This is a genomic window from Aerococcus urinaeequi, assembly GCF_001543205.1.
Taxonomy (GTDB): domain Bacteria; phylum Bacillota; class Bacilli; order Lactobacillales; family Aerococcaceae; genus Aerococcus; species Aerococcus urinaeequi.
On sequence record NZ_CP014162.1, the window covers coordinates 519,043 to 576,713 of the forward strand.

The 57,671-nt window shown below is 38.5% G+C and carries 54 protein-coding genes and 1 tRNA gene (1 of these 55 running past the window's edge); 11 read left to right on the plus strand and 44 right to left on the minus strand.

All coding sequences use genetic code 11. The features are described from left to right. Window positions 1-375, minus strand: the beginning of a protein-coding gene (brnQ, locus tag AWM74_RS02335) for a branched-chain amino acid transport system II carrier protein (RefSeq protein ID WP_026466480.1). It extends 981 nt beyond the left edge of the window; the window shows 375 of its 1,356 coding nt (coding positions 1-375); its start codon is at window positions 373-375; its stop codon lies beyond the left edge, outside the window. Between the two features lie 265 nt (window positions 376-640). Between brnQ and AWM74_RS02340 the strand changes: the two genes are divergently transcribed. Beyond that, window positions 641-2,164 carry an FAD/NAD(P)-binding protein gene (locus tag AWM74_RS02340; protein ID WP_026466481.1) on the plus strand — a complete coding sequence of 508 codons (1,524 nt, stop codon included), beginning with the start codon at window positions 641-643 and terminating at the stop codon, window positions 2,162-2,164. A 93-nt stretch (window positions 2,165-2,257) separates the two neighbouring features. On the opposite strand, the gene AWM74_RS02345 is transcribed toward AWM74_RS02340, so the two are convergent. The 6 genes from AWM74_RS02345 to map form a co-directional block, all read right to left on the minus strand. After that, entirely contained in the window at window positions 2,258-3,232 is a 975-nt protein-coding gene (locus tag AWM74_RS02345; protein WP_026466482.1) for a DNA/RNA non-specific endonuclease, read from the minus strand. A 197-nt stretch (window positions 3,233-3,429) separates the two neighbouring features. Then, a complete protein-coding gene (locus AWM74_RS02350; RefSeq protein WP_026466483.1) occupies window positions 3,430-4,398 on the minus strand; it encodes a GMP reductase in 969 nt (322 codons plus the stop codon). Window positions 4,399-4,747: 349 nt separating this feature from the next. Further along, window positions 4,748-5,644 (minus strand): ribokinase, encoded by an 897-nt coding sequence (gene rbsK, locus AWM74_RS02355; RefSeq protein WP_026466484.1) that lies wholly within the window; start codon window positions 5,642-5,644, stop codon window positions 4,748-4,750. A gap of 123 nt (window positions 5,645-5,767) precedes the next feature. Next, window positions 5,768-6,760, minus strand: a complete 993-nt coding sequence (locus AWM74_RS02360; RefSeq protein WP_026466485.1) for an LCP family glycopolymer transferase — start codon at window positions 6,758-6,760, stop codon at window positions 5,768-5,770. Window positions 6,761-6,829: 69 nt separating this feature from the next. After that, complete coding sequence (locus tag AWM74_RS02365; RefSeq protein ID WP_026466486.1) at window positions 6,830-8,443, minus strand: LCP family glycopolymer transferase; 1,614 nt, start codon at window positions 8,441-8,443, stop codon at window positions 6,830-6,832. 211 nt (window positions 8,444-8,654) lie between these two features. Then, window positions 8,655-9,410, minus strand: coding sequence for a type I methionyl aminopeptidase (gene map / locus AWM74_RS02370; protein WP_026466487.1), 756 nt, complete (start codon window positions 9,408-9,410; stop codon window positions 8,655-8,657). 236 nt (window positions 9,411-9,646) lie between these two features. On the opposite strand from map, the gene AWM74_RS02375 reads away from it, so the two are divergent. From AWM74_RS02375 to AWM74_RS02390, 4 genes are all read left to right on the plus strand, one after another. Further along, window positions 9,647-10,354: a GntR family transcriptional regulator gene (locus AWM74_RS02375; protein ID WP_026466488.1), complete on the plus strand. Its 708-nt coding sequence runs from the start codon at window positions 9,647-9,649 to the stop codon at window positions 10,352-10,354. Window positions 10,355-10,460: 106 nt separating this feature from the next. After that, a complete protein-coding gene (locus AWM74_RS02380; protein ID WP_026466489.1) occupies window positions 10,461-10,916 on the plus strand; it encodes a flavodoxin in 456 nt (151 codons plus the stop codon). A gap of 21 nt (window positions 10,917-10,937) precedes the next feature. After that, window positions 10,938-12,185, plus strand: a complete 1,248-nt coding sequence (locus tag AWM74_RS02385) for an aminopeptidase (protein WP_026466490.1) — start codon at window positions 10,938-10,940, stop codon at window positions 12,183-12,185. Between the two features lie 47 nt (window positions 12,186-12,232). After that, window positions 12,233-12,550, plus strand: coding sequence for a hypothetical protein (locus AWM74_RS02390; RefSeq protein ID WP_016896415.1), 318 nt, complete (start codon window positions 12,233-12,235; stop codon window positions 12,548-12,550). A gap of 120 nt (window positions 12,551-12,670) precedes the next feature. Here AWM74_RS02390 and AWM74_RS02395 read toward each other — a convergent pair whose 3' ends face one another. From AWM74_RS02395 to AWM74_RS02440, 10 genes are all read right to left on the minus strand, one after another. After that, window positions 12,671-13,057 carry a GtrA family protein gene (locus AWM74_RS02395; protein ID WP_026466491.1) on the minus strand — a complete coding sequence of 129 codons (387 nt, stop codon included), beginning with the start codon at window positions 13,055-13,057 and terminating at the stop codon, window positions 12,671-12,673. A 9-nt stretch (window positions 13,058-13,066) separates the two neighbouring features. Beyond that, window positions 13,067-14,026, minus strand: a complete 960-nt coding sequence (locus tag AWM74_RS02400; RefSeq protein ID WP_026466492.1) for a glycosyltransferase family 2 protein — start codon at window positions 14,024-14,026, stop codon at window positions 13,067-13,069. 110 nt (window positions 14,027-14,136) lie between these two features. After that, the gene (locus tag AWM74_RS02405; RefSeq protein ID WP_026466493.1) at window positions 14,137-15,459 is read right to left on the minus strand and encodes a nucleotide sugar dehydrogenase; all 1,323 of its coding nucleotides are present in this window, start codon (window positions 15,457-15,459) and stop codon (window positions 14,137-14,139) included. Window positions 15,460-15,604: 145 nt separating this feature from the next. After that, the gene (locus AWM74_RS02410) at window positions 15,605-16,975 is read right to left on the minus strand and encodes an MATE family efflux transporter (RefSeq protein ID WP_026466494.1); all 1,371 of its coding nucleotides are present in this window, start codon (window positions 16,973-16,975) and stop codon (window positions 15,605-15,607) included. A gap of 45 nt (window positions 16,976-17,020) precedes the next feature. Beyond that, window positions 17,021-17,093 (minus strand) — tRNA-Arg (locus tag AWM74_RS02415). Window positions 17,094-17,132: 39 nt separating this feature from the next. Next, window positions 17,133-17,894, minus strand: coding sequence for a glycosyltransferase family 2 protein (locus tag AWM74_RS02420; RefSeq protein WP_026466495.1), 762 nt, complete (start codon window positions 17,892-17,894; stop codon window positions 17,133-17,135). 11 nt (window positions 17,895-17,905) lie between these two features. Next, complete coding sequence (locus AWM74_RS02425) at window positions 17,906-19,015, minus strand: hypothetical protein (protein WP_026466496.1); 1,110 nt, start codon at window positions 19,013-19,015, stop codon at window positions 17,906-17,908. Continuing rightward, complete coding sequence (locus AWM74_RS02430) at window positions 19,016-20,302, minus strand: O-antigen ligase family protein (RefSeq protein WP_026466497.1); 1,287 nt, start codon at window positions 20,300-20,302, stop codon at window positions 19,016-19,018. A 44-nt stretch (window positions 20,303-20,346) separates the two neighbouring features. Next, on the minus strand, window positions 20,347-21,516 hold the full coding sequence (locus AWM74_RS02435; RefSeq protein WP_026466498.1) for a glycosyltransferase: 1,170 nt from the start codon (window positions 21,514-21,516) through the stop codon (window positions 20,347-20,349). A gap of 139 nt (window positions 21,517-21,655) precedes the next feature. Beyond that, window positions 21,656-22,822: a nucleotide sugar dehydrogenase gene (locus AWM74_RS02440; RefSeq protein ID WP_026466499.1), complete on the minus strand. Its 1,167-nt coding sequence runs from the start codon at window positions 22,820-22,822 to the stop codon at window positions 21,656-21,658. 170 nt (window positions 22,823-22,992) lie between these two features. On the opposite strand from AWM74_RS02440, the gene AWM74_RS02445 reads away from it, so the two are divergent. Beyond that, complete coding sequence (locus AWM74_RS02445; protein ID WP_026466500.1) at window positions 22,993-24,105, plus strand: glycosyltransferase family 4 protein; 1,113 nt, start codon at window positions 22,993-22,995, stop codon at window positions 24,103-24,105. Between the two features lie 70 nt (window positions 24,106-24,175). On the opposite strand, the gene AWM74_RS02450 is transcribed toward AWM74_RS02445, so the two are convergent. From AWM74_RS02450 to AWM74_RS02535, 18 genes are all read right to left on the minus strand, one after another. Further along, the gene (locus AWM74_RS02450; protein ID WP_051218297.1) at window positions 24,176-25,240 is read right to left on the minus strand and encodes an acyltransferase; all 1,065 of its coding nucleotides are present in this window, start codon (window positions 25,238-25,240) and stop codon (window positions 24,176-24,178) included. 267 nt (window positions 25,241-25,507) lie between these two features. Beyond that, entirely contained in the window at window positions 25,508-26,329 is an 822-nt protein-coding gene (purR, locus tag AWM74_RS02455; RefSeq protein ID WP_034258321.1) for a pur operon repressor, read from the minus strand. 160 nt (window positions 26,330-26,489) lie between these two features. Continuing rightward, complete coding sequence (locus tag AWM74_RS02460) at window positions 26,490-27,290, minus strand: metal ABC transporter permease (RefSeq protein ID WP_026466501.1); 801 nt, start codon at window positions 27,288-27,290, stop codon at window positions 26,490-26,492. Next, complete coding sequence (locus AWM74_RS02465) at window positions 27,248-27,943, minus strand: metal ABC transporter ATP-binding protein (RefSeq protein WP_026466502.1); 696 nt, start codon at window positions 27,941-27,943, stop codon at window positions 27,248-27,250. The genes AWM74_RS02460 and AWM74_RS02465 overlap by 43 nt, the downstream gene beginning before the upstream one ends. Window positions 27,944-27,975: 32 nt before the next feature. Beyond that, on the minus strand, window positions 27,976-28,995 hold the full coding sequence (locus AWM74_RS02470; RefSeq protein WP_026466503.1) for a metal ABC transporter solute-binding protein, Zn/Mn family: 1,020 nt from the start codon (window positions 28,993-28,995) through the stop codon (window positions 27,976-27,978). Window positions 28,996-29,149: 154 nt separating this feature from the next. Then, window positions 29,150-30,031, minus strand: a complete 882-nt coding sequence (ispE, locus tag AWM74_RS02475; protein ID WP_026466504.1) for a 4-(cytidine 5'-diphospho)-2-C-methyl-D-erythritol kinase — start codon at window positions 30,029-30,031, stop codon at window positions 29,150-29,152. 162 nt (window positions 30,032-30,193) lie between these two features. After that, the gene (locus AWM74_RS02480) at window positions 30,194-30,427 is read right to left on the minus strand and encodes a Veg family protein (RefSeq protein WP_003143068.1); all 234 of its coding nucleotides are present in this window, start codon (window positions 30,425-30,427) and stop codon (window positions 30,194-30,196) included. A 118-nt stretch (window positions 30,428-30,545) separates the two neighbouring features. Further along, on the minus strand, window positions 30,546-31,442 hold the full coding sequence (gene rsmA, locus AWM74_RS02485; protein WP_026466505.1) for a 16S rRNA (adenine(1518)-N(6)/adenine(1519)-N(6))-dimethyltransferase RsmA: 897 nt from the start codon (window positions 31,440-31,442) through the stop codon (window positions 30,546-30,548). A gap of 9 nt (window positions 31,443-31,451) precedes the next feature. After that, a complete protein-coding gene (gene rnmV / locus AWM74_RS09530; RefSeq protein WP_034258324.1) occupies window positions 31,452-32,081 on the minus strand; it encodes a ribonuclease M5 in 630 nt (209 codons plus the stop codon). Further along, window positions 32,082-32,879 (minus strand): TatD family hydrolase, encoded by a 798-nt coding sequence (locus AWM74_RS09535; protein ID WP_026466507.1) that lies wholly within the window; start codon window positions 32,877-32,879, stop codon window positions 32,082-32,084. A 62-nt stretch (window positions 32,880-32,941) separates the two neighbouring features. Then, window positions 32,942-34,960: a methionine--tRNA ligase gene (gene metG / locus AWM74_RS02500; RefSeq protein ID WP_026466508.1), complete on the minus strand. Its 2,019-nt coding sequence runs from the start codon at window positions 34,958-34,960 to the stop codon at window positions 32,942-32,944. 206 nt (window positions 34,961-35,166) lie between these two features. Beyond that, the gene (locus AWM74_RS02505; RefSeq protein WP_026466509.1) at window positions 35,167-35,688 is read right to left on the minus strand and encodes a C40 family peptidase; all 522 of its coding nucleotides are present in this window, start codon (window positions 35,686-35,688) and stop codon (window positions 35,167-35,169) included. 186 nt (window positions 35,689-35,874) lie between these two features. Further along, window positions 35,875-37,140 carry a tyrosine--tRNA ligase gene (gene tyrS / locus AWM74_RS02510; RefSeq protein ID WP_026466510.1) on the minus strand — a complete coding sequence of 422 codons (1,266 nt, stop codon included), beginning with the start codon at window positions 37,138-37,140 and terminating at the stop codon, window positions 35,875-35,877. 418 nt (window positions 37,141-37,558) lie between these two features. Then, a complete protein-coding gene (locus AWM74_RS02515) occupies window positions 37,559-37,738 on the minus strand; it encodes a hypothetical protein (protein ID WP_236702843.1) in 180 nt (59 codons plus the stop codon). Window positions 37,739-37,784: 46 nt separating this feature from the next. Continuing rightward, window positions 37,785-38,465 carry an NAD(P)H-dependent oxidoreductase gene (locus AWM74_RS02520; RefSeq protein ID WP_026466512.1) on the minus strand — a complete coding sequence of 227 codons (681 nt, stop codon included), beginning with the start codon at window positions 38,463-38,465 and terminating at the stop codon, window positions 37,785-37,787. A gap of 125 nt (window positions 38,466-38,590) precedes the next feature. Further along, complete coding sequence (locus AWM74_RS02525) at window positions 38,591-40,126, minus strand: AbgT family transporter (protein WP_026466513.1); 1,536 nt, start codon at window positions 40,124-40,126, stop codon at window positions 38,591-38,593. 232 nt (window positions 40,127-40,358) lie between these two features. Next, a complete protein-coding gene (locus AWM74_RS02530) occupies window positions 40,359-40,964 on the minus strand; it encodes a cyclodeaminase/cyclohydrolase family protein (protein WP_026466514.1) in 606 nt (201 codons plus the stop codon). A 62-nt stretch (window positions 40,965-41,026) separates the two neighbouring features. After that, window positions 41,027-41,719, minus strand: coding sequence for a DUF554 domain-containing protein (locus AWM74_RS02535; protein WP_026466515.1), 693 nt, complete (start codon window positions 41,717-41,719; stop codon window positions 41,027-41,029). Window positions 41,720-41,928: 209 nt separating this feature from the next. Between AWM74_RS02535 and glnA the strand changes: the two genes are divergently transcribed. After that, window positions 41,929-43,263: a type I glutamate--ammonia ligase gene (gene glnA, locus AWM74_RS02540; protein ID WP_026466516.1), complete on the plus strand. Its 1,335-nt coding sequence runs from the start codon at window positions 41,929-41,931 to the stop codon at window positions 43,261-43,263. Window positions 43,264-43,469: 206 nt separating this feature from the next. Here the strand turns inward: glnA and AWM74_RS02545 are convergent, their stop codons facing one another. From AWM74_RS02545 to AWM74_RS02555, 3 genes are all read right to left on the minus strand, one after another. Continuing rightward, a complete protein-coding gene (locus AWM74_RS02545) occupies window positions 43,470-44,303 on the minus strand; it encodes a DUF975 family protein (RefSeq protein WP_026466517.1) in 834 nt (277 codons plus the stop codon). Between the two features lie 232 nt (window positions 44,304-44,535). Continuing rightward, window positions 44,536-45,234 carry a zinc metallopeptidase gene (locus AWM74_RS02550; protein ID WP_026466518.1) on the minus strand — a complete coding sequence of 233 codons (699 nt, stop codon included), beginning with the start codon at window positions 45,232-45,234 and terminating at the stop codon, window positions 44,536-44,538. Window positions 45,235-45,296: 62 nt separating this feature from the next. Further along, window positions 45,297-46,310: an alpha/beta hydrolase gene (locus AWM74_RS02555; RefSeq protein WP_026466519.1), complete on the minus strand. Its 1,014-nt coding sequence runs from the start codon at window positions 46,308-46,310 to the stop codon at window positions 45,297-45,299. Between the two features lie 305 nt (window positions 46,311-46,615). Here AWM74_RS02555 and AWM74_RS02560 point away from each other — a divergent pair, with 305 nt between their 5' ends. Both AWM74_RS02560 and AWM74_RS02565 read left to right on the plus strand, forming a co-directional pair. Further along, the gene (locus tag AWM74_RS02560; RefSeq protein ID WP_026466520.1) at window positions 46,616-47,242 is read left to right on the plus strand and encodes a YkyA family protein; all 627 of its coding nucleotides are present in this window, start codon (window positions 46,616-46,618) and stop codon (window positions 47,240-47,242) included. Between the two features lie 26 nt (window positions 47,243-47,268). Then, on the plus strand, window positions 47,269-48,693 hold the full coding sequence (locus AWM74_RS02565) for a putative glycoside hydrolase (RefSeq protein ID WP_026466521.1): 1,425 nt from the start codon (window positions 47,269-47,271) through the stop codon (window positions 48,691-48,693). A gap of 215 nt (window positions 48,694-48,908) precedes the next feature. On the opposite strand, the gene AWM74_RS02570 is transcribed toward AWM74_RS02565, so the two are convergent. From AWM74_RS02570 to AWM74_RS02580, 3 genes are all read right to left on the minus strand, one after another. Next, a complete protein-coding gene (locus tag AWM74_RS02570; RefSeq protein WP_026466522.1) occupies window positions 48,909-49,451 on the minus strand; it encodes a cysteine hydrolase family protein in 543 nt (180 codons plus the stop codon). Between the two features lie 80 nt (window positions 49,452-49,531). Then, window positions 49,532-50,701 carry a pyridoxal phosphate-dependent aminotransferase gene (locus AWM74_RS02575; protein ID WP_026466523.1) on the minus strand — a complete coding sequence of 390 codons (1,170 nt, stop codon included), beginning with the start codon at window positions 50,699-50,701 and terminating at the stop codon, window positions 49,532-49,534. Next, window positions 50,698-51,192: an Lrp/AsnC family transcriptional regulator gene (locus tag AWM74_RS02580; RefSeq protein WP_016896378.1), complete on the minus strand. Its 495-nt coding sequence runs from the start codon at window positions 51,190-51,192 to the stop codon at window positions 50,698-50,700. The genes AWM74_RS02575 and AWM74_RS02580 overlap by 4 nt, the downstream gene beginning before the upstream one ends. Before the next feature lie 468 nt (window positions 51,193-51,660). Between AWM74_RS02580 and AWM74_RS02585 the strand changes: the two genes are divergently transcribed. Next, window positions 51,661-52,641, plus strand: coding sequence for a DUF1002 domain-containing protein (locus tag AWM74_RS02585; RefSeq protein WP_026466524.1), 981 nt, complete (start codon window positions 51,661-51,663; stop codon window positions 52,639-52,641). Between the two features lie 198 nt (window positions 52,642-52,839). After that, window positions 52,840-53,514, plus strand: coding sequence for a VIT1/CCC1 transporter family protein (locus AWM74_RS02590; protein WP_455316123.1), 675 nt, complete (start codon window positions 52,840-52,842; stop codon window positions 53,512-53,514). A gap of 194 nt (window positions 53,515-53,708) precedes the next feature. Here AWM74_RS02590 and AWM74_RS02595 read toward each other — a convergent pair whose 3' ends face one another. The 3 genes from AWM74_RS02595 to AWM74_RS02605 form a co-directional block, all read right to left on the minus strand. Then, window positions 53,709-55,202: a carbon starvation CstA family protein gene (locus tag AWM74_RS02595; protein WP_026466526.1), complete on the minus strand. Its 1,494-nt coding sequence runs from the start codon at window positions 55,200-55,202 to the stop codon at window positions 53,709-53,711. A gap of 356 nt (window positions 55,203-55,558) precedes the next feature. Then, entirely contained in the window at window positions 55,559-56,266 is a 708-nt protein-coding gene (gene gloB, locus AWM74_RS02600; RefSeq protein WP_026466527.1) for a hydroxyacylglutathione hydrolase, read from the minus strand. A gap of 519 nt (window positions 56,267-56,785) precedes the next feature. Then, on the minus strand, window positions 56,786-57,532 hold the full coding sequence (locus AWM74_RS02605; RefSeq protein ID WP_026466528.1) for a YcjF family protein: 747 nt from the start codon (window positions 57,530-57,532) through the stop codon (window positions 56,786-56,788). Window positions 57,533-57,671: the final 139 nt, after the last annotated feature.

The following is a 57,671-nucleotide window of genomic DNA, read 5'->3' on the forward strand; positions in this document are numbered from 1 at the left end:
AGGTGACTCAGCGAAACTTGTTGTCGCAAAACCCACTTCAAAAGATACAGATGCCGTCCTTGGACTAGCGAAGAATGGGCCTATAGTTAAATACAGTGCTACCGTAAAAAAGTATGCATATTTTCTAGAAATCTTACTAGCTAAATGAAAGACACCTTCTGAGTGTGTCATCCCCATAGCAGCTACTGCTAATAAAGGTAGCCCAGTTGCAGTAATAATAAATCCTAGACTTGCTTGCCAAACATGGTTACCAGCCATTTGTCCCATTAAAACAGGGAAAATAATATTACCAGCACCAAAAAATAAGCCAAACAACGTGGAAGCTACGACAATGAGCTCGCGCATTGTCAGCTGTTTATTTAAATTTGGTTTCATAATTATAACTCCTTTTCGTATTCAACAAAAATACCATATCCTAACATAAAACAACATTACATTAAGATAAAATTTAGGGAATTTTAATGCTAGCCTCTTTTGAATTACGGATATTTCATAGGGAATTTTCTTGTAAAACATAGGAATATGCTATAATTTATAGCGGTAATAGGGAGCAGAAAATATATTTGCATGAGATCAAATATATTCCACTATACTTTCCTCTATAGAACAATTTTTTTAAACAAAATATAAGGAGATCACTATGCAAATTGCGATTGTGGGATTAGGCGTAGCTGGAAATGGCAGCCTAAAAGCCCTGATTGATTTTCAAAATCAACACCCAAATCAACCATTAACCATTGATATCTATGATGAAGCTGGTCACTTAGGTCACGGCTCCCCCTATCAAGAGGACGACGATAAGTTAATCATGAATTCCCTCGCTCATGATTTATCAATCGATGCAGACAATCCTCATGATTTATTAGATTGGTTAACCAATCATCATCCGGACTACTGTGATCCGTCTGCCTTCATTCCTCGCGCTATGTACGGCGCTTATTTAAAGGACCGTATGGCGACTTACTTAAACAATGACCGTGTCCATATCCACTACCAACATATTCAAGATATCCAAGTCGTGGATAAAGTTGGTCATCACATTACTGGAAGCCAAGATAAGCCTTACCATTACCAAATACAAACAGCTGATGGTCAGTGGCAAGAAGCGATTTATCAAGCCGTTTTCTTAAATATTGGCCATCCACCATATGCTGATCACTACCATTTAATTGGTCACGATGGTTACATCCATGACCCTTACCCAGTAAGCGATAAACTTGGCGTTCTTGACCCAAGTCAAAAAATTGGTATTATTGGCTCTGGTTTAACTGGTCTTGATGTTATGCGTTACCTGCAATATCATTTTGCTGGTCAACTTGCTCGCTCAATTACCTTTTTCACACGGTCGACACCATTCTCTTCTGCTAAACAAGGACCATATGATGGACATATTCAGGCTACTTTTAATATGGATTGGATTAAAAATCAAAAGGCATCCCACAACGGCTACATTCCACTAGAAAATATTTTAGAAACTTTTATGGCAGATATGACGGCTAACGATGTGGATATTAAACGGGTAATTGATCGATATGGGACTGGCTCAATCACTGAAATTCGTCAAGAGTTAACTCACTACGACCGTGACCTACAAATATTCCAAATTTATACTGGTATTATCACCCCATATCTCCCTGATATATATATGGGCATGTCAGTACTTGACCGTAATACCTATAAACAAGAATATTTAGATACTTTTGAACACTTCAGAAGCCAAATGACCCATGAAGCCTTACAAGATATTATTCAGTGGTATGACGAGGAAAAGGTATCCTTCCATGATAAGCTAACAGATATCAAGCCTCATAGTGATGGTGGATTTGAAATGATTTTTGAGAATGGTTCAAGTAAACATGTGGATATTTTAGTCAATGCAGCTGGATTCGAAAGTCAATTACTGCCAGCAACTGAACAAGATATATTCATTAAAAACATGGTTGACCGTGACTTATTTACGCCCGCTATAGACGGTGGTGTATTGGTAACCTGGCCTCAGGCTCAAGTCACCTCTCAACGGTACGCGACACACGACAACCTATTCTTAACAGGTCGTTGGATTATGACCACACAATACGGAAACAACAATGCGCAAATGTCTTTTGCCTTTGGACAACAAGTAGCCCAACAATTTTTAGACCGGCAAATAAAAGCGTATAAATAAATAAATAAATAAATAAATAAATAAATTAATTAATAGATAAATAAAAGTCTGACTTGATCGCAATGCTTCTTAATCAAGTCAGACTTTTAAATTTTATACGGCTAATTGATTTGATCCATCTTTATAATCAATCTCAATCCCTGGTTGCATATTTGGAATATAGACATGGAACTGTAATTCACCATCATCCTCAATCGAATAAGCTTCCATAAAAATACCTCGTGCCAACAATTCATCACCCATAAATAAGGGGGTAATCCGGTAGCGGACATGATTTTCACTATCTTCCACGTAAGCAGCCACATAGTTTTCAAAAGGTAGCATACCTTCCACATTGAAATACCGGGTCCCGGTCATCAAGTTCAGCAAATTATCCTGCTGACCAGTCAACTGAAAACCAATTAAATGACTTCGGTTATACAGCCAGCCAGCCGACACAATATCATAACGGTTTTGTTGCCAACCAGTTGGTGTGATTGCGGTCAAGGCTTCTCGTTGTTCCGATTCAGCCGGCATCAAGTCCGCCCCTAACAAGGCATTAGCTTCAGACACCCGACCCAAATCATCCAAAGGGCTATACCGCTCCCAAGATTCTTCAACATCCGTCAAATCCGCATCCGTAAAAATCGGCACATTGTCATTGACTTCAACATAAGCCTGCCCACCCGGCACACTAGGAGAGTTCTGGTGGTTGAGCTGCCCTAAATCCTCAGCCTCCTCTAGCGAGGAAGCCCCTTGTTGGCTTTCAGATGCCGAGTCACCACCTGATTCAGATGAAGAACTTGCCTCATCCCCACTACTGTCTTCTATAGAAGAAGATGCTTGGTCATTCTTGTTCCCTTCATCTGCTTGACTCACCCGCGACGACTCAGACGCTAATTGGTGGTCCTCCAAAATCTCCTGGTAAATCGACGACGTCCGGGACACCTCTTTGGCCACCTCAACCGGCTCAGCCAACCGCTCTTCCGCCATCCGGTTACCAACCCATAGAAATAGGATCAATCCCGCCAGGACCAGCATGGCAAATAACCGCTTATCCTTAGGTCCATTTTGATTTCTACCAGCCAACAACAACACCTCCCTCTCACAAAATATCTACCCTTTATCATACCATATTTCCATTTTTTCTGGGCAAAAGGACCAGCACTTTCATGGCTGACAAGCCAATTTAGACAAATTTTTTCGTCAATAAAAGGACTGCAGCTTTTAGCCACAGCCCCTTGAAAATTTTATAATTTACCTTGGTTATAATATCGGCCTTAAAATTAGTCACCGTTGTAAATAGTTGGTACGATCATGTAGTCAACCGTACGTAAAGCACCTAGGTCACGGCCACCTGCATATGAAATACTTGATTGTAAATCTTCTTGCATTTCACGCATTGTGTGCCATAAGCTACCACGGCTTTCGATCAACATCTTCTTACCTTCAACGTTTTTATAGATACCTTTTTGGAATTGAGATGCTGAACCAAAGTATTCTTTATAAGTTACACCATCTTGCTCTACAGTTTCACCTGGTGATTCAACGTGGGCAGCTAATAATGAACCGACCATAACCATTGATGCACCGAAACGTACAGATTTCGCAATATCACCGTTTGTACGGATACCACCATCAGCGATAATTGGTTTACGCGCTGCTTTAGCACATAATTTAATCGCTTGTAATTGCCAACCAGCAGTCCCAAAACCTGTTTTGATTTTAGTGATACATACACGACCAGGTCCAACCCCTACTTTAGTAGCGTCAGCGCCAGCGTTTTCTAAATCACGCACTGCTTCAGGTGTTGCCACGTTACCAGCAATCACAAATGTTTCTGGAATCTGTTCTTTAATGTATTTAATCATATCGATAACAGTCTCTGAATGACCGTGCGCGATATCAATTGTCATGTAGTCTACGCGTTCACCACTTGCTTTGATTTCATCGATGAAAGTATATTCTTCTGGTTTTACACCAACAGAAATTGACGCAAATAAACCTTCAGCATTCATATGCTTGATAAATGGCATACGTTTTTCTGGTTCAAAACGGTGCATAATATAGAAGTAACCTTTGCGGGCCAATTCTTCAGCTAACTCTTCATTTAATACAGTCTGCATGTTTGCTGGCACAACTGGTATATTAAATTCACGACCTCCAAATTCAATTGAAGTGTCTGCCTGGCTACGGCTTGTAATCACACATTTAGCAGGTATTAATTGGACTTGTTCATAATCAAAAGTTTCCACGAATTCAACTCGCCTTTCTCTCTATCAATATCTTCAACAACAAAAGGTGTCCGTAAACACCAATTCGTATTCTACACACTTAATTTCTGAATTGCAAGTTTTATTTATTCGTTTTTTTAGCGATTTGTCAAAATTTATCCAAACCAATGCATAAATTGACTGGTTTTTTCACCAATTAACGAACATTATCTTTTCTAATTAGCCCGAACATTACTAAATTAAAAACAAGCGGTTTTACCCTCGTAGAATTTATATTAAAAGACGAACTATTAATCTCAGAGAATTTTTATTTAAACAAAAAAGAAACTAGCTTATCACTAGTCTCCCTCTTGCAAAGAAAAATCTACCTTTATACTTGCCAGCTATCATTAAATTCTTCATGCGTTTTTAAGGCATCAATCGTTGGCATCCCACCTTGGGCACCAAATTTTTGAACAGATAAAGAACCTGCAATTGAGGCAAATTGAATGGCGTCAGCTAAGCTATTACCTTTAGATAAGGCCACGGTAAAAGCACCTGAGAAGGTGTCGCCAGCACCCGTTGTATCCACTACATTCCCTTTAATCGCTGCCACATGGACAGCCTTTTCTCCATCATGGTAACGGACCCCGTCACCACCCATTGTAACCAATAACTGGGCTGGGTATTGGCCCAATAATGCATCCGTATCCAAATCACCAAACATCTCTTTAGCTTCTGTTTCATTTGGCAATAAATAGTCCACTTTCTCTAAATAGGCCTTGTCAATCTCAATAAAAGGCGCTGGATCATAAGTCACCTGAATGTCGTGCGCGTCTGCCAAATCGATTAAATATTGAATAGAAGGCATAGGGATTTCATTTTGAATCACAAAATAGGTACAAGCTAACAAGTCCGCTTCCACTGATTTCAAGTAGTCAACGGTGACTTCTTGGTTAGCACCAGGCACATAAACGATGGCATTATCCCCTTCAAAAACGGTAATATGCGCTGAACCTGTTGTCGTATTTTCAATTGTTTTAACAGCTGTCACATCCACACCATTTCGCGCTAAATTTGCCTTAGTTTCTTGTCCAAATTGGTCGCCACCAACGCAACCAAACATTTGCACCTGTCCACCTAGTCTTGCTGCTGCTACCGCTTGGTTGGCCCCTTTACCACCAAAAGTTGTTTCAAAAGCTTGACCATAAACCGTTTCACCTTGCTTTGGCACACGGTTTGTCGTTACAACGAAATCTGTTGAAATACTACCAATTACACCGATCATTTAAAATTCCTCCTCATGTATCATTCTTACCTATATTATACGTTATTCATGTCAGCTAAACAGAATTTTTCCGAAAAAAAGAAGCCGTGCACTACACACGACTCCCATTTTACAAGCATAAAGCTATTCTAATTCTAAATGATCTCTAAGTTCTGCAGAGGTTTCTGAAATTTGCGATTCAGATAGGATATTGTAGTAAATACCTGTCGACATATCGCCCGTACCTACTAAAGTAGTAGATTCAACATTTTCAGAATCAATTCGGTAGTTCAAGGCTAATTGGGTCATATCTGAAACAGTTAAGTCAGTAACCACATTGGCTTGTACTGTGTCAAATAAGCTACCTAGAGACCCAATATTAGATACATCAGAATACTTGTCTAAGATGGCTAATAGGACTTGGCATTGACGGTCAGCACGACCATAGTCACCATCTGGATCATCGTAACGGTTACGGACATAAGCCAAAGCTTCAGCACCCGTTTCCAAGGTAATTTGACCTTCTGGGAAAGTATATTCACCTTGAGAGAAAGTGAAGTCATTGTATAAGGATACCCCACCAATTGCATCGATGATGTTCATCATACCCGTCATATTCACTAAGGCATAGTAGTCAACCGGTACATTCAATAGGTTTTGAACTGCATTGATTGAACCAGATGCCCCACCGGCCATGGCATAAGCACCGTTAATCTTGAAATCAATACTTGAAACATAAGTATCACGTGGAATGGATACCATTTTAGCAGTTTGTGTATTCGGGTTAATGGTCACAAGAATCATCACATCGGTATTTTGTTCACCAGTCGTTCTTGTCCCCCCTGAGTCCATCCCCATGAGTAAAATAGAAATTGGTTCTTTATCCGAAACAGTCACTTCTTTTTCACGGACTTCTTCTACCGGTTCCGCACCATCAGCGTCCGCAGGCTGATAAATAGCGTCTCCTGTTTGGTCAATTCGGTAGTATGAGTATGCAAGAATCCCGCCCCCAATAATTAAAAAGGCTAACAATACCCAACCAAAACAACCCAATAATCCACGACGTTTCTTACGAGGACGCTCCTCATGATACGCTTCCCCTTGACTCCTACGATGGCGACTTTCTCTATTTGCCATATAATCCCTCCTCCTCAAAGATAGATATATAAACTTTTACAAATTTTATGCTATTTATTATTCTATGATTTATTCTGTAACGGTACTGTATTCAACAGGCATATCGGTCACTGGTTCTTCAAATGTAACCGGCGCTTCTGAAGTGTCAGGTGCTTCTTGACTCGTTTCCGGCACGATTTCTTCAGGTACTGTCATTGATTCTGATGTTGCCGGTGCTTCATCACTATAAGTATCGCTATATGTATCTGTATAATCGGATGTTTCCGAATAAGTAGATGAATCGTAATATGTTCCCGTATCTTCTTCCGTAGTTGGGTCACCGTATGTATCCAAGTCACTACTTGTATCCTCAGTCACAGTGCCACTTGGGTCAAAGCCAGCAGTAATCTGTTCTAGCAATTCATCATCTAAAGTGGTTGGAATCGTTTGATCTTCATTTTCATCGATCAAGTCTGTGTTCCCTGTTGATTCTAAGTAGTCATTAATTGAATAACCAAAGATATATTTGACCAGTTCATTCAAATCTTCTCTTGAATATACCCCTGGTTGAATGGCCATCTCATCATCTGTTAAGACGCCATCCCAATTCAAGTCAGACACTGGGAAGTAGGTTGATTCCACCCCATACTCTACAGGATAAACGATGGCTGAATTGGTTGCTTCATAATCGATGTTGTCTTGCATGATGGATACATTTTCTAAACGCTCTAATTCTGGAATTAACATGTAGTAACCAAAATCTAGGTTTAGGTCAACATAGTCATCAAAGACTAATTTATTTAAATTATCCATGGCTGCTAAGTAATTTGACTGCAAGGCAAACATATTATCCACTGTAATATTTGTTTTAATATCATCACCTACGGCATCTAAGATGTCATTGTAATTGGTAATTGTTCCAAGTGAAATGACCTTATCTACTACCGCTTCGATTAATTGCTGTTGTCGTTTTTCACGGCCAATATCACCTTCAGGATCCGATTTACGCATCCGTACGTATTGCATTGCTTCTATGCCAGATAAGGTACGTGTTTCGCCTTCTGTAAATGAAACGTCATTTTGAGTAAAAGTTAAGGTTGGCGTAATATCCACACCACCCAAGGCATCAATCACGTCCATAAACCCTTGCATATTGACATTCACATAATAATCAATTGGCATATCTAAATAGCGTTGTAGGGAGTTGATTGTCCCTTCAATCCCATTATAATTCATATAAGCATGGTTTAATTTATCAAATTCATCCGTATCACTTTGGACCCCTAAGGCATCCCTTGGAATAGATACGACAGTTGATTCGTTGGTCTTTGGATTAATGGTGAAGACCATCATTACATCCGTCTGCGTCTCCTCAACATCCTCGTAATAAAGCGCCCCACTATCAAGGCCTGTTAGTAAAATAGTAATCGGTTCGCCATTTTTTAATTGGGCATCTGCATCACGAAGTTGCGCTGAATTCACATCCTCATAAATATCAGAACCGAATCCTGAAATATCAGCATATACTTTAAAAGCAATCGCACATATAACGACTACCACAGCCGCGGCACCTAAGATCCAATAGGTTTTCTTTTCTTTGGGTAACCATTTTGAGGATCTAAGAGCCTTTAAATTGAATGAATTCACTTTTTTATTATCGCGGCGACTAGGGGCTTGATTATTTTGATTATCTTGCTTTGTCATAAGCGCTCCTCTGGAGAATTATTAGGAAAATTGCTGGGTTTTCTTTGCTAAAAATATCTGGTTTATCTTGTGAAACTTAAGCAATCTATACCAATTTACATTATAGCATAATGAAATTTAACTTCATTTCAATTTAAATAATCTTAATAATTATTTATGTGAAAAAACCATTAAGTTTGCATGACCGCCCTTAATGGTTCCGTTATGGTAATTAATCTTTTTGTTGCGTTAAAATAATTGGACCATCTTCAGTGATGGCTAAGGTATGCTCGTACTGCGCTGAACGTCCGCCGTCAATTGTGCGGGCAGTCCAACCGTTAGCGTCCATTTGTGATTGCCATTTACCGGTGTTGACCATTGGTTCAATAGTAATCGTCATGCCAGCACGTAAACGTTGTCCTTTTCCAGCTACACCAAAATGCGGTACAGATGGTCCTTCGTGCATAGTTGGTTGAATACCGTGACCCACGAACTCACGCACAACTGAAAAACCTTGGCTTTCAACATATGTTTGAATTGCCGCACCGATATCTCCAATACGGTTACCAACACGTGCTTGCTCAATCCCTAATTCTAAGGCTTTCTTCGTTACGTCCATTAGTCGTTGACCCTCTTCATCCACTTGGCCAATACCGTATGTCCAGCAAGAATCAGCAAAATAGCCGTCTAATGATAAGACGGTATCGACACTGACGATATCGCCATCTTTTAAAGCACGGTTAGGTGCTGGGAAGCCGTGACAAATTTCATCATTAATGGATACACATGTCACATACTCATAGCCTTCAAAGCCAACTTGTTCACGGATAGCGCCTGCTTCAGTAATTTTTTTATCAAAAAAGGCTTCAATTTCCATTGTGGTAACGCCTGGTACCATCATTGGACGCAATTGTTCATGGATACTTGCTAATAAAGCCCCTGCTTTTTTCATGCCTTCTATTTCACGGGCAGATTTTAATGTTATCATTCACTCTCGTCCTTCCTGTATATTCTGCTTTATTATACCTTAAAAGCCAGCGAAATAAAACGAATCCGACAGCCTTTACCAATTGTAACCGTTTTATTTTTTATAACTTTTAATGATAATCTTTGGCTTTTTCTTGACTAAACTGGTATGATTAAGAAAGTAATAAAACGTTATTGCATATTTTTAAAAGCCAAATATGAAACGTATCTACCAATGACCTGAGCGAGGTGAATGGCATGGGAAAAACGCAAAAATTAGAACAAGTTGCCTACTTACATATTAAAGATCAAATACTTAGTGAAAACTGGAAATCCGGTTTTCATATTGTTGAAGCCTTTATTTCTGAAGATTTAGATATCAGTCGAAGCCCTATTCGTGCTGCTTTAAGTACCTTAGCAGATGAAGGCTTTGTAGATATGATTCCGTATCGCGGATTCTTCGTCGGAGATAATGTGCCGAAAGTTGACTTCGTAGCCCACCGTTTACGCTATGAATTAATTATCAGTTACCGGATGTTGGATCAAATGATTAAACAAAAGGTTAAAGGTGAAAACTACAAGAATATTTTAGATGAGAAAGTACTAGCGGTACAGAATGCATATGAACACAAAAATTTTGATGACTTCTTTACAACTAGTGAAGCGTTGTTAAAAACAATTTTGGATATTGGTAAGCATGACTACCTAGTTAATGAAGCTTTAGAGTGTTCACATACTGTAATGACAGCTATTCTTGAGAAATACCATACGGATGAACCAAAAGATTTCATTTTGGATATGTATCCTTTCATGATGTACCTCGGTGACTTAGTACGGTTGATTGTAGAAAACCGCTTCAATGATGCACGTGTCTTATTTGAAATCATTATCAACTATCTGAAAATGCAACTACCAAAAGAAACACAAGAAGCTTTTGAAAATATCGATACTTACCGTTTAGCTTGATAAAGTGAATATCTAACGAATGAAAGCACTCTATGTCGTCAAAGAGTGCTTTTTTTGCTATAATTTAATAAGAAATGAAAATTATAATTGAAAGGAGCGAACCATATTGCCAAAGGCACTAGTTACCTTTGCTTCTTTAACTGGAAACGATGAAGAAATAGCAAATATTATGACCAAATCCTTAGTTAATTTGGGCATAGATGCACGTATGGTGGAATGCCAATCTGTGTATGCGACCGATTTTCTAGAAGAGGATATCTGCGTTGTCGTGACCTATACATACGGTGCTGCTGCAGACTTACCAGATGAAATTGTAGACCTATACGAAGAATTGTCGGACGTTGATTTAACAGGTAAGATTTTCGCGACCTTAGGTTCAGGCGAATATGATTACGAAGAATTCTGTAAATCTGTTGATGATTTTACCGAACAATTCAAACAAACCGGTGCTATCCAAGCTGGTGAAGCTGTAAAGATTGAGTTGTATCCTGAAGATGAGGATATCCCTCTAATTGAACAACTTGCCCAGCAATGTGTAGATAGCTACCAACAACATCAATAAAAGCAATCTTAGGAGGACAATATTTACATGGAGAATTTTGACCAATTATTAGACAAATATGCAAACCTATTAATCGAAAAAGGGATTAACGTACAAAAAGGCGACAATGTTATGATTTACATTGCCATCGACCAAGCACCCCTGGCCCACTTCTTAGCGAAACACGCTTATGAAAATGGCGCTCGCCGTGTACACTTTACTTGGAAAGATGACTACACTACCCGCTTAAACTACGAGTACCAAGCGACAGAAGATTTAGCGGAAGTTGCTGACTATACTGTAGCCCGCCAAGAAGATTTAATCTTAAACCAAAAAGTGTCACGCCTTTCAATCGTATCTGGTGACCCAGATTTACTAAGCGGTATTGATGCAAGTAAAATTGACACTGTTCAAACCAACCATGGTCAAAAATTAAAAGTTGTCCGTACTGCGACAATGAACGATCAAGTTAAATGGACAGTTGCAGCAGCTGCTGACTACGGCTGGGCGAAGCACGTTTTCCCTGAATTAGCTGAAGATAAACAAGCAGCAACAGACGCATTATGGGATGCCATCTTCAAAGCTAGTCGCGTATACGAAGCTGATCCAGTAGAAGCTTGGAACAAACACCGTGACTTGTTAGACGAAAAAGCACAAAAATTAAACGATAAACAATTCAAAAAATTACATTACACTGCACCTGGTACAGATTTAACATTAGGTTTACCTGAAGGTCACATCTGGGTATCTGCTCAAAGCTTTAACCCTGATGGTTCACCATTTATTGCTAATATGCCAACGGAAGAAGTCTTCACAGCACCAGATACAAACGTGATGGATGGTTATGTGACTTCAACAAAACCACTATCTTACGCGGGTTCTACAATTGAAGGCATCAAAGTAACTTTTGCAGACGGTAAAATTGTAGACGTTACAGCTGATAAAGGTGAGCAAATCATGAAAGATTTAGTCTTCAACAATGATGGTGCGCAAGGTTTAGGTGAAGTTGCCCTAGTGCCACATAAATCACCAATTTCTCAAAGTAACCTAACATTCTACAATACCCTATTTGATGAGAATGCTTCAAACCACTTGGCAATCGGTGCTGCTTACCCAACTAACGTTAAAGGCGGAACTGACATGTCAGAAGAAGAATTACAGGCAGCAGGCGTTAACCGTAGCCATGTTCACGTTGACTTCATGATTGGATCAGCTGAGATGGATATCGATGGTATCGATGCCGATGGTAATGTATTTCCTATCTTCAGACAAGGCGAATGGGCTTTCTAATTTTCTAACCGTCATTACTGTTATAAACAAGTTAAAGGAGGTTACTTATGCCGCTTAATCCCAAAAATAATGAAAACGATCTAAATGAACTATATAATCGTTTAAAGAACATGGACCGAAAAAAAGTTGACGAAACCCTTGAATACCTAGATAAAGGTTCACCAAAATTAAACTGGCTATATATCACCCTTGCCGTGGCCATTATTTTCCTTTTAATTTGGTTGATAATGATAATGAACCCGAATGCAGATGTGGCGCCAACGATCGATAGGTCTGAAGAAATCAATCTTCAAATCCATGATATGGAGTCCCGCATTAAATCACTAGAAGATCAAGTAGAAAACTTAGAAGAAGCAAATAACTAATATGGATTACAAAAAAGCTACCGGTCGACTAAATTACCTTAGTCCATCGGTAGCTTTTTTAGTTTTTCTTTTCCTGTCATAATGGGTTTGGATACATAAAGATTACTTAGTCAAAATAACCTATTTTTCTAACCATATCTTCCGTGAAATAAAGTTCCAAGCCATAACTAGAACCGTAGCTAAAACTTTTGCAATAATGTAGTGCAGAACTGTTATTTCGACAAAGAACCACATCAATACTTGATTTAATCCCAATCCTACTAAGGATAGGATGACAAAAATAAACAACTCTTGATGCTTCCGCTCTTTTTCATATCGACTCTCAAATACAAATTTCATTGAAGCAATGTAATTAAAAATAGTTGCCACAATAAAAGAGATAGCTGCAGAAACCAGATAATGAATACCTAGGAATTCTGTAAAAATTGCTAACAAACCGAAATCAATGATTGAGGCAATGATTCCTACAACACCAAATTTGATAAACTGATGGACAATTTTCTTCATACACAATCTCTATTCTTCTTCATGCTCTTGGTGTGATTGTTGGTCATTTATATCTGTATCTTTAATAATATATAAAGGCCTATTCTTAGTTTCTAAATAGATTTTCCCAACATACTTGCCAATAATTCCAATACATAGAAGTTGGATTCCACCTAATAGTAAAATAATGGAAGCCAATGACGGCCAACCTTGTGTTGGGTCACCAAAAATAAGTGTCCGTAATATAATCACAATAATCGACAAGATGGCTATAATACAAGAAATTGTTCCTAAATAGGTCGCAATAGATAAAGGTAAATCAGAAAAGTCAATAATCCCTTCGATTGAATAATGGAATAGTTGCTTAAAAGACCAAGATGTTTTACCTGCTACGCGTTCGCGATTATGAAAGGTTAAATACTCTGTGTTAAATCCTACCCAAGTGAACAAACCTTTTGAAAACCGATTATACTCCGTTAATGTCAGAATAGCATCTACCATTTGGCGTCGCATCATACGATAATCACGCGCGCCATCCACTAATTGGGCATCTGAAATTTTGTCCATTAATTTATAAAAAGTTTTTGCAAATATTGATCGAGTAACAGATTCCCCGTCTCTATCAACACGTCTCGTCCCCACGCAGTCTAAGTCTGAGTTCATCTGTAACATATTAAACATTTGTGGCAGAAGCTCTGGTGGGTCCTGTAAATCTGCATCCATAACAGACACAAAATCACCTTTAGCTTTTTTTAAACCCGCAAACATCGCCGCCTCTTTACCGAAATTTCGCGAAAAATGAATATAATGGACGTGACTATAGGTACGGGCTAAGTCTTTTATAACATTAAATGTTTGATCTTTTGACCCATCGTTGACAAAAATATATTCGAATACAGCATCCATTTTGTCTTTTTGAGCTTCGACCGCTTCAAAAAATAGTGGAATACTTTTTTCTTCATTATGGCAAGGCACAACTATTGTTAACACAGAACTTAAACCCCTTTAATTTCTTTTACTCATTATATCAAAAATAATAAACGCTTGAGGAATATAGTTAATTTCCCCAAGCGTTTTGTTAGTTTTTTTGTAACCAGCTATTATAGTCTCCAATAGGTGTAGCCATTGTCTATAAAGGCTTGTTTATCTAATACACTCTTCACGTCAATCATAATTTTTTCATCGTTTGGTATATCCGATTTGTAAAGTGCATCAAATTCGTTTAGTGATAAAGTTTTAAATTCGTCATGTCCCACTGCTAAAATAATACAGTCTGCATCTCTCACATCAGATAACTCAGTTAAATCAACATTGTATTCTTTTTTAGCATCTGCTGGATTTGCCCACGAGTCTACCACAGTTGGTTCCATATTATATTCTCGTAAACGAGTAATAATATCATCTACTTTGGAATTTCGTGTGTCTGGTGTATGTTCTTTAAATGTTAGTCCAAGAATGACAACATTTGACTCTTTCGGATTTTTCCCAGCGATGACTAATTTCTTTAGAACTTTATCTGCAATATAACGACCCATGTCATCATTAATTTTACGGCCCGAAGCAACAATTTGGCTATGATAACCTAAATTTTCCGCTTCATAAATAAAATAATAAGGATCTACGCCAATACAATGCCCACCAACTAAACCTGGTGTAAAACCTAAGGCATTCCACTTAGTATTCATAGCATCTACAACATCTTTGGAATCAATACCCATGCGATCAAACACTAAAGCAAGTTCATTCATGAAAGCAATATTGATATCTCGTTGACTATTTTCCACTACTTTAGCCGCTTCAGCAACCTTGATACTTGGTGCTTTATGAATGCCAGCTTTAATTACCAACTCATATACTTTAGCAATTTCATCTACAGCATCATAATTTGCTGCTGAGACTATTTTTACGATATTTTCTAACGTATTTACCTTGTCTCCTGGATTGATTCGTTCAGGTGAATAGCCTACCTGGAAATCTAGACCATGTTTTAATCCAGATTCTTCTTCAAGAATTGGAATACAAACATCTTCTGTGACTCCAGGATAAACAGTTGATTCATAAATAACATATGAGCCCCTAGTCAAGTTTTGACCTAGTGTTTTTGTAGCTGAAGTTACTGGATGCAAGTTCGGTGTCTTATCATGGTTGATAGGCGTTGGCACTGCAACAATATGGAACTTAGCATTCTTTAAATCCTCAGGGTTGTTAGTGAATTGAAGACTTGTTTCTTTGATTGCTTGATCGCCAACTTCTTTGGTTGGATCTTGGCCTTTTAAATATAGGTCAATTTTTTCTTTATTATAATCATAACCAATCGTTTTAATTTTTTTAGCAAAAGCAATCCCAATAGGCATACCTACATAGCCTAAACCAATAATGGAAAGGCTTGTTTCTTTATTTACTAGCTCTTGATAAATACTCATGTTCAATCTCCTTCGTATATATATATATATAGCATCATTATAACAAATAATATGTTGTTTAGAGCTTTATACAACTTAATTTTATCTGAAGAAATCAATCAAAAACCACACAGCCTTCTCTTAGACTTGTGTGGTTTGGAAATTGTTATTCTTCATCCATTTTTATAATTTGTTGGAAGATATCTTGTAACTCTACTCGCTTAACCACTAGAATAATAGCTAAGTACACCGCATAAACAATGAACCCCATATAAATATTCATAAAGTTAGCTGTTAGATAAAAGACTACAACATGACTGATAATTAGCCCCCATTCACTAGCATCACTTTTCAAAGTTTGAAACTCTACGCGAGAAGTATACATATACCATAAGAAATAGCATGCCGTTGTTGCCCACGCGATACCTACCATCGAATGTGTAAGGAAGTAAGCTAGGTAAACAAAGATGAAGGATAGAACAGCATAAGCGATAGAATCACGGATATATTTGCGTTCACTTCTTTTTGCTTTATATAGATTAGAAATTAAAATCTTGGAAATCATAATATAAGGAATAGCCACAAAGGTAATCGATAGTAGTTCAATTGACGATGTATATTTACTGATAAACATTTCAATTATGAATTTAAATACAAAGAACCCTAATCCCCCAAAAATACCTAATAGTAGTGTTAATCGCTTAATAACCTTAGCGACTTTAGGGTTATCTGTTTTAGAAATCATATTATAGAAAACTAATGCAACGGCATTAACAATTAAAATAATTACATTCAACACTGAACTCTGGAATGAATAATAAGCAAATTGTTCTTTAGGGAAATTCCAATTGACTACCCAGTTACCAATATTCCCAACAAATGTCAGTGACATATTTGCTAACAAGATAAGGAATCCAACTTTAAATATTGGGAGCTTATCCGCTACGGTAAATTTTGGATTAAATCCAGACCGCTTAATAAAATTATATTCAAAGTAGATGTACATTAAAACGTAAGAAATAACATTTAGTACAATATAAAACACATAATTATCTGATTGAATAACTAAAATACCAATCAAGAGCATCACTATATAGGAAACACTTCTAAAAATTGACCCTTTGGTAAAGAGACTAAACTGACCTGTAGCTTGGAAGAAATTCCCATGATAAGTTGTCACGTTATTGAAAAATGTCACAATTGAAAATAATATTAGTACTGGATTTTTAGTGACTATTGTTACAGCTAACATCAAGATCAACATCACCAGTTGGAATACATTCGCAAAATTATGCTCATTTTGAATCGTTTCAGGATCTAGCGAGCTAGGATCTGCACCACCGTATTTTATATAAATCCCATCCGCAAAGCCTAAATGGAAAAGGTAGGTAAAGCTAAGATACAGTGTATATTGTCGATAATTACCATAGTCAGCTACGGTCAAAATTGTTGGTAAAATAAAGCCAACAATAAAACTTGTTCCAAATCCAATGATATTGGAAAAGGCTACATTGATTATATTCTTTAGTGTTTTCATTTTTTCCTCGCATTTTAAAATCTATCATCTCTTATTTAATTGTAACGGTCCCGAGAAGATTCGAACTTCCGACACCTCGTTTAGGAAACGAGTGCTCTATCCCCTGAGCTACGAGACCAGATAATGTAAGTGGCTAGGTTAGCCACTTACAATATTATTATAGTCTTCTTAAAATTGCATTCATAACATATGATGCAAAGTAGTAACTTGCTTTAGGTAAGGGTAATTTTTCAAGATTGTAATAGGTATTCCAAGTACGTTTCAGTGCACCAATTCTATCACTAGAGATTGATCCTGCAACTTGTCTGTAGGAATTCAGTGGTAAGGTAATACCGTAAGCTTTAATCCCGGTTTCTCGCATAATCTGTAACCATGTTGCAGTATCTTGCCCTTTGCGTACTAGTGGCATTCTAAAATCACCAATTTGTTCCCGGTCAATCATCACCGTTGAACAAGCAATAGCTGTATTTTTTAGTAAGCCAGTATAATCTAATGATAAAGGTACGTTAGCTTTTTCTTTTAAAACATTTCCCTGTTCATCCACTAATCGAAAGTCAGTGTACGAGAAGGCAATACCGCCCTTTTGCATGAAAGCAATTTGACGAATTAATTTATCACTGTCCCAGGCATCATCTGAGTCAACAAAGGCGATGTATTGGCCCTTACTTGCAGCGATACCCGTATTGCGAGCAACTGCTGCCCCAGAATTTTCGGCTAGATTAATCACTTTAATCCGATTATCTTCTATTGCAAATTCTTCAATGATAAATTGACTATTATCTGTTGACTGGTCATTAACCAATAATAATTCCCAATTGGTATATTCTTGCGCTTGAACACTTTTAATCGTTTCAGCAATAAATCGTTCAGCGTTATAAACAGGCGTTACTATTGAAATTAAATTAGCTTCGAATGTCATCCGTGTTCCTCCTATTTAAAGTGAATAATTTTCACACGTGACTCATACAATTTGCTTAATTCAAATTGATCTTGGAACCAATCTTTATCCGTCTTGCCTGACTCAATAAAGATAATAATTTCTTCTGGTGTCTCATCTTCTATGTTTAGTTGATCTACCACCGACAATTGTTGTGTAGAGAAAGTATTAATTACACCATTTTCTGTTGGCTGTGCTAAGGCGATACGTGTTTTATTGCTAGGAATCATTAACCTATTATTTAAATCTTTCATATTCACTTTATCATCACTTACTAACCAATGGTAATCTTCAAAATCCCAAGAATAGTCATAAGCATAGGTGATTTTCTTACTGAAAAAATGCAATATAAACAGGATGACTGTAGATAAGATAAAGCCCAATACGCCACCCAAGATAGTATAAATAATTAATGAATTACCACTTTCTTGTGGTTGTAATCCAGACAAGGTATCTTTAGTTGGAATCATAATGTTTTCCTCGACAATTAAATCTTCACCGATATCTGGTGCTGATAAGAATGTGATGTCATAATTTTCAAAGAAAGGTACGTTACCATCTGCAACAAATTGGTAGATTGCTTCAGCAACTGCCAAATTTTCCTCTGCAGTTTGTCCAAGTAATACACGCAAAGTTATTTCATCTGTAGAAGTATTTCGCACTGATGCTAGACCACCACGGAAGTCGCGAGACTTTTCTAAGCCAACATTCTCTTGGGCTTCTAAAGTCTTTGTGATATCTACTCCTGAAGATTCTTCAATTTTAGCAACAATATCTGGTCTTGATAAGAATTCATCAAGTATGAAAGAGTTGCCCAAAATCATACCTTCAGGGTTAACACCTACGAAGGAGAATTCCGCAGGTTCTTGTTCATAAACAACAGATAAGTGTTCATATGAAGCTTCAATCTCTTCAGGGGATAACTCTGTATTAGCAGATGTTTCTGCAGTAGCCATACCTACTGCAGTATTTTCAATGTATTGTGTAAGCAACAGACGTGCGCCTATCGTTAATCCCATTATGATTACTGCACCGATAATATTTTTAATTATATTATTTTTAATGAATCGCCATAGTTCAGCGATGATTGTTAACAGACTCATTTATTTTACCCTCATTTTCTTTCCATAAACTTGCACTTCCATAATACCGATATATGCAACAATTAGGCCAAAGAAAACCCAATGCCATTCAATTAACATATTATTGGCACTCGTAATACTTGCACCAATAAATACGAGTAAGAAAGTAATTAAAGCATTCATTACCTTTTGCTGAGTTTTATTGACCGCTCTCTTCAAATCAAATAATCGATAAATCATCAAAGCATAGCCTAATACATATGCAATAAAAACAATCGCACCATAGCCAACTAAGATTTCTAACCACCAATTATGCATATTAAAGATATTATTTGTCGGTAAGGGGCCGAATAATTCCATCCAAGCCTCAATGTTTCCTGCGCCTACACCTAATCCAAATGTTTTTCCAAGATAAACTAGCCCATTTCGCCACATATTCATTCGTCCAACATCTCCAGAAATTACCGGTCTTGGTAAAATATAAATCAGATCAGTGATTAAACTTCTAAATGGTGGAACTAAAGCGAATAATACGAGTACTGAAATCAGAATGATTGCACTCGTATTCATGACTTGTTTGCGTGTAAAATCCCAACTTACACCCAATAGGGCATAAATGGCATAGAAAGCAATAGCCATTAAAAAACTCATTCGTGAACCCGATTGAAAAATTAAAAGTGTAGATAATAATAAACAACCTAATGTCAGTAATTTTTTTAAATTGTTCTTGGTGGTATTCATCAAAATGAGGTTTACTGGCAAAGCTGCGAGCAGCATCGTCGCATAATCATTCTGATTCGCTAAGTATGTAATTGGAATCCGTGTCCACGGTTCTGAAATAAAGGTAGAATATTTATCTAGTTTCCCTAAATCTGCTAGGAAATAAATATTTGTCGTAATTTCAAATAACCCCCAAAGGCTGAGAAAAGTCAACATCACCCAAACTACTTTTATGAGTTTTCGCCACTGTAAATAATTTTTTGTCCATAGAAAGATACCTATGATACTTGATACACCTAGCGTTAGTAACACCATTGCTTGAATCCAAGATCCAATGCTTAAGGCCCAAAGTACGGAACAAAATGCCCATATCCACCAAAAAATATAAACACCAACCATCCCTGTTGCAAATGAATTTGTCCGGATTTTGAATAATTGGCGGTCTTTCAACAAGAAACATATAGCAGTTGGTATAACTAATAGTGAGAAAATTCGATAAATTGAAATTTGACCGATTGGTAGGGTTATTGCGATTAAGTTAGAACCTAGAAATACACTTGCTACTAGGATAGTAAGATATGCTATCAAGACTTAGTCGCCCCCCTTCCAGCAGATAAGTTTTGTATATTATGCTAAATTTGGTAATCATTTATTTTCCCCATAAAGAAATCTACATATAATTTAGCTGACCCTTCATTTGAAAAATTATTATCTTCCAAGGCCTGTAATCTTATCTGTGCATCTGGTATTTCCAATGATGCCATTCTTGCTAATTTCTCAAACCATTGACTAGCTGTATCATCTAAGCCACAAGTGTCTACCATATTTAACCCTAAATTAACTTCAGGTGTAATGGTATTCGACATAACTGTTGGTACGCCTGCCCCTTGAACTTCAACTACTGTTGTAGGTAACCCCTCTGTGAAAGAAGGTAATAATAATACATCCAATGCTGGGTAAAATTCTGATATTGGGCTAATTCGCCCCGTAAATGTGATGATCTCGTTTAAATTCAATTCTGTTACCCGGTCTTTTAAAACTTCTTCCAAATTACCTGATCCAATAATAAAAATTTTTGCATCAATATGATTTTCTTGGATATATTGCGCAATTTCAAAAGTCTTTTCGTGGTTTTTCACTGGCATTAAACGACCTACATGGCCAATCAAAAGAGTTTGATCGTTAATGCCAAACTTGCGTCGCCCAGCTATCTTCATTTGCTGAAAATCAGCATCACTATGGGTATATACCGTTAAATCAATAGAATTCGGAATGACCATTGCGTTATCCATGTCAGTATTCGGTCCATATACAGACTTAATCGCTAATCGACCACATCCTACAACATCAGTCGAGAGACGGGTATTTGATTCTTGATTAAAACGATATAATGCCTTATCCCTTAATGTTTGAATTTTATAGTCATTTACTAAATGGGCATGGATGTAAAAACGATTAATACCATATTTTTTGGCAATTCGATAATAAGGAATCGCACGATAGCCTTCAATATGACAATGGACCAAATCATATTCGTTGTCTTCAAAAGGTTTTGAAAAGGATGCTTTGAATACTTTATAGCCTTCTTTTTTTGGATTTTGAAGACGATAAATGCGGCCACCAGTTGCTTGAATGGCCCTTTCAAATTCATCGCTACATTCATCATACGTCGCTACATCAAAAATAACATCATACTTTGGCATCTGTTGGGCTTTATTCAAAACAAACGAGGAGATCCCCCCTCCGAAGCCACTCATCACATGTAAAATGCGTAATTTTTTTGTTTCTTTCGCCTCTTGCATCTGATACTCCTCACTAATCTATCTCATGTTTTTAATAATCTAGATTATTATACTATAAATTTTATACGATAACCGTCATAAAAAAGAATGTATCTAGAAAAAATTCTAGATACATTGATTTACCTATCTGAATAATGCCTTAATTATTATTGTAGACATCTCGTGTAAATACTTTTTCAGGCACATCAGCCAATTCTTCTGTCATCCGGTTCGTAATGATGATATCAGAATTTTGTTTGAAAGCATTTAAATCAGTAATCACTCTATAATTATCATAAGCGTCTTCTTTCCAAGTTGGCTCATACACAATGACCTCGATACCTTTTTCAGATAATTGATTCATAATGTCTAATACTGCTGATTCACGGAAGTTATCTGAAGATGATTTCATTGTTAAACGGAAAATACCTACTGTTTTAGGTGATTTTTCTGCAACTGTATCTGCTATAAATTGCTTGCGTGTGTTATTAGCTTCTACGATTGCTGAAATAATATTATTTGGTACACCTTCAAAGTTAGCGCGCAATTGTTTTGTATCTTTTGGTAGACAATAGCCGCCATAACCAAATGATGGATTATTGTAGTGGGTACCAATACGTGGGTCTAATGAAATACCGTCAATAATCGATTGACTATTTAGCCCTTTCATTTGTGCATATGTGTCTAATTCATTAAAGAATGATACACGCATGGCTAGGTAGGTATTTGCAAACAATTTCACCGCTTCTGCTTCTGTAGGATTCATAAATAAGATATCAATATCTTCTTTTTCGGCACCTTCTGCCAATAAATCGGCAAATTTATGAGCTTTTTCAGTATGGTCACCTACGATAATACGAGATGGATTTAAATTATCATAAAGTGCTTGACCTTCACGTAAAAATTCTGGTGAGAACATAATACGATCGGTATTTTTTTCTTTGCGCAATCCTTCAGTAAAACCAACTGGAATAGTTGACTTAATCACAATTGGAGCTTGTGTAGCTTGAGCCAGTACATCATCGATAACACTTTCTACCGATGAAGTATCAAATGAGTTACTTGCTTCATCATAGTTTGTTGGTGTGGCAACGATAACTAAATCGGTGTCTTTATAGGCATCATCTTTATCTGATGTTGCACGTAAATTTAATGATTTTGTTGCTAAGTAATGTTCAATTTCTTTGTCAGCGATATGTGCTTGCTTATTATTTAGCATGTCCACAATCGTTGGATTGACCTCTAGAGCAACAACTTCATTGTGTTGTGCAAGTAAAATAGCATTTGCTAATCCCACATATCCTGCTCCCACTACAGTAATTTTCATTTAAATAGCCTCCTGAGTATGTTTATTTTAATTTTTTACGTACTAACATTGTAACACTTGTCCCTAATGCTTTAAAATAAATTATATCATATGATTGAAAGTCTAATTTTTAAAAATTTTTAAATAAGTTTTTGCTATACTAGGTACATAACAAATTGAGGAGCTTATTCATGAAAATTTTACATGCATGTTCGTATTTTTCGACATCACCCCTATTTCAACAATTATTTGACCGTCAAATTGCGGATGGCCATGATATTGATGTTTATGTACCTATTTCAAAACAATACCCGGAGGATAGGATTGCGTCTAACGCACCTTATGCACAAACAGTTCGTGTTTTCGATCAATTCAATCGCTATTTTTATTACCATAAACAAAGAAAGATATTTCGTGATTTAGAAAGTCGTTACAATACTAGTGATTATAATCTAATCCATGCACACTCATTATTCACCAATGGCTATATGGCATATCAAATTCATAAAAAATATGGTACACCTTATGTTGTTGCTGTGCGTAGCAATGAAGTAGAGGACTTTTTCAAAAAAGCCATTTGGGTTCGTCCAATGGGAATAAAAATTTTACAAAATGCAAGTCAGATAATCTTTATTTCACAAAATACTTTTGAAAAAACCTTTAATAAATATATTCCAGAAAATATCAAAGCAGAATTATTAGCAAAGACCCAAGTCATTCCAAATGGTATTGACCAATACTGGCATGACAATGCTTATAAGCACAGATCAGCCTCAACCAATAGTCCGTTAAAAATTGTTTCCACAGCGAAAATTCAAAAAGGGAAAAATTTACTGGACTTAGCTGACTACGTTGCTTCTTACAATCAACATGTCGCACCTGCTGAACTACATGTCATTGGTCCAAATTGGGATCAAGCTGTTTTAGACCAACTTGTTGAAAAACCAGGTGTGACTTATCACGGTCCAATGGATAAAAGCCAACTAGTGGATTTCTATCGCCAAGCGGATATCTTTGCTTTAATTTCCTCACCTGAGACCTTTGGCTTAGTTTATGTAGAGGCTATGAGTCAATCTTTACCTGTTATTTACACTAAAGGTGAAGGATTCGATGGTTTCTTTACTGATAAAGAGGTAGGTGTTTCGGTGGACCGTCACGATAACAAAGCATTCACGGAAGCTGTAGATTTTATTCGTGATCATTACCAAACGATTTCAACTCGTGCATTAAGTGAATCTAAAAAATTTCAATGGGACGACATTCACCAAAAATATCTAGATATTTATCAAGATATTTTAAAATAAAATGCTAGAATATCAAAAAGCATCACCTCAAAAATTGAGATGATGCTTTTTCTTGTAGCTAAAAATAATTTTAAATAATTTCCTTTGAAGAAGTTTTTACTTCCTTCAAAGATAATTTACGATCAATAAAACCATATATGACTTTTTCAAATCGGTTGAAAAGATTAGTCAGAAGCCAGCCTACAATCCAAGAAATCATAAAAACTATAGCCGCTACCATAATAATTGCCGGTATAAAAGTAACCGGTGGCCATTGAATAATTTGATGTACAATTGGTAGATCCCATATAAATTCACGAATTTCTGCTTGCTCGTGAACAAGATAGATACTCAAGACATATGAGGTAATATAGTTGATTCGATGAGATTTCACCTTTATTTTTTTGATATACATAAATATAAAATAAGACATTAATAGTTCAAATGGCCCATTATAATTTAAGAAGTCCGTTGTAGGTATAAGAAATTGAAAAATTCCGGTTATGATTCCTAATACAAAATAAGACATTAAATACTGTTTCGCCGTAAAGTCTTTAATAAAAGCACCGTAAAGTCTAATATATGCGCCTATAAAATATAGTAAAAAGAAAAAGATTAAAGAAAATCCTGAATTAAAAGAAATAATTTCTTGATTTACCACAAAAAATGGCCAAACTGATCCAACTAGTAAGGATAAGGTTAGGAATTGCTGATATTCTTTTTTACTAAACATATGAATGATTTTATTTAGAAATGGTATAAACAGATATAAAGCAAAGTAATTGGAAATAAACCAATATTCTCCACGAAGGGTTGCAAAAAGTTTCCCGATAATTCGCCAAATGTTGAAATCTATTGCACCAAAAGCCATTAATACTGTAACCAAGATGGCTGAAATAAACCCAGGTAGTAAAGCTACATTTAATATTTTTCGTAATTTTAATTGTTTTGAGTAGATAGAAAAATAACCTGTAATAATAATATAGACATTCACACAAACATAAATTAAGGATCGGAGTATCGTGAGTAGGAACTCATTCGCTCCAGTTATTGGAATGCCATCAGCCATAATATAATGAGTAGTCACATGAGATATCACTATCATAAACATGGCGATGATTCTAAGTAATTCAAAATTTTGCTGTCGTTCCTTCATTTATACTTACCCTTCCCATCAATAAAATTTATATTTCACTTATAATTATTAAGTCTATCACTTTCAAGATGTAAAACCTAGTTGAAAACTTTTACTTCAAAATCAAGAAAAACACCTACTTTATTCAAGTAGATGGTCATCATCCTGTGGACCAAATAGCATTACCACTTTGCCATCACCACTGATGGTATTCGCTTAAACTAGAATACAAAAAAACACTAGAAACTTAACCGTCTCTAGTGTTTTTACTAATAATTAAAAGTTTTATTAATCTCTAAACATTGTGCCTAAAGTCAATTCGAATCCTTTAGCAAATGATGGATCCTTTTGGACTTTGATTAATGACTCATATTCAAAGTCAATCTCACGGTCTGGTGTATCAGACTCACATAATACAGCAATCCCTGCACACGTTGAGTTAAATTCTTTCAACATTGAATTCATTCCGGTAATCGTTCCACCACCGTTCAAGAAGTCATCAATGACTAACACGTGCGAACCTTGTGGTAGTGAAGACTTTGTTAATTCCATTTTTTCTACGCGGGTTGTCCCTTTGGTAGCATAGTTGATGGAGACTGTTGAGCCTTCAGTTACTTTTGAGTCACGACGCACAATAACGAATGGGATGTTCAGATATAGTGCAACCATTTGTGCGATTGGCACACCTTTTGTTGCAATAGTCATGATGGCTGTTGCTTTTGATTCTGCATAATAACTTGCAATGATTTTACCTATTTTGCGTAACTGATCTGGGTCACTTAACAAGTCAGTTAGATAGAAGTATCCACCTGGTAGAATCCGGTCATCTGCAGCTTCTAATTGGTAAATTAGATTTTCCACTTCAACAATCGCGTCTTCTTTTGACATTGTTGGAATATAGATGACACCACCAGCAGCTCCAGCTACAGTTTCGATTCTTCCAAATCCACTTAATTCAAATTGTTCTTTTAAAATCGTCAAATCTTCAGAAATGGATGATTTCGCTGATTCGTAACGTGACACAAAAAACGTTAATGACACCAACTTGTGTGGGTGTGATAATAAATATTGTGTCATGTCCACTAGTCGCGGGCTACGTTTGATTTTCATATAGTCCAACCTTTCAAATTCTTTTATATTGATATTTATTATATATTGAATCTAGTCAATTTGAAAGGAAAATTTATGATAATGTTCGTTTATTTTTTGTAAATGACATAAAAATGAGCTAATTCTCGAAAGAACTAGCTCATTTCCTAAACATTCGTAATTAGCCTTTAGTGATTTTAAGAAAACCACTTTCGATAATGAATATTAAAACGAAGATGGCAACAATTGTTGCACCTGGTGGTGTGTCTAAATAGTAAGACGTTGTCAGCCCAGCAAACATCCCAAACATGGCAATGATCACACCGACGATAATGACTGAATCAAAGTTTTTCACTAGTCGTAACGCAATGGCTGCTGGCATAACGATAATCGCAGATACCAGTAGTGACCCTGCAATTGGCATGATTAAGGCAATGGCCATCCCAGTAATAATTGAAAAAATGACTGAGATCATTCGAACGGGCAAACCTGCCGTGTAGGCGGTGTTTTCGTCAAATGAAACGAGGTATAAAGGCCGTTTAAAAATTAAGTAGCCAGCTACAATAAATACCGCTAATCCAACCAAGATATAGACTTGTAGTGACGAAACGGTCACGATAGAACCAAATAGGTAGGCGTTAATAGAGGCTGCTGAATCCACTTGGTTCAATAGTAGTAAGGCTAAAGCCATCCCACCAGACATCATCATGGCAACCGATATATCTGAATAATGGGCATAGACGACCCGCAAGTATTCTAAGATTAAGGCAGCTGCCGCTACGAACAAGATGGTCGTAATGGTTGGTTCAACCCCTAGTAAATAACCGAAAGCCACTCCGGCTAATGAAATATGGGCTAAGGTATCCGCCATTAATGATTGCTTGCGCATGATTAATAGGAGACCTAGGATCGGGGAAATAAATGAAATAGCGGTCGCGGCTATGAATGCCCGCCCCATGAACTCGTACTGAAACATCTCCACGGCGAATTCTCCTCTCTTACTAAATGCACACGTTTATCATAGTATTCATCAATAATATTGTCATCATGAGTTACCATCAAAATAGCTTTCCCATGTTTTTCTGTGTTATGACGTAATAGGTCATAAAAGGCCGCACGGGAATTCTTATCCATCCCTGTTGTCGGCTCATCTAAAATGAATAAATCTGGATCAGTCGCGAAGACGCGCGCTAAACCTACTCGCTGTTTCTGTCCACCAGAAAGGTCCCCAATTTTTTTATTGCGTTGTTCTTCCATACCGACCGATTTTAAGGCTCTTTCGATATGTAATTTGTCGTTGTCATCTAGTTTTTTAAACCAACGATCTTGTTGGAAACGACCAGAAGCCACAAATTCATAGACTGTACTTGGAAAACCAGCATTAAAGCTGTTCAAAGTTTGCGGCACATAGCCGATTTGTAATTTTTGACCCGAGTCATTGGTTTTAGAAATTGTAGCGGACCCTTGATCAGGTGATAAAAGGCCAAGTATATTGCGTAATAAAGTTGATTTGGCGGCGCCATTTTCCCCGGTGAGGATGACAAATTCACCCTGGTCTACGGTAAAGGAAATGTCGTTTAATACGGGTTCGTTATCCCATGAAAAGCCTAAATTTTTCACCTCAATGTAGTGCATGGTATCCCTCCTTTTCTTAATGGTTAAACTATTTATTGAACGCCTTCGGCTAAACTTTCAAGATTGGCTTTTATAATAGCGATAAAGCCGTCGCCGTCAGCTGGATATTGACTAGTGTCAACACTCTCCATTGACTGCAATTCACCTACTGTACCGCCCACTTCTGACGCGATAGTGGTCGCAATTTCAGTAGCACCACCAGCTTGACCGTAGATGACAGAAATATTGTTTTCTTCCATATAAGAAACGATTTCTGCAATACGTTTAGGCGATGGCTCAGCTGACTCCGTCACACCTGTAACTGCTGCTTGGTGTAGACCGTAGCGGTTTGCTAGGTAACCAAAGGCTGCGTGTTGGGTAAGGAAAGTTTTAGTTTCTGCTGATTCAAATAGGCTGGCGTACTCATCGTGAACGGCCATCATATCGCTGGCAAATTGTCCCGCGTTTTCTTGGTAAGTTTCAGCGTTATCAGGATCTGCTTCCGTTAATGCATTGGTAATTGTCTGTGCTTCAGTGACCGCATTGACAGGGTCTAACCAAGTGTGTGGGTCCGTCTCGTGACTGTGGCCCTCGTGGTCGTGGTCTTCCTCTGTTTCAGCATCAGTATCCTCATCTGTATGTTCTTCTTCAGAATGTTCTTCAGTCTCTTCTTCAGAAGTCGTTTCTCCGACTGTTTCCACATCACCATCGATCAATTCAACTTCTGAAGCTGCTTCAATAATGACTAAATCTGGGTTATCAATCGATTCTAATAAAGTTGGTACAAAGGTTTCCATGTCTTCACTGTTATAAACAAAGACATCTGCTTCATTTAAAGTCGCAATATCTTGCGCACTCGGCTCATATTCATGGGCATCCGCATTCTCCATCATAACCGTTACCTCAGCACTATCCCCAACCACTGCATTGGTTAAAGCTTGCATTGGGTAAAAAGTCGTTATAATCTGTAAGCTATCATCATCACTTGATGTAGATGCCCCATTACCACATGCTGCCAAAAAGGCGATGGCTGATAAAGCTAACAGCCTAACTAATCGTTTAAATTTATTCACAATGTTCTCCTTTTAAAGATTACTATCTATATATATATGAATACTTCTTCATTAAATCGTAACCGGTACGATTTGACAAAAGCTAATATAGCATACTTACAAAAAGCAAGCAAGTAAAAAAGGACGAGTTTTAGCTCGACCCTTCCCTTAAAATTTATTTATCTTTGAACGCTTCGTTTATTTCAGGCATGACCCGGACCATATAAACTTCCTGGCAAAAGCCGCGTAAGGCATTATAAATCCGTTGGCCACGGCTGTAAACCTGGGTAAAGCCGATGATTGTTGGCCCTGACCCAGACATCGTAACCCCATCAGCACCAAAATCGAGCATTTGTTGTTTCAGCCTGGCTAATTTAGGATGCTGGCTAAAGGTTACTGGTTCCAAGGAATTGCCAATCGCTGCCATCAGGTCTTCATAAGACCCTGACTCTAAGGCTGCCAGTACTTTCGGCGCATTGGGTTCGTAGTTTAACCGTTCAACATCTAGTTGGTTGAAAATTTTCCGCGTTGAAACTGAGATAGCTGGTTTAGCAAGAATAATCCAACATTTGGGTGCTGGTTGAATTTGGCGGATTTTTTCCCCTCGCCCTTCTACCAAAGCCGTGCCGCCCGCAATCGAATAAGCCACATCTGATCCAACCTGGTTAGCCAACGCCTGCAAGTCTTTCAAGGGTAAGTTAATATCCCATAGGGTGTTGAGTTTACGAAAAACTGCTGCTGCATCCGTTGACCCACCGCCTAACCCCGCTGCGACAGGGATCCGCTTTTCAATTGAGATGTGCACGCCCGTCTTGATATTGCCCACTTTTTTCATGAGTTGGGCCGCTTGATAGGCATGGTTGCGGTTATCTTCTGGCAAAAAGGCTCGACTTGTCTCCACGATAATCTTGTCTTCTGGAATCAGCTCAAAAGTTAGGTAATCTGACAAATCGATTGACGCCATCACCATGGCCACTTCATGATAATTGTCTGAGCGACGAAATAATATATCTTGAGCAAGGTTGATCTTTGCCGGTGCTACTTCTCCCTCGATCATAAGCAAACCTCCCGTCCAATATTTTTTCCGTATAATTACTAATAAGTTTACCAAAAATATCACGGATTAAAAAGAAAAAAACCACAATATCAAGCACTTCACAGATGAAGCTAGATACTGACGGTTTTCAATGTCGTATATAATATATATCATTTCAATCGCTTATTCGAATTCAATTTCGACTGATTCAGTTAACACATCGGAATAGCTATAGCAGATGCGTTCAAATTTGTTTTCTTCTTGGTCTAGTTCAACCACGAAAACAGCAGGGAAAGTGTCACTTAGCACCCCTTGGCGTTTCATCACGCGTTTACGACCAATCTGTTGTGTTAGATGGACGCGTTCACCGATTTTTCCTTCAAGTTCCGCTTTGATAGTTGCAATATTATTTGGCATGCCCTCACCTCTCTACCTTACAGTATACCATAAAATGCAAGATATTTAAATACCATTTTTGTCTTTTATTGTCAACAATTATAATGGTAAATTAGGTGAGAATTTTAGCCAAATGTTCTTAATCTTGGAAGGTCAAATCTTCTTTGTACAGGGCGTCTGCCAAGTGTCCAAAATCTGCAATCGTTAAAGTTTCCGCTCGTTGCTTTTGGTCAATACCTGCAACTTCAAGGGCTTTTAACATTTTTTCAACCACGACTTCCTCTTTTCCAAAGGCAGCACGTAAGTTATTCCAGATGGTCTTACGGCGTTGTTTGAAGCTTGACCGTACTAAGTGGAAGAAAAATGCTTCATTTTCAACAGTAATTCTTGGTTTATCCAGTTTGTTTAAGGCCAAGATAGCCGAATCTACGTTAGGTTGTGGGTTAAAAACAGTCCGCGGTACAGTAAAGGCGATTTCCGCGTCACAGTAGTATTGAATAGCTACTGATAATGACCCGTAAGCCTTTGTTCCTGGGGCTGCTGTCAATCGTTCTGCTACCTCTTTTTGCATCATCAAGATGAATTGGTCGAAGTGGAAGCTAGCTTCAAGTAAATTGAAGATAATCGGTGTTGTAATATAATATGGCAAGTTAGCCACTACAACCGTCCGCTCAGCAGGTGGGAAGGCCGCCATTGTCGCGTTCAAGTCCGCCTCCAAGATATCTTGGTGCTTGATTGTTACATTGTCGTAGTCACTTAGGGTATCTGCTAAAACTGGCAACAAGCGTTGGTCAATTTCAAAAGCCAATACTTCCTTAGCATTGATAGCTAAAAACTCCGTTAAAGCCCCAATCCCCGGTCCGATTTCAATAGCATTGGTATCCTTGTCCACCCCTGCCACGTCCACCATATGTTGTAGGATTTGCGGTTCAGTCAGGAAGTTTTGTCCTAAAGACTTTTTCGCATCTAAATTGAATTTCTTTAGGATAGCACCCGTTCTTGATGGCGTTGCAATATATTTAAATGGTTCATTCATAATTTTCACCTATTTCTTTTGGTAATTTTCAAGCACTGCTGCCACTTGGTCTAATGATATCTGGAAAAGGGCTAACCGTTTCGCAAGCTGTTTGCCGTTGACATAACCCAAGTGTAGCTGGCTTGATAAGTATTCTCTTCTGTCTTTGGCATCCGGCGTCCCAATCAACCTCAAGGCAATCAAGTCTTTTTGTGCGATAGGTTCAACCGCGTTTCCTGCTGGATCAGCCAACTGGTAAACATTGACCAACGCTTTTTCAATCGCTGAATCAGAGGCATGCTCAACCCCTAAACTCCCCTTGTGACTTGGTTTCGCTTCATCTCGTTCAATAAAGGCATGTTGAACACCAGGTACAGCATCCACAACCGCTTGACGAATCTTAGTGCCTGAGATATCTGGATCTGTAAAGACAATCACCCCATGGAGTTCATGAGCTTTCTTGATTTCAAGCAAGGTACGTTCATCAACTGCTGACCCGTTAGTTTCAATAGTTGTGACTTGGTAGAGCCGGTTCAACCGTTGGGTATCTGACTTGCCCTCAACTACAATCACCTGTTTAATCTGTTTCTTTTGTTTTGCAGATGGATTTTCAGCTTTCGCCATCTCTCCCTGTTTGTCTTCAGCTGTCATATCACGCATCTACTTTCTTTTGACCAATTGTTGGCCATCAAAATCCAATGCGAATACATCCAAAGCATTTTGGAAGGTTTGCGCTTCAAAATCTGCAATTGAACTTTCACGTGTTGTTGCCAAGGTCTCTGCCACATAGGCTACAAAGGCTGATTCATTACGTTTGCCCCGTTTTGGTACCGGCGCTAAATACGGCGAATCTGTCTCAATCAAAATCTTATCATCAGGCACCAATTTCGCAGCTTCCCGCACTTCCCCCGTTTTTTTGAAGGTCGATACCCCAGAAAAAGAGACATGCATGCCTAAATCTAGGAATTTCTCGACCCATTCAGGTGTTTCACCAAAGGAATGCATAATGCCACCGAAGTCGCCCACTTTTTCTTCTTTTAAAATGCGGTAACAATCAGCCGTCGCGTCCCGGTTATGGATGACAATAGGCAACTGTAATTCGCGGGCAATCGCTAGTTGACGGCGGAAAACTTTTTCTTGTACGTCACGGGGACTAGTATCCCAGTAATAATCCAAGCCTGTTTCCCCAAGCGCCACTACCCGGTCATCTTCTAAAGTAGATAATAGGTATTTTTCAGCATCAGCATTGTAATCCACCGCTTCAGTTGGATGCCAACCGTAAATTCCAACCATGTCCCCATTTTCCTTGACCATTTCTTGGGCTCGGTTAATGGTATTGTAGTTAAAACCTACTAAGGCAAAGCCTTTTACCCCAGCATGTCTAGCCCGAGTGATGGTTTCATCGCGGTCGTCATTAAAATCATCTACATTTAAATGTGTGTGCGTATCAAATAACATAGTTTTCCTTTCTTAACTTAGAAAAAGGGACTGTGACAACCAGCCCCTTCTTCGCGTTATCTTTAAGCTATTTCACTACCATTTGCAGCATCTTCAGGTGCAAATACTACTTGTAGTTTACCCTCGTGTTCTGCGGAAAGGATCATTCCTTGAGAAACTTCACCCTTCATCTTACGTGGTTTCAAGTTGGCGATGATGCAAACTTTTTTCCCGATTAAAACACTTGGATCTGGATAGAATTCACGAATACCAGATAGGATTTGACGGTGACCCTTGTCCCCTGCGTCCAATCTGAATTTCAATAATTTGTCTGCCCCTTCAACGAAGTCAGCATCAATCACTTCAGCAACCTTGATTTCAACTTTATCAAATACGTCATATTTGATTTGACTATCTTTAACGGATACCAATTCAGTTTCTTCAGGGTTGAAGCTTTCGTCTTCTTCCTCGTCGCCAGCTGGTTTATTAGCAGCCATTTGCGCTTGGATATAAGCTACTTCTTCATCGTGGTCTAGACGTGGGAAGATTGGTTGCCCTTTTTCAACTACTTTCGCAGTTTCTGGGTATAAACCAACTTTGGCATTTTCAAAACCTGCGTCAGCGTCAAAATCTAAACCTAATTGTTCAAAGATGTTAGCTGGTGTTTCAACCATGACTGGTTGGATTAGGATGGCAATAACACGTAATGAGTCCACCAAGTGGTACATCACTGATTGTAATTTACTTATTTCTGCTTCATCTTTGGCCAAGATCCAAGGCGCTGTTTCATCAATATATTTGTTGGTACGAGAGATCATTTCCCAAACGTGGTCTAAGGCTACACTGAATTGTAGGTCATCCATTGATTGACGGTATGCAGCTACTTCAGATGTGATTAGGTCTTCTAATGGTGCATCAAAGTCAGTAATTTGACCTGGGTAAGCACCCACTTGACCACCCAAGTACTTGTTAACCATTGAAACAGTACGGTTCAATAAGTTTCCTAAGTCATTCGCTAAGTCATAGTTAATACGGTTGATGAAGTTGTCAGGGGTAAAGATCCCGTCATGACCAAATTTCACTTCGCGCATCAAGTAGTAACGTAAGGCATCTAGACCGTAACGTTCAACTAGCATTTCTGGGTAAACAACGTTCCCTTTAGATTTAGACATTTTACCGTCTTGCATCAATAACCAACCGTGGCCAAAGATTTGTTTTGGTAGTGGTAAGTCTAATGCCATCAACATAATTGGCCAATAAATCGTATGGAAACGAACGATTTCTTTACCTACAAAGTGGATATTTGCTGGCCAGTATTTGTCAAAGTTTTCAGCATCCGCATTTGGGTAGCCTAAGGCTGTAATATAGTTCGCCAAAGCGTCAATCCAAACGTAGACAACGTGTTTAGGGTTAGATTTAACTGGCACACCCCAGTTGAATGATGTACGTGAAACCGCCAAGTCTTCTAAACCTGGTTTAATGAAGTTGTTGATCATTTCATTTTTACGGGTTTCAGGTTGGATAAATGTTGGGTTCTCTTCGTAGTATTGTAGTAAACGATCAGCGTATTTACTCATCTTGAAGAAGTAAGATTCTTCTTTCACTAATTCTACGTCATGACCAGATGGCGCTTTACCACCGATTACTTTGCCATTTTCATCTTTGTAAACTTCTTCTAATTGGGTTTCAGTGAAGAACTCCTCATCAGAAACTGAGTACCAACCTTCATATTCACCTAGGTAAATATCACCTTGTTCTAATAAGCGTTCGAAGATGTATTGAATGGCTTCAATATGTTGTTGGCTTGAAGTACGCATGAAAGTATCGTTTGAAATCTTCATTGTCTTCCAAAGTTCTTGCATGTCAGCCGCCATACCATCAACGTATTCTTGCGGTGAAATACCTTGTTCTTCAGCTTTTTGTTGGATTTTTTGTCCGTGCTCGTCTGCACCAGTTAAGAACATTACATCAAAACCGTTCGCACGTTTGTAACGCGCAAGTGTGTCAGATGCTACTGTTGTATATGTATTTCCGATATGTAATTTACCACTTGGATAATAAATCGGTGTTGTAATATAAAATGTTTCTTTATTTTCAGCCACGAATGAGTGCCCCCTAATATTTGTCTATTCTCTTTCCGTAATAGTATATCATAATCTACCAGTATTTTAAGGGGTTTCGACGACATTTACGATCACCCGTGTCATGAATAATTGATAATGTCCTAATGATTCAATTCGAAAAATGGCAAACTTGCTCTAAGCTGATTCACTAGTCTACCTACTTGTCTACTTGCTAGACTACTTGCTTACAGGTCGTTAATCACCCGGTTAGCGAACTGTGGGGCAAAGCGGCCGACATGACCGTATGAAACAGATTTCCCCGGACTTGGGGCATGTAAATAATAGCCATCCGCGAGTGCCAAGGCGACGTGGTAAACCTGGTCGTCTTCTTCAAAAAAATACAGGTCGCCTGGTTGAACATTGTTTAAGTCTACAGGTTGGCCAAAATATTGCTGTTGGTTGGTTGTGCGTGGCATATATAAGCCGTTTTCCTTAAAAATATATTCAATAAAACCGGAGCAATCAAAACCAGATAGGTCGTTACCACCCCAAATATAAGGAGTGCCAATCAAGTCATTGGCTGTGGTCAGGACGGCTTGCCGTTTAGTAGTTGTAGTATTGAATAGTAGTTGCGCATTTTGGTCGCTAGCTGGTAGAGACGCTATTGTGCCCTTCCCCTTGGCATGAATGGCTTGTGCTGGAAAGGCGAGTGCAGCCACTGTATATAAGGCGGTCAGCAAGTATAAGAAACTTCTTTTTTTAAACATATCGATCACTCCTTTTATGGTTATTACAGGGCTATCATATCAGGTTGAAATCCTTGTTACTATAGGATTTACACAAGTTTTACCAAGCGTTTATTTGTTTTTTTACGTATACGTTGTGGGTTCAAAGTGCTGTCAAAAAAAGACCTGAACCGGAGTCCAAGTCTTTCATCGTTTCTATATCAATGTTTACGCGCCTTCGATGGTAACTAAGAAGTATTTTTTCTTACCGCGACGAACGACGATGTATTTGCCTTCGATGGCGTCTGTTGCTGAGATTTCGTAGTCGACGTCTTGTAGGCGTTGGCCGTTGATGTAGATGGCGCCGTTGTTGATGTCTTCACGTGATTGACGACGTGATCCTTCGATGCCTGCGTCTACTAACCAAACGGCTAAATTGTTGCCTTCTTTAGGCATTGTCGATCCTGGCATGTTACCGAAACCCTGTTCAATTTGTTTGGCTGATAGGTCTGCGATATTGCCTGAGAATAAGGCTTCTGTGATGGTTTGGGCATCTTGTAAGCCTGATTGACCGTGAACAAAAGTAGTCATTTCTTCTGCTAGCCGACGTTGTGCTTCACGTTTTTCTGGTTCACTAGCTACTTTTTCTTCTAGGGCATCGATTTCTTCTTTGCTTAAGAAGGTAAAGTATTTCAAGTATTTCACGACGTCTGCATCGTTTTGGTTTAACCAGAATTGGTAGAATTCGTATGGTGACGTTTTTTCTGGGTCTAGCCAAATCGCACCACCAGCTGTTTTACCGAACTTAGTGCCGTCCGATTTCAACATTAATGGAATAGTTAATCCAAAGGCTTCTGCGTCGGCACCAGCTTCTTTACGGATTAATTCTAGACCTGATGTGATGTTCCCCCATTGGTCGGCCCCACCGATTTGTAGACGAACGTCTTCGTTTTCAAATAGGTGTAAGAAGTCCATTGATTGAAGGATTTGGTATGAGAATTCTGTAAATGAAATCCCTGTTTCTAAACGTGAAGCAACGATGTCTTTTTTGATCATGGTATTCACGTTGAAACGTTTCCCAATATTACGTAAGAAATCAAGTAAAGTCAGGTTTTTAGTCCAGTCGTAGTTGTTGACCATACGGAAGTCGGCATCTTTTTCTTTTAGGAATAAGTTTTCCATTTGACCAGCTAATTTGCGGGCGTTGTCTTCTACTTGTTCCATAGATTGTAGGTTACGTTCTTCCGATTTACCTGAAGGGTCACCGATTGAACCTGTCGCTCCCCCAATTAAGATAACTGGACGGTGTCCTGCTAATTGGAATCGTTTAAGGACCATAAATGGAATTAAGTGACCGATATGTAGTGAGTCACCAGTTGGGTCAACACCGCAGTATAGGCTGATTTTGTTGTCTTTGATGTAGGCTTTTAGGCCGTCTTCGTCAGTTTGTTGGTTGATGGCACCGCGCCATTCTAATTCTTCAATAATGTTCATGTTTTTCGCTCCTTTTTCCTTTTATAAAAATAAAAAAGCCCCTGCCCTAAGCTCTTCCAATTGGAAAAACCTAGACAGGGACGATTAATTACCGTGTTACCACCCAAATTGTTATAAACATTTAGTTTACAACCTCTCTTTGTGCGTTATCGGGCACTAGTCGGCGGAATTTGTACTACTATGTGTAATTCACTATCAATCCTTGACTAGTTTTCACTCACCACTAGTTCGCTAATTACCAGATTCATCGCTACTCCACCAATTAAATTGGTGCCATAGTGCATTCCTTGCACAAGATTATTTGCGTGTGAAACTTTCGCTTCTCACTGAATTTTATCAAAGTCATTGGATAAGTCAAGCAGTTTTGAAGTCTTTTTCTACTATCGATTGATACTGATATGCTATCTTTTCTATCCAACTACCATTCTTCGTGGTTCCATGCTAGGCCGTCTAATTGGCCTTGGGCTTGGAATAGACGTTTGTCGGTTTCTGCGATTTCAGCTTTCACTTTTTTTAGTATGGCGATTGTTGCATAGTCTGTTGCTGTTTCGATGGCTTGATCAATGATCGCCTCTGTCCATTTCAAGTCATTTTCCATTCGGGTTCTAGTCTCCTTGCTTAATGCCGTCATATGATGTGCCCGCTTAACGCCAGCTTGTTTTAGGTAGTTGCGCTTCAATGTCGCCTAGATTGTCCATTTCATCTGCCCATTCTTCAGCAACTAAATTTAATTGCTCTTGTAATGGTTGATCAAAATCGCCTGCAATATCTTTTAATTGGGCGATCAACCAAGCGTTTCGCTCAGCAAATTTTGCCTGGGCTGGTAGTTCTAGGTATTGTCTAAAACGGACTAAATTGTCTTGCTGGATATGTTCTGGTTGGTAGGAATGTTGGGCAAGGACAAATGGTGGCAGGTAATCTAAGCCGATCGCACGTGCAAAGGATTGGAAAGGTCGAAGTAATTCTGAAATGGTTACTTGTTCCCGGCCACCTGCTTGGTACTGTCTTAAAGGTACACCCACCGAGATGATTACACCAAATTCTTTACCTTTTAAATTTTTACTATAGGTATCTAAAAATTCTTTGCTAAAGACTTCTTGAATAAAGTCTGATACTAAACCGGGTGCTTGATACCAGAATAATGGAAATTGAAGCAGCCATCTGTCTGATGTTAGGATAGCTTCTTGATAAGCTGTCACATTTGCTTCAGTGAATGGTCGTTCAATTTGGATAAAAGGAATGGTATTTGGTCTTGCTTCATATAGGAATTGATGGGACGCTGAAGTCTCCATTTCTGGATGACCACCAAAGATCACGCTTGCCATTGATTCGCCTACTTTCTCATTTATATTTTCCCATGCATTTCTAGTCATTTTATCATAAGACTATTTTACATAAGAAAAGCAGTCTAACCAAGTAGACTGCTTGCACAATTTATATTGAATGATTTTTATAATAAAACTGGTGAATTTGGTCCAACTGGGATACCAATTAGGTACCAGATGACTGCCATAATAATCCACACAATACCGATGGCTACTGAGTAAGGTAATACGTTAGACATTAAAGTTCCTAAACCAGAACGCTTGTCGTATTTGTATAATACTGCTAGAACTACCGGAATGTAAGCTTGCATTGGTGTTAACGGGTTAATAATCCCATCACCAATACGGTAAAGAATTTGGGTGAATGATGGGTGGTAACCTAATAGCATGAACATTGGGACAAAGATTGGTGCCAGGATTGCCCATTTTGCCGAAGCTGAACCAATAAAGAAGTCAACAAACATTGATAATAAAATGAATCCGATGATTAAGGCGATACCATTGGCGCTTTCTAGTAAGGCTGCTCCTGAAATCGCAATGACTGTCCCCATGTTAGACCATGAGAAGTATGCCATCATTTGACTTGAGAAGAAGATGATGACGATGAAGCTACCCATATCAGCCATTGATGAAGATAACATCCGAGACAAATCGTGTGAATCTTTGACTTGGCCGGTCATCTTACCGTATACGAAACCTGGTACGAAGAACATAATTGTCATCAAGACTGTGATACCATCCATAAATGGTGAACCAGAAATTAACGAACCTGTTTCAGCATTTGCTAAGAATGAATTTGGCATCAAGGCTAAAACTGCAACAATAACGATTGTCGCTAGTAATGACCAGTTTGCATATTTAACTGCTTTGATTTCCTTGTCTGATAATGAGCCACCTTTGTGAGCCGCTGGTAATTCCTCACCGGCAAATTCAGGTTGGTACTCACCCATTTGTGGTAATGAAATTTTAGTCAGTACGAAGTAAATAACTGGTACTAATACAAATGTTGAAACGAAGATGAAATAGTAGTTCATCGCAACATTTAGTTCAATATCTGGCAAAATAGTCTGTGCTGCTGATTCTGTAAAGGGGAATACTAAGGCATCAGACATCCCCAACATCACGTTGGCCGCAAAGGCTGCAAGTGATGATACATAACCTAGAACTGCACCGGCCATTGGGTTTAAACCAATTTTCAAGAAGGTTAAGGCTGCTAACGGTGGCAATACGATTGGACCAGCGTCCCCAGCGATATTGGCAATTACACCTGCAAAAATGATGATCAGCAAGATGTATTGCTTGGGCGCTTTCTCCACTACGTTAGTTAGAACCGCTTCAAAGTAACCTGATTTCTCAGCCATACCTACACCAAGCATAATAACTAACACGGCTGACAAGGCTGGGAATCCGGCAAAGTTTGTCCCTGCTTCTGATATCATGCGAGCAAAGTATTCACCAGTTAGCAAGTTATTTACTGCAACCTCTGAATTATCTACTGGATTGACAACCGATACCCCAAACATACTCATTACCCATGACGCTAGAATAACTAGAATACTTAGGTAAATGAAGATCATAATTGGTGAAGGCATTTTGTTCCCTACACGTTCAATTCCGTTAAGGATACGGAGTAACCGTGATTCTTGTTGTTTTTCTTCCACTTATTTCATCTCTTTTCTTATTGTAATTCTTGCCTAGCTTTTCACTATTGTTTAGATTATAAAGATTCCATTAAATTTCTTCAAGTCTTTGTTAAATTTTGCATATTTTTTAACATTTCTTTAGTAGGTAATCTCCGTTTTTCCAAACAAAAAGACCCATATCATCTTTATATGGATCGATTTGTTAGATTTGTATTTCCTGTGAAAGAGGCTATTATAAATTATAGAACTTTTAACGACTAGCTACAGTTTCGGTGATTGTTTGAATTGCGGCTTCACTTCTTTGAATCAAGTCTTTTCCTTTGGCGCCTAATGCTGCTTGTAGGTTTTCGTCTTTTAATAATAAGACGTTTTCTTCAACATTTTCGTTGGCTGCTTGGATAGCCGTTTTCAGCATAGTTGTACCAACGGTGACATCGGCCATCACAGACTTGCGTCCTAGGCTAGCGACTTGGGTCATAATTTCTAAGGCTTGTGTTGCATGGTCCATGATTTCCAATGGCACTTCTGTGGCAATTTTTAAGCCTGCTTGAATTGCCTGTACACGGTCAGCTTTTTCTTGGTCAGTGGCTTTTGGTAATTTGAATGCACCGAATAGTTGGTTTGATGCGTCTTCATCCCCTTGCACCAAAGCGAACAGTGCTTCTTGGTGGCTAGTCATTTGATTGACTAGACCCGTCAGCAAATCAAGGTCAGCCCCTTTTTGCTTTTCAATAGTAATATTTAGGACCATGTTACCTAAGGCTGCGCCCATTGTGCCGGCGTATGCTGCTGCTGACCCACCCCCTGGTGCTGATTGGCTTGAGGCTAATGCTTCGATATAAGTGTACATTTCCATGATAATTTCTCCCTTTAAATGATTTTTTGAGTGATAATTTGAATAAATTCTTCTATATAATATTAAAACAAATTGAATAGTGGAATTAAAACGATTGGTACGAACATAGATGGTGCGATGTTCATGACTTTGATGTCTGTGATTTGTAAGAGATTGAAGCCTAAGCCCATAATAATGAGGGACCCTACTGCACCGATTTCTGTGGTTACGACATCACCTAATAAGGGCGCTATGGATGCGGATAATAATGATAAGGCTGCTTCATAAATAAATAATGGGATAGCGGCAAAGGCTGACCCGATCCCAAGGGTTGACGACAAGACAAAGACGAACACAAAGTCTAAGATGGATTTGGCGTACATGGTGGTGTGGTCTAGGAATAAACCAGACTGCAGGGACCCGATGATGGCCATTGCGCCGACTACAACGAATAAGGTAGCCGATACAAAGGCTTCTTGAAAGGTCGATTCACCTTCGTTAGCTACTCTTTCTTGGAGTCTTAAGGCAAAATGGTTAAATTTCCCGTCGAAGTCAACTGTTTCACCTATTAAGGTTCCAATCACTAAGGACAGCACCATGACGATTAAATCGTCTGTTTCAAGAGCACCCTGGATACCAATAAATATAACGACCAAGGCGACGGCTGTCATTATGCCTTTTCGCGTGTTGTTTTTTAAGAGATGACCGAATGTCGTCCCTACACCTGCCCCAAATACTACGCTAATCGCGTTCACAATTGCCCCAAATATGACCATGTCTTAACTCCTCTTATCTTCATTTTCTTTTGAATTTGATTATAACAAATAATGAGATTTTTATGTGGAACTTGTTAATATTTTATAAAAACCGATTTCCATGTTATATTTTGTTACACAAAACGTTAATTTAACCTTGCATTCTATTAAAAATACATTCATAATACAAAAGTAGTTAAATTTAGGACGACAATAAAGGAGCAAAATTTATGCCAACATGGACAAGAGAAGCAATCTTTGAAGACGCACAAGAAAAAAATGTACATTTTATTCGCCTAGCTTTTTCGGATGTTAACGGTATTTTGAAAAACGTTGAAATCCCAGTATCACAGCTAGACAAGGCCTTAGACAACGAAATGGCTTTCGATGGTTCTTCAATTGACGGTTTCGTCCGCATCGAAGAAGCAGATATGAAGCTATACCCAGATTTAAATACTTGGACAGTATTCCCTTGGGGTTCTGATGACAGAAAAGTTGCCATCTTAATTTGCGATATCTATACAACTGATGGTGAACCATTTGCGGCAGACCCTCGTGGTAACTTAAAACGCATGGTTGAAAAATTAGATGACTTTGGTTTCTCAGCTTTCAACTTGGGACCTGAACCAGAATTCTTCTTATTTAAACTTGCAGAAGACGGCAACCCAACGACTCGTGTAAATGATGTTGGTGGTTACTTCGACGTAGCACCTGTAGACTTAGGTGAAAACTGTCGCCGTGAAATTGTATTAGTCCTTGAGGACCTTGGCTTTGAGGTTGAAGCTTCTCACCATGAGGTTGCTATTGGCCAGCACGAAATTGATTTTAAATATACTGATGTTGTTGATGCTTGCGATAAGATTCAATTATTCAAATTAATCGTTAAAACTGTTGCGCGTAAATATAACTTGCATGCTACTTTCATGCCAAAACCTATTTACGGTATAAATGGTTCAGGTATGCACTGTAACATGTCTCTATTCAAGGGTAGCGAAAATGTCTTCTTTGATGGAGATTCTGAAACACAATTATCTGAAACAGCTATGCAATTTATCGCTGGTGTCTTAGAACATGCTAAAGCGATCACTGCAGTTGCTAACCCAATTGTAAACTCATACAAACGTTTAGTTTCAGGTTACGAAGCACCAGTAAATATTGCTTGGTCTACTCGTAACCGTTCACCACTAATCCGTATCCCATCTGCTCGCGGGAAATCAACACGTGTTGAATTACGTTCAGTTGACCCAGCGGCTAACCCTTACTTAGCACTTGCTGCTATCTTAGGTGCTGGTCTTAAAGGTATCGAAGACGAAATGGTTGCACCTGCACCAATTTCTCGTAACGTATACAAAATGACAGCTGATGAATTAGTTAACGGTGGCATTGATAAATTACCTAGCTCTCTATCTCGCGCTTTAGACGAATTAGAAATCGACAGCGTAGTACAAGATGCTTTAGGTGCACACATCACTGCAAACTTCATCTCAAGCAAACGTATTGAATGCCAAGAATACTTACACCAGGTAACTGACTGGGAATTAAATACATACTTAGAACAATATTAATTTTGTAAAAATGGACACGACTTGGCGAAAGCTAGGTCGTGTTTTTTAATTGTATACGAATAGAAAAAACGCATGACCTAGAAAGGAGTCCAGATCATGCGTTTAAAATTGGTTATTCATTTTATTATTCAGTTGTGCTTTAGCCTTTACTCTCCTAAATGCGTTAGAGTGCTACCTGCCTAAGCGCCAAAGCTCGCACCCTCTTTTTAAAAGTCGTTCCAGTTTTTGTCGTCTGTATACTTATCATCCACAAATCTGTGGTTGGTTTTGTATATGGACGTTTTTTCTTTTCTTGTAATTCCGCGGTATGTGTTGCCTTGTTTTTTGACTTTGCGGTTTGGTCTCGGCGTGTATTCGTCTTCTTCTACAAGGAACTCTTTGGTCCGGTGCTTTCTAGCTTGGCTTAGTCGGGATACTTTTTCCGGGTAGCCAGTTTCATCTAATGCTTCTTCGTAGAAGTTGATTAAGGCTAGGCTGTGGTAGGGTTTGACGTAGAAGTAGGCTAATCCTAGCGTGAATGGAATCAATAGGTACCATCCGATAAAGCGGAGGTTTAGCCAGATAAATCGCCATTTCCGGCCGCGCATCATCCGTCGGGACTCTGTGATGGCCTCGGATGCTGTTAGGATTGGGAAGTCGATGATTAAATAATCGGTCATGGCGTAGCCTATACTCTTATAAACCGCTGGGATAAATAATAACAATGACCACATGAGTAGGTAAAAACCACGTAGGAATCCTGCCCAAGTGAATTTAATTGAATCGCGCATGATTGGCCCAATAATGTCACGATGGATTCGTATCGGTCGTTGGTTATTCTTCACCATCAATGACCGTATATAAGCCATTTCAGCTCCGGCAATAAAAACGATCTCGATGATAATAATCAAGACGCTGATGGGAAAAAGGACGAAGGATACTGCAGTTGGTACGGTCCCAATTATCCATACGATTGCCCAATAAATAATGGTAAATAAAACAAACCAACCTGTATTTTGGCTTAGCGTCTCTTTAGCTTTTACTTTTAAATTTCTTCGCAATCACGGTCACCTCCTCATAAAAATAATCAATTGATTGTGTTCATATAATACTTGTCTAATCGATGAACTGGTAAACACCAATACTTGCCTTTCAGACCAGCTAATCTTATATAAGTATTTTATCAAATTCCCAAGTTTCGCCATCCACCCTAGGACCTATTTCGCGCAAAAGAATAACCTTGAATACCGTGGTAGTCAAGGCTATCTTTTTACCGATGTTAATGGCTAAATCTTAGTCGCGAGAACGACCGCCAAATAAAATCAAGACACGCAGTAGTGACAAGGCACCTGCGATAGCTGAAGCGACGTAAGTCATAGCTGCAGCGTTCAAGGTTTTACGGGCATATGGTAATTCTTTGGCTGTTAAAATATGCCCATCTTCCATAATTTGTAGCGCACGTTTAGAGGCGTCAAATTCGACTGGTAAAGTCACTAATTGGAAAAGTAAGGTTAAGGAGAACAAAATGATCCCAATATTGATAAAGGTCTCGTTATAGCCTGCGATGGCACCTAGGATTAAGATTGGCCAAGACAGTTTTGAACCGATATTGACAACGGGTACAATTTTTTGACGTAGGGTCATCATGAAATAACCTTGAGCGTCTTGAACCGCGTGCCCACACTCATGGGCTGCAACCCCGATAGCAGCAATCGATTTTGAATCGGCTGTTGCGTCTGATAAACGCAATACTTTATTGCTTGGATCGTAGTGGTCGGTTAAGTTACCAGAAATTCGTTCAACACGAACGTTGGTAATACCTGAATATTCTAGGATGAATTCGGCAACTTGGGTACCGGTCATTCCTTTTGCAGTGGCATATTTACTATATTTATTAAATGTTCGATTTACGTTGGCACTTGCGATTGACGCGATTACAGCACCAATAATAATTAAGATATAAGTCCAGTCAAACATCATGGGAAAAAACATCGAATCACTCCTTCTCTCATATTATAACAGCTAACCTCGCCCTGACCAATGCAGATACTAGGTTAGGGGTTCATAATTTGTTGGTGGATGATGTCGATAACTTCCTGACTTTCTGGTAGGTTGTTCAGGTAGAATTCATGGTGCATGTAATCAAACTGGTAATAGTTACTAGTATGATTATGGGCACGTAATCGACGGTGCAGCCAACGGCCGTCGCAGGCGTGGCTGTCATCCGATCCGTTAATAAAATCGACTGCTGGCATTGAATCAATTGGCATTTTGGCATAGTTCAAGGCTGGGTTTTTATCCCGCCAGATCGTTTTTAAGGCATTAACCTTGGTCGCGTCAAATTGCACATCGTTTGGGTTGATGTTGACGTCATCAAAGCTTGTGTTTAGCCATGGTGACAGTAAAATCACCCGTTTCACTGGTTGGCCGATTTGGTCCATCCGGTCCGCAACCAATAAGGCTGGAATCGCACCTGTATCAGAAGCAAGAAAGTAGACATTTTCTAGTGACCGTCCCGTTTTGTCAGCGTTCTCTTCTATTAGAGCTGTAATCCGCCCGGTTTCAGCCTCTAAGTCATAGTTAGCGAATGACCGCAGCAAGGGAATTGATACATTCGCCTCATCTTCAAAGCGGTTAGCTATTTTTCGGGCGAAGGCCCATTCACGCTCTTGTAAGGTATGAATCCCGCTACCGCCATGAAAATAAATAATCCAGGGTTTGTCATTCTTTGTAGGCGTGTCTTGTGAGTCCAAAACCGGTTCGGTATCAATATCCGTCAGCTCGACGATGACACCCTTTTTGCCACGGTGAATCTCTGAAGCATGGTCGCGGGTAATAAAAAATAAGTTTTCGTGGTTGATGCTCCTTTTAGCTAGGTCTTCAGTTGCTTGTTTCTTGCTATTGGCAGGGGTTAATCGATTAGCTTCTCGCTTAATCCTCATACCATCTTGTATCACCTTGCTGCGCACCGATCGCTCTTGACTCATGGCATGATAAACATAGCCGACGCCTGTTGCAGCAGCTGCTAACCCTAGTCGCCAAAGTCGGTTATTGTCCTTCTTACTCATTCTTGCACGCTCCTCCCCATTTTCTTCATCATAAAACTTGCACGAGCTCTTTAGTCTATTATAACTGAACACCAGGCATTGGATAGGGACTAAAGTCCTAATTTCTGGCAAAAGAATCCCTACATTTTCCTTAGCATTTTCTAAAAATTATATTAATTTCTTGAGAAATTCGCTTAAGTCTCGTATCATTGAGGGTATATTATACTTTATGGGTTATTATCGCAATTCTACACCCAAAAATACAGCATTCATTTCTGTTATTCACTGCGGTAATACAAGAAAAAAATAGAATAAGGAGATAGATAATGGTATTGAAGAAACTATCCACCCTTGCAATCGTCGGGGCGAGCATTGGGGTATTAGCAGCCTGCTCTAGAACACCAGACCAAGTTGTGACAAAGTCAGCCGAAAACGCCCAAACTATGATGGGGCAATTAGAATCCATTCAAACGCAGGAAATAGCCTTACAAGATGCTTTTGAAGCGGATTTAGCAGCTGACGAAAGTCTAACCAACTTGGCTGAATCAGGTACGGGTGCAACACGGGAAAACTTACAAACCAGACAAGAAGAATTTGACGAATTAAAATCGCTTTTTGAAGATTTCCAAGGTCAGGTTGAAAGTTTAAATGAATTTGACGAAACAGACTTCACAGCTGGGGAAGATTTCGCCAACTTTGATGCGTCTCGCCAATTAGCTGACAGCGTGAACACGCAAATGAGCGCCTACATTGAAAACTACCAAGCTGTTTTGGAGAAAGAAGATGCTTATTACACAAGTTTAGCAGCTGAAGACAGCGATCTAACGACCTTCTCTGACGGCCTAGCAGAAATTAACGGCAACTTCGAAACGTCACAAGCAGCCTTATCTGAAATGTTGCCTGACTTAACGGCATTAGCCAAACTTTCGCAAACAGAAAATCAAGCACAATAAAATGAAATAGAACGGAGGCCAGAACCTTGAAAGACAATCAATCCAATTCAAATCCGGATATTAAGACAACTTTAGACCCAAAAAACGAAGGACCTAAATTCAATTGGAAACTTGTTTTAGGGCTACTCACAGCCATTGTATTAGGTTTAGCCTTAATCTTTGGCATTCGAACAGACTGGTATGGCTTAGCCAATGAAAATAACCAAGAACAAACCGCAAGTAATGAAAGTTCGTCTGAACAAAATGCTGAATCTACCAGTGAATCTGGTGAATCAACTGAAGCAAGTGATGAAGATGCTAGCGCTGCAGCAACAAGCGGTGAAAGTGACGGTACACAATTACCAAATGTTTCTACAGAAGCAAAGGCTTTATTAAACCAACCAAAAAATTTACCCTCAAAATTCCAATACGATTCAGGTTATGATATTCCCTATCCTGAAGACGGGGTAAAAGGGATTTACCTATCAGCTATCGGTGCCACTGACCAAGCCCTATTTGATGAAAATATGGCCCTTTTAGATGAAACCAATCTAAATTCTGTTGTATTAGATGTCAAAGACGACTACGGGAACATTACTATGGACCTACCGTCAGAAGATGATACGGTCAACAACAACGAGACAGATAGTATTGATGGCGAAGGCATTATGCAAACCTTCCAAGATAAACAAATCTATCCAATCGCTCGTATCACAACCTTTAAAGATACCAACCTAGCCAACGCTGATCCATCTCGTTCCTTCCTAACAGAATCTGGTGAAGTATGGACTAACGATGGTGGCGATGCCTTCCTAAACCCATACAACAAAGATAACTGGGAATACCTTGTAGAAGTCGCTAAATCAGCCGCTCGCGCTGGTTATAAAGATATCCAATTTGACTATGTCCGCTTCCCAGAAGGATTTGAAACTTTCGGTGAAACCTTAACTTACGATATGGGTGACTACGCTGAATATGGAAAAGCTTCAACTGAAGCCCGTCAAATGGTTATCGCAGACTTCCTAGCTTATGCCCGTGAAGAACTTGAACCATATGGTGTAGATGTTTCTGCAGATATCTTTGGTTACGTGACAGATGTTGTCGCAACACCTGGTATCGGTCAAAACTACAACATGATCGCAGAAAATGTCGATGTCATTTCATCAATGATTTACCCTTCTCACTGGGGTCCTGGCTACTTCGACTTAGACTACCCAGACTTGTACCCATATGAAGTTGTACAAGCTTATATGGAAAAAGAGAATGCTTTAAATGCTGAGCTGGAAGATGCACCAGTATCTAGACCTTGGTTACAAGACTTTACCGCATCATACCTAACGGAAGGTACTTATGCTGAGTACGGCGCGGCCGAAGTACAAGAACAAATTGACGCTGTTATTGAAAGTGGCGCCAACGAATACCTACTTTGGGATGCATCGAACACCTACACAAGAGGTGTAGATTACAAATAGTACTTATGATAGCAAAAACTCGACGCCAACTGACGTCGAGTTTTTGTTTTTTTCAAGTAGTGTTGGTAGGCGTTTTTAAGGAATCTTCACCAACATTATTTTTATGCATAGAAGAAGGCCATGCTTTCCTAAAATAAAGTAAAACACCACATCATACTTGAAAGAAGGAAAAACATGACCTATTCATTTATTATGCAGACTTTGCGAGACAATTTTTACTTGATGATTTCAGTGTGGAAACACCGTGTCATATGTTCAAGCATAGTGTCTCCTAAATCTGTAAAGGTTGCAACACCATTAGCATGGACCTTAGTTTGAAAGCCATAGGCATCTGCCCCACTAACCGTATTGAACACACAAATATCTGTGGTTACACCAACAACATGGACTGTATCAACGTCTTTATTAAGCAACAACTCCGCCAAACCAGTCTTAAAGAAGCTATTGTAATTTTCTTTAGGTAGGTATGTGACCAATTCATTGTCTTGGTTGGCTTGGAACCAGTCCTGCAATTCACCATAAAGTGCTTGCCCTTCTGTCCCAACCACATTATGGGCCGGCCACAATTTAAAGTGGGGATCATCCACTTGATGAGCGTCCATGGCCACGACCACATCCTTCCCTTGGCTGACAAAGTCTTCTGCCAGAGATTTAATGTAGGGAACGATGGCTTGACCTGGTTGGCCAACAGTTAAAGAACCGTCTGGCGCTACAAAATCGTTACTCATATCTACAATGATTAATGCTTCTTTACCCATGAAATCAGCCCCTCACTTGTCATTTGCATCATTCTTTTAAGAATGAATTTGCATTTCTATACGCAATATTTATCTTTGTTTTATTTGTTTCTTAGCTCGGTAACAAATTCTTCTATTTTGTCCATGGCAATCGTCAATTCTTTAATTGAGTAAGCGTATGAGATACGTAAGAATCCTTCCCCACCCTCACCAAATGCTGAACCTGGCACAACCGCCAGTTTCTTCGCATCAAGGAGTGCTATGGCAAATTCTTCACTGGTCATATCAAATTCACGAATGTCAGGGAAGGTATAGAAAGCCCCACGTGGTACGAAACAAGGAAGGCCCATATCACGGAATCGGCCTAATAAGAAGTTACGCCGTTTTAAATAGTCTTTCCGCATCGCTTCTACATCGTCATCACAATCTTCTAAAGCCACAACTGACGCATATTGCGATACAGTTGGTGCGGCCATAATCGTGAACTGGTGGATTTTCAACATTTGTTCCACTAAGACTTCTGGTCCACACAGGTAACCAATTCGCCACCCTGTCATTGAGAAGGCTTTAGCAAATCCGTTGATGTAGATTGTCCGTTCTTTCATCCCTTCAAACGAAGCGATTGATGTGTATTTATCTTTGGCGTACCAGATTTCAGAATAGATTTCATCCGTTAAGACATATAAATCATGTTTCTTAATGACGTCAGCCAACTTTTCCAACTCTTCACGCGTTGCCGCTGCCCCAGTTGGGTTGTTTGGATAGTTTAAAATAATAGCCTTTGTCTTATCTGTAATTAATGCTTCAATATTTTCCGGCTGTAAAATAAAGTCGTGCTCACTTGGTAGCTTCACTGGTACGGGAATCCCGCCAGCAAGCTCAATTGACGGTGTGTAAGATACGTAAGACGGATCCATACATAATACTTCATCACCTGGGTTAATTAATCCACGACAAGCAAGATCAATGGCTTCAGAACCACCAACAGTGACAATCACTTCCGTATCTGGATCATAATCCAAGTCATATTTGCGGTCTACATATTTTGAAATCGCACGTCGCAATTCAATTAAACCTGCATTGGCAGTATAATAAGTTTTACTTTTTCTAATGGCCCGAATCGCTTCTTCACGAATTGACCAAGGCGTTGGAAAGTCAGGCTCCCCTACACCAAGCGAAATCACGCCTTCGATTTCATTGGCAATGTCGAAAAAACGTCGGATACCAGAAGGTTCCATGTCAATTACGGTTTTATTTTGAGATTTTGTCATTGTGAGATCACCATACGCCCACCATCTTCTTTGATATCTTTATAGACAACCCCTTGTTCTTTATAGCGGTTCATTACAATGTGGGTTGTTGTAGCGCTAACTTCGTCGATAGCTGCTAATTTAGAGATAAATTTAGAGATATCTACCATCGTTAAACGCTTGGTTAATAATAGGAAATCATAAGTACCTGACATCAAGTATAAAGATTCTACTTGGTCATATTGGTAAATGGTTTCTGCAATGTCTTGATAAGATACACCGTGGTGTAAATCAACATTGACTTCTACCATCGCTGATAGCAAGTTGTCATCGGCAACGTCCCAGTTGATCATGGTGTGGTAGCCGGCAATCACGTTATCTTTTTCATAAGCAGCGATTTGCGCAACGACTTCTTCTTCGTTAGCTTCAATCATGTTAGCAATAGTTTTAGGTGCTAATCGCGCATCCTGTGCTAAGATAGCTAACAATTCTTTTTTCTGTTCGATGTTCATTTTTATCCCTCCAAAAACGACATAACTTGTAGCTTTAAGCATACTTTTAAACTGAAATTTTGTCACTTAATTTGAATAATTTTAATAAAAATTTTTGATTTCACCCCAATTTCAAAAACTCGTCCTCTTCTAGTATATATGAAATAGATTATTTTTGTAGTGATATGGCTAGTAACCCATTTTTTCTGATCATTAACTTTCAGGTTATGCTTATTCCTATCATAGTCTTAAAAAGCAGTGGGACCGCCCTCACCCTAGTTAGGTTCGAGTCTCCAGAGAGGACTCTCGCACCCTAATCATATTACTACTAGACAGGATGCGTCTTCTTTCGCACTCTTTTCTCCTTAAACAATTTTTATATCCTTGTTAACAGTTTCCTAAAACCCTTTCCAATTTAAAATGATACAATGGAGTTACCGACAACTACGACCTTCATGGTCATAATCAGTCTGTAGGAGGAAACATACAATGGAAAAGTTTACAAAACGAATTTTATTAACTAGTGGTGTTTTAGCTTTAGGACTTGCCGTAGCTGCACCAAATAAATTAGCAGATAAGGTCGCTATTGACCCGATGTTTACATACGGGGAAACTTTAGACGATAGCCAATATACTGAAACAAAAGAGTTATTAGGTGTTGAAGATGGCGTGACTGAAATCGAAGTGGCTGTTAATGAATTAAATGACTTATTACAAGATAGCTACCCATACAACCAAGTCTACTCTTCAGCTTATATCACACCAGCTGATAACGATGGTGGCGTAACGGTTGAAATCGAAACACCAGATACAATTACAGATATCACTGAAGCCCAATATGAGAATGCGGCCATTACTGCGGGTGCAGTTGACGTAGATATTAAAGTTGCTTCTGCTGTTACAGTAGATGGTTCAGGTGCCTTAGCGGGTGTTTATAAAGCCTTTGAAGATTCTGGTTATTCATTAGATGATGATGCCCGTCAAGTAGCGCAAGATGAGTTAGCCGTTACTTCTTCTATTACCCAAGAAAATGAAGATACTGAAGGTTACTCTGATAGCGACATGAACGCTGCGATTGCGGATATTAAAGCGCAAATTGCTGACTTGAAAGACCAAAATGGTGGCTCAATTTCAGTGGATGAAATTACTGTTATCGTGAATAATGTGGTCAATAACTACAACTTAAATGGTGTGATCTCTGAAGACAATATCCAAGCGATTATTGATCAAATGAAAAACTTCTCTAACCTTGAGTTAAGTGAAGAGCAAAAAACACAATTATCTAACTTAGCAAGCTCATTGTCTGACGCTGCAAGTAACGTTGCCGCTTCTGCTTCATCTGCAATCGAAAATGCAGATACTGAGCAATTACAAGAAGATGCTATAGGTATTTGGGACCGTATCTTATCCATTATTGATAACATCTTCGGGACTAGCTTCTCAGATAACAAAGAAAACAATAACGAATAGGCAATCAAACGCCCGTATACGAAAACCATATTGTCTCCAAAACTATTTTTTCTCAGCAAAAAATAGTCTTGGAGACTTTTTTATGAGGTGATCGCTACACTTACACTAAACTACATAGACTGAGTTAAACGCCAAAGTCTATAATAGCTGTATGAGGGAGGGATTGTAATGAGTAAAGCTAATAGATTCAATTTTCGTATGAATAGTGATTATGTGAAAAGTATGGTCTATGGTGGTTTAGATGGCATAATAACAACTTTTGCAGTAGTTTCCGGCGTGACTGGCGGTGCTTTAGACTTTCAGATTGTAATTGTCCTAGGATTCTCAAACTTATTAGCGGATGGTCTTTCAATGGCTGTCGGCGATTACTTATCTTCTAAGTCAGAAAACGAATTTATCACCAAAGAAATTGAACAACACCAATCTAATTTCAAATATGATTTTCAAACTGAGCTAAACGATTTCAAGGAATACTATACAAACAAAGGGCTTACAGAAACAGATGCTTCACTAATTTCAGAAACATTAGCTAAATATCCAGAAGTAATCGAACAAGAACGGATAAATATGATCTTTGGCACTGCTGAAACAGAAGCACATCCTATATATAATGCTTTAATTACTTTTTGCTCATTTATTTTGTATGGATTTATTCCCTTGATTGCATATGTCTTTGCTTCATTTTCAACATTTCTTATGGAAAATACTTTTGTAGTTGCAAGTATCTTAACTGGACTTACGCTATTTATTTTAGGTGCAGTTAAATCAAAGTTAACTTTAACAAACTGGGCCCGCTCTGGTATGGAAATGTTATTAGTAGGAGGTGCAGCTTCATTAATTGCTTATATGATAGGTTTTATTTTGGGCAGTTAGTATTCTCTAAACAGAGATAACACTTTGCCACTGTAAATGAGGGCAACACGTTTTCTCAATTAAATTTGATCTCCAAGTAAGTGAGTATAAATAAAAAGCCAAGCAATCAAATAATGATTACTCGGCTTTTTTAAACTCTAATTTGATGGCGTTTCATTTTTATGAGTCAATCTGTTACTTTTAAGATTGACCTATTAGTTATTTTTCTCAACCAATTCCGGATATAATTGGTGAATTTGTAATTGGTCATTGATTAGTTTTGAACTTGGGTCAATGGCCTCTTTTTGTTTAACACCTTGGCGCCAATATACTGCAAGTATGATCAGTGTAATGGCTGCCCCGCCCCAGTAAGATAAGTTACCTAAGCCTAGGTTAAAGCCGATCGGTTCACTTAACAAGTAGACTACAACGGCATATAACATAAAGACACCTGGCACTAGTGTGACGAAGTAATTTCTACCCTTTAGGAATAAGTAGCGTGTTGTTACTAGTAAAGCTAGTACCGCTGTAACTTGGTTGGCCCAGTTGAAGTAACGCCATAAGATATTAAAGTCCACAAAGGTTAAGAAGAATGAAATCACGTAAATTGGAATAGTGATTGTCATTATTTTTGGTAGTGTATCTTGCTTCATATGAATATAGTCTGCAATGATAATACGTAATGAACGGAAAGCAGATAATCCAGATGATAATGGTAGTACAATAACCCCAATAATTGCCAAAGTACCAAATACAGGTCCTAATAGTTCGATTGAAACAGCATTTACAACTGCTGACGCTGTACCTGCATCAATCATGTCACTCAATACTTGACCATCAAAGATGGCTAATGAAGCAGCTACCCAGATCATAGCGATAACCCCTTCAGTAATCATCATACCGTAGAAAGTAAAGCGACCTTCGCGCTCATTTTCCATTGTACGAGAAACCATTGGTGCTTGAGTCGCATGGAAACCTGACATAGCACCACAAGAAATAGTAAAGAAGATTCCTGGGAAAATAGCCAAGCCTTTAGGATGGAAGTTCGCCATAGTAGCTGAAGACAATTCAATCATTGAGTGGTCTCCAAAGAGTAATGTTAAACCGATTGCTAAAGTTGAAATGATAAGTATTGCACCAAACCAAGGATATACTTTCCCCATTGCTTTGTCGATTGGTAAAACTGTTGAAATAATGTAGTAAATAAAAATAGCAATTATAATGATAATTAAAGCTACATTACCTGGCAACAAGCTTTGAATAAGCGCTGCTGGTGACGAAACGAATACAGTACCTACCAATAATAATAGTAAACAAGCAAATAAGTTGACTACATGCATAGTCCCTTTATTAATATACTTACCTGCTAAAGCGGGTAATTGTGCCCCATTATTTCTAAGTGATACCATCCCTAACATATAGTCATGTACAGCACCGGCAAAAATACAGCCAAAAATGATCCATAAATAAGCGACTGGGCCATATAAAGCACCCATGATTGGACCAAATACGGGCCCTGTACCAGCGATATTTAATAATTCAATAATACCGTTTTTCCATCTTGGCATAGGCACAAAGTCCATCCCATCCTGTAAAACTTCCGCTGGCGTCGTCCGTTCTGGATTCGGCTCAAAATTTTTCTCGATATAGCGACCATAGGTGAAGTATCCTACAACTAAAGCGGTGACACCCAATATAAATGTCCACATACAAATTTCCTCCCTTATTATCAATGTAAGCGTTTATACCATCATATTATCACGCTATATTGATATACAAGTCAATTTTACTTGAAGAAAATCATTGTCACTATATTTATTTGTACATTGCTGTTTTTATGAATATGAGAAAAAAAGTAATTTAAACATTGAGATACAGACCTTTTCATGACAAATTTTCATTTTCCCCCTTGTTAGCTTCATGCTTCTCTTATATAAAAAATGCAATGTACAGTACAAATTTGTATTCTTCACTAACCCTAATACTTATGTGGTTGAGAATAAATAAAAAGAGAGGTAGCTTACCACCAGCTACCTCTCCATAATATTTTTCCACATTGAATGTTTTAAAAATTATCCCGTAAATTTCTTAAATCTTTAAAAGCTGTGACATCTTCTGCTTGCATAAAAATATTAATGATTTTTTCTCTAGCAATAGTTGAAGGATAGGTAGGATGGTTTGCAGCATTTAAAACTTCTGCTTGCCCTAAGGCTTCAGCAAATACTTCATTTTCAGGAAGTATTGAATGTGCGAATTTTAAATTGGTTAAGGTGTACTCGTGTCCTGCAAATACAGCGATGTCATCGTCTAAACGGCTAAAAGTTTCTAAGGCATCAAACGCTGCTTGGTAATCACCTGTAAACACGCGACCACATCCCGCTGAGAACATAGCATCACCTGAAAACAGAAATTGATTATCCACAATATAGGCTAAGTGACCAGCTGTATGGCCCGCCGAAAGTAAGGCAGTTACTGTATGGCCTAAAATATCTACCTGACTACCATCTTCTAAAATTGTCATATCATCGAAACCTGGCACTTCACTTGGACCATAGATTTTAGTTTCTGGGTAGGCCTGGATAATTTCCGCTACACCACCAATATGATCGTCATGTTTATGTGTTAATAAAATAGTAATTTGGCTCGGTTTTTCTACTTTGATATAAGATAAAACTTCTGCTGCTTCACCGGGGTCAACAACCACAACACTATCTGTATCTTCAATCATCCAAATATAATTATCTGCTAATGCATGTATTGGGAAAATATTCATACGTAAACTCCTCACTACTCCTTGTATACTTAATCCATATAAAACGTAGTCTTTCTCTTGCATCTTAACATATCTTGTATACTAACTACTATTTATCCTACTGAAACAAGCTTTATTTATGATATGGTTCATTCCAAACTACTGACCACAATTGTGACAACCTTTTAAAATCAATCAGTGTACCCGCATCAGCTTGTGCGGTGGTTTTACGTAAAAACCTCACTTATTTGTGATATGGTTCTCCGTACCACTTCTCGATGATAATTTTTATCAGGATATAACATTATGTTGAGTATTTTATTTTAGAAAAACTCCATACCCTTTAATCATAGGATATTAAGCCACATATATCTTCATTCATTTGCTGTCTGCTTAATTGTTTGTCTTACATTCATACGTCCGTATTCTCTCTACCCAAAACAATAACACTAAGAAGTGCTCACCAAGGATTAATGCATTCATTGCTTATAACTATACAATTGTATCCCCATAATTGAATTTAAATTATGGGGAATTTAGTTACTCGGTTGTCTTATTAGTACTTTTTAAGACATCATAAACGTTTTTAAATTGATTTTTAAACGACATCACGTCATCAAATATATCTTCACCATCATTTAACATTTTTACAGTGACCCATCCTAATGCCTGCGTGATAGTACTTGCAACAACCGCATTAATTGCTGCACCAGCAACCGTACCAACTGCAGGAATAAATTTCAGTAAATTACCAACCGTACTTCGCCCTAATCCTACAATCACTAATTCTCTTGCTAGAGATTCACCCAGATTTTCTGAGAACTTTTGCCCATAGATTTTATGCAATCGAGCCATCATTGTTAATTGGATTGGAACCAATAGAAATGCATCTGAAAATGGTATGGGTGAAAGTCCGATGATAGCAGAAGTAAGTGAAGCAGCATGAACGGTTGCATGACTTCTTTTTTTCGTTTCCTCATCTACACCTTCTAAAAACATTTCGAAAATACTATCAAATTTCGTTTTACTATCAGCCAAAACTTTCTCAGCTTGGACTCTCGTTTTATCGTAAGTATTGAGAATAATTGTTGAATATTTCTTTGGAAATTTATTGAGTACTTCTTCAAAGAATGAGTTAAATTCGGTTTCTTCTTCTATCTCATCTATTTTATCTATTACTTCTATCTCTTCTGCCTCTTCTACCTCTTCTGCCTCTTCTATCTCTTCTGCCTCTTCTGCCTCTTCTATCTCTTCCGTTATTTCCAATTCTAGTGGTTGGTCATCCATGATCTTTTTCGCATGTCTTTTGTCTTCAACTGATTGCCTTTTATTTTTGTACCATTCTTTCATCATGATCCCACCTTAATTTTTTTATTCATTATAGAGCATGTTTTGATTACGAATTTGGGGATATATTAATCATCAT

Excerpts from the sequence above, each read along its gene's own strand:
- tyrS (WP_026466510.1), bottom strand. The coding sequence starts at position 37,140 with ATGAACATTATTGAAGAATTAGAATGGCGCGGTGCCATCAACCAACAA.
- AWM74_RS02395 (WP_026466491.1), bottom strand. The coding sequence starts at position 13,057 with ATGAAGAAAATTGTCCATCAGTTTATCAAATTTGGTGTTGTAGGAATC.
- AWM74_RS02410 (WP_026466494.1), bottom strand. The coding sequence starts at position 16,975 with ATGAAAACACTAAAGAATATAATCAATGTAGCCTTTTCCAATATCATT.
- AWM74_RS02605 (WP_026466528.1), bottom strand. The coding sequence starts at position 57,532 with ATGGATGACCAACCACTAGAATTGGAAATAACGGAAGAGATAGAAGAG.
- ispE (WP_026466504.1), bottom strand. The coding sequence starts at position 30,031 with ATGATCGAGGGAGAAGTAGCACCGGCAAAGATCAACCTTGCTCAAGAT.
- AWM74_RS02465 (WP_026466502.1), bottom strand. The coding sequence starts at position 27,943 with ATGCACTACATTGAGGTGAAAAATTTAGGCTTTTCATGGGATAACGAA.
- AWM74_RS02535 (WP_026466515.1), bottom strand. The coding sequence starts at position 41,719 with ATGGTCATATTTGGGGCAATTGTGAACGCGATTAGCGTAGTATTTGGG.
- AWM74_RS02530 (WP_026466514.1), bottom strand. The coding sequence starts at position 40,964 with ATGGAAATGTACACTTATATCGAAGCATTAGCCTCAAGCCAATCAGCA.
- AWM74_RS02360 (WP_026466485.1), bottom strand. The coding sequence starts at position 6,760 with ATGGCAAATAGAGAAAGTCGCCATCGTAGGAGTCAAGGGGAAGCGTAT.
- AWM74_RS09535 (WP_026466507.1), bottom strand. The coding sequence starts at position 32,879 with ATGTTATTTGATACGCACACACATTTAAATGTAGATGATTTTAATGAC.
- gloB (WP_026466527.1), bottom strand. The coding sequence starts at position 56,266 with ATGAATATTTTCCCAATACATGCATTAGCAGATAATTATATTTGGATG.
- purR (WP_034258321.1), bottom strand. The coding sequence starts at position 26,329 with ATGAAAATCAAACGTAGCCCGCGACTAGTGGACATGACACAATATTTA.
- AWM74_RS02340 (WP_026466481.1), top strand. The coding sequence starts at position 641 with ATGCAAATTGCGATTGTGGGATTAGGCGTAGCTGGAAATGGCAGCCTA.
- AWM74_RS02365 (WP_026466486.1), bottom strand. The coding sequence starts at position 8,443 with ATGACAAAGCAAGATAATCAAAATAATCAAGCCCCTAGTCGCCGCGAT.
- AWM74_RS02585 (WP_026466524.1), top strand. The coding sequence starts at position 51,661 with ATGGAAAAGTTTACAAAACGAATTTTATTAACTAGTGGTGTTTTAGCT.
- AWM74_RS02550 (WP_026466518.1), bottom strand. The coding sequence starts at position 45,234 with ATGTTTTTTCCCATGATGTTTGACTGGACTTATATCTTAATTATTATT.
- AWM74_RS02575 (WP_026466523.1), bottom strand. The coding sequence starts at position 50,701 with ATGACAAAATCTCAAAATAAAACCGTAATTGACATGGAACCTTCTGGT.
- AWM74_RS02450 (WP_051218297.1), bottom strand. The coding sequence starts at position 25,240 with ATGAAGGAACGACAGCAAAATTTTGAATTACTTAGAATCATCGCCATG.
- map (WP_026466487.1), bottom strand. The coding sequence starts at position 9,410 with ATGATAACATTAAAATCTGCCCGTGAAATAGAAGGCATGAAAAAAGCA.
- AWM74_RS02555 (WP_026466519.1), bottom strand. The coding sequence starts at position 46,310 with ATGAGTAAGAAGGACAATAACCGACTTTGGCGACTAGGGTTAGCAGCT.
- AWM74_RS02595 (WP_026466526.1), bottom strand. The coding sequence starts at position 55,202 with ATGTGGACATTTATATTGGGTGTCACCGCTTTAGTTGTAGGATACTTC.
- rnmV (WP_034258324.1), bottom strand. The coding sequence starts at position 32,081 with ATGCGTGATATGACAGCTGAAGACAAACAGGGAGAGATGGCGAAAGCT.
- AWM74_RS02420 (WP_026466495.1), bottom strand. The coding sequence starts at position 17,894 with ATGACATTCGAAGCTAATTTAATTTCAATAGTAACGCCTGTTTATAAC.
- rsmA (WP_026466505.1), bottom strand. The coding sequence starts at position 31,442 with ATGAATGAACCATTTAAATATATTGCAACGCCATCAAGAACGGGTGCT.
- AWM74_RS02425 (WP_026466496.1), bottom strand. The coding sequence starts at position 19,015 with ATGAGTCTGTTAACAATCATCGCTGAACTATGGCGATTCATTAAAAAT.
- AWM74_RS02570 (WP_026466522.1), bottom strand. The coding sequence starts at position 49,451 with ATGGGTAAAGAAGCATTAATCATTGTAGATATGAGTAACGATTTTGTA.
- rbsK (WP_026466484.1), bottom strand. The coding sequence starts at position 5,644 with ATGATCGGTGTAATTGGTAGTATTTCAACAGATTTCGTTGTAACGACA.
- AWM74_RS02445 (WP_026466500.1), top strand. The coding sequence starts at position 22,993 with ATGAAAATTTTACATGCATGTTCGTATTTTTCGACATCACCCCTATTT.
- AWM74_RS02590 (WP_455316123.1), top strand. The coding sequence starts at position 52,840 with ATGAATAGTGATTATGTGAAAAGTATGGTCTATGGTGGTTTAGATGGC.
- AWM74_RS02440 (WP_026466499.1), bottom strand. The coding sequence starts at position 22,822 with ATGAAAATTACTGTAGTGGGAGCAGGATATGTGGGATTAGCAAATGCT.
- AWM74_RS02435 (WP_026466498.1), bottom strand. The coding sequence starts at position 21,516 with ATGCAAGAGGCGAAAGAAACAAAAAAATTACGCATTTTACATGTGATG.
- AWM74_RS02480 (WP_003143068.1), bottom strand. The coding sequence starts at position 30,427 with ATGCCAAATAATATTGCAACTATCAAAGCGGAACTTGAAGGAAAAATC.
- AWM74_RS02405 (WP_026466493.1), bottom strand. The coding sequence starts at position 15,459 with ATGAGTATTTATCAAGAGCTAGTAAATAAAGAAACAAGCCTTTCCATT.
- AWM74_RS02390 (WP_016896415.1), top strand. The coding sequence starts at position 12,233 with ATGCCGCTTAATCCCAAAAATAATGAAAACGATCTAAATGAACTATAT.
- AWM74_RS02375 (WP_026466488.1), top strand. The coding sequence starts at position 9,647 with ATGGGAAAAACGCAAAAATTAGAACAAGTTGCCTACTTACATATTAAA.
- AWM74_RS02515 (WP_236702843.1), bottom strand. The coding sequence starts at position 37,738 with ATGGAAAATGACTTGAAATGGACAGAGGCGATCATTGATCAAGCCATC.
- AWM74_RS02560 (WP_026466520.1), top strand. The coding sequence starts at position 46,616 with ATGGTATTGAAGAAACTATCCACCCTTGCAATCGTCGGGGCGAGCATT.
- glnA (WP_026466516.1), top strand. The coding sequence starts at position 41,929 with ATGCCAACATGGACAAGAGAAGCAATCTTTGAAGACGCACAAGAAAAA.
- AWM74_RS02505 (WP_026466509.1), bottom strand. The coding sequence starts at position 35,688 with ATGTTTAAAAAAAGAAGTTTCTTATACTTGCTGACCGCCTTATATACA.
- AWM74_RS02520 (WP_026466512.1), bottom strand. The coding sequence starts at position 38,465 with ATGGCAAGCGTGATCTTTGGTGGTCATCCAGAAATGGAGACTTCAGCG.
- AWM74_RS02580 (WP_016896378.1), bottom strand. The coding sequence starts at position 51,192 with ATGAACATCGAACAGAAAAAAGAATTGTTAGCTATCTTAGCACAGGAT.